43 protein-coding genes (2 of these 43 cut by a window edge) are annotated in these 57,671 nt (G+C 61.4%); 21 read left to right on the top strand and 22 right to left on the bottom strand.

Annotation, left to right across the window (positions count from 1 at the left end; genetic code table 11):
• From ACILSO_RS26740 to ACILSO_RS26705, 8 genes are all read right to left on the bottom strand, one after another.
• Positions 1-57: the beginning of a hypothetical protein gene (locus ACILSO_RS26740; RefSeq protein ID WP_395740546.1), read on the bottom strand. It extends 414 nt beyond the left edge of the window; 57 of the gene's 471 nt are visible here — the first part of the coding sequence; it begins with the start codon at positions 55-57; its stop codon lies beyond the left edge, outside the window.
• Positions 58-232: 175 nt separating this feature from the next.
• Positions 233-1,105, bottom strand: a complete 873-nt coding sequence (locus ACILSO_RS26735) for an ABC transporter ATP-binding protein (protein ID WP_395740545.1) — start codon at positions 1,103-1,105, stop codon at positions 233-235.
• Entirely contained in the window at positions 1,095-2,426 is a 1,332-nt protein-coding gene (locus ACILSO_RS26730; protein WP_395740544.1) for a hypothetical protein, read from the bottom strand. Before ACILSO_RS26730 ends, ACILSO_RS26735 begins: the two co-directional genes overlap by 11 nt.
• Positions 2,423-4,543 carry an ABC transporter substrate-binding protein gene (locus ACILSO_RS26725; RefSeq protein WP_395740543.1) on the bottom strand — a complete coding sequence of 707 codons (2,121 nt, stop codon included), beginning with the start codon at positions 4,541-4,543 and terminating at the stop codon, positions 2,423-2,425. Before ACILSO_RS26725 ends, ACILSO_RS26730 begins: the two co-directional genes overlap by 4 nt.
• A gap of 46 nt (positions 4,544-4,589) precedes the next feature.
• A complete protein-coding gene (locus ACILSO_RS26720) occupies positions 4,590-6,206 on the bottom strand; it encodes a formate--tetrahydrofolate ligase (RefSeq protein ID WP_395740542.1) in 1,617 nt (538 codons plus the stop codon).
• Between the two features lie 73 nt (positions 6,207-6,279).
• Positions 6,280-7,254 carry an isoaspartyl peptidase/L-asparaginase family protein gene (locus ACILSO_RS26715; RefSeq protein WP_395740541.1) on the bottom strand — a complete coding sequence of 325 codons (975 nt, stop codon included), beginning with the start codon at positions 7,252-7,254 and terminating at the stop codon, positions 6,280-6,282.
• Positions 7,255-7,260: 6 nt separating this feature from the next.
• The gene (locus tag ACILSO_RS26710) at positions 7,261-7,929 is read right to left on the bottom strand and encodes a response regulator (RefSeq protein ID WP_395740540.1); all 669 of its coding nucleotides are present in this window, start codon (positions 7,927-7,929) and stop codon (positions 7,261-7,263) included.
• A 3-nt stretch (positions 7,930-7,932) separates the two neighbouring features.
• Positions 7,933-9,906, bottom strand: coding sequence for a sensor histidine kinase (locus ACILSO_RS26705; RefSeq protein ID WP_395740539.1), 1,974 nt, complete (start codon positions 9,904-9,906; stop codon positions 7,933-7,935).
• A gap of 93 nt (positions 9,907-9,999) precedes the next feature.
• On the opposite strand from ACILSO_RS26705, the gene ACILSO_RS26700 reads away from it, so the two are divergent.
• The 7 genes from ACILSO_RS26700 to ACILSO_RS26670 are packed head-to-tail and all read left to right on the top strand — an operon-like array spanning position 10,000 to position 20,451.
• Positions 10,000-12,012 (top strand): CapA family protein, encoded by a 2,013-nt coding sequence (locus ACILSO_RS26700; RefSeq protein ID WP_395740538.1) that lies wholly within the window; start codon positions 10,000-10,002, stop codon positions 12,010-12,012.
• A gap of 57 nt (positions 12,013-12,069) precedes the next feature.
• Positions 12,070-13,143 carry a hypothetical protein gene (locus ACILSO_RS26695; protein WP_395740537.1) on the top strand — a complete coding sequence of 358 codons (1,074 nt, stop codon included), beginning with the start codon at positions 12,070-12,072 and terminating at the stop codon, positions 13,141-13,143.
• An 18-nt stretch (positions 13,144-13,161) separates the two neighbouring features.
• Complete coding sequence (locus tag ACILSO_RS26690) at positions 13,162-15,186, top strand: hypothetical protein (RefSeq protein WP_395740536.1); 2,025 nt, start codon at positions 13,162-13,164, stop codon at positions 15,184-15,186.
• 14 nt (positions 15,187-15,200) lie between these two features.
• Complete coding sequence (locus ACILSO_RS26685; RefSeq protein ID WP_395740535.1) at positions 15,201-16,994, top strand: hypothetical protein; 1,794 nt, start codon at positions 15,201-15,203, stop codon at positions 16,992-16,994.
• Between the two features lie 26 nt (positions 16,995-17,020).
• Entirely contained in the window at positions 17,021-17,926 is a 906-nt protein-coding gene (locus ACILSO_RS26680) for a hypothetical protein (RefSeq protein ID WP_395740534.1), read from the top strand.
• 8 nt (positions 17,927-17,934) lie between these two features.
• Complete coding sequence (locus ACILSO_RS26675) at positions 17,935-18,858, top strand: alpha/beta hydrolase (RefSeq protein ID WP_395740533.1); 924 nt, start codon at positions 17,935-17,937, stop codon at positions 18,856-18,858.
• Positions 18,859-18,897: 39 nt separating this feature from the next.
• Positions 18,898-20,451 carry a serine hydrolase domain-containing protein gene (locus ACILSO_RS26670; protein ID WP_395740532.1) on the top strand — a complete coding sequence of 518 codons (1,554 nt, stop codon included), beginning with the start codon at positions 18,898-18,900 and terminating at the stop codon, positions 20,449-20,451.
• A 61-nt stretch (positions 20,452-20,512) separates the two neighbouring features.
• Here ACILSO_RS26670 and ACILSO_RS26665 read toward each other — a convergent pair whose 3' ends face one another.
• The 4 genes from ACILSO_RS26665 to ACILSO_RS26650 form a co-directional block, all read right to left on the bottom strand.
• On the bottom strand, positions 20,513-23,608 hold the full coding sequence (locus ACILSO_RS26665) for a PAS domain S-box protein (RefSeq protein ID WP_395740531.1): 3,096 nt from the start codon (positions 23,606-23,608) through the stop codon (positions 20,513-20,515).
• Position 23,609: 1 nt separating this feature from the next.
• Positions 23,610-24,062: a response regulator gene (locus tag ACILSO_RS26660; protein WP_395740530.1), complete on the bottom strand. Its 453-nt coding sequence runs from the start codon at positions 24,060-24,062 to the stop codon at positions 23,610-23,612.
• Positions 24,059-27,427: a PAS domain S-box protein gene (locus ACILSO_RS26655; protein ID WP_395740529.1), complete on the bottom strand. Its 3,369-nt coding sequence runs from the start codon at positions 27,425-27,427 to the stop codon at positions 24,059-24,061. Before ACILSO_RS26655 ends, ACILSO_RS26660 begins: the two co-directional genes overlap by 4 nt.
• Positions 27,428-27,788: 361 nt before the next feature.
• Positions 27,789-28,595 (bottom strand): transglutaminase domain-containing protein, encoded by an 807-nt coding sequence (locus ACILSO_RS26650; protein WP_395740528.1) that lies wholly within the window; start codon positions 28,593-28,595, stop codon positions 27,789-27,791.
• Positions 28,596-28,741: 146 nt separating this feature from the next.
• Between ACILSO_RS26650 and ACILSO_RS26645 the strand changes: the two genes are divergently transcribed.
• Positions 28,742-30,283 carry a hypothetical protein gene (locus tag ACILSO_RS26645; RefSeq protein WP_395740527.1) on the top strand — a complete coding sequence of 514 codons (1,542 nt, stop codon included), beginning with the start codon at positions 28,742-28,744 and terminating at the stop codon, positions 30,281-30,283.
• Between the two features lie 36 nt (positions 30,284-30,319).
• Positions 30,320-33,067, top strand: coding sequence for a TIR domain-containing protein (locus tag ACILSO_RS26640; protein ID WP_395740526.1), 2,748 nt, complete (start codon positions 30,320-30,322; stop codon positions 33,065-33,067).
• Positions 33,068-33,079: 12 nt separating this feature from the next.
• Here the strand turns inward: ACILSO_RS26640 and ACILSO_RS26635 are convergent, their stop codons facing one another.
• Positions 33,080-34,183, bottom strand: coding sequence for a patatin-like phospholipase family protein (locus ACILSO_RS26635; protein ID WP_395740525.1), 1,104 nt, complete (start codon positions 34,181-34,183; stop codon positions 33,080-33,082).
• Positions 34,184-34,335: 152 nt separating this feature from the next.
• On the bottom strand, positions 34,336-35,739 hold the full coding sequence (gene ahcY / locus ACILSO_RS26630) for an adenosylhomocysteinase (protein WP_395740524.1): 1,404 nt from the start codon (positions 35,737-35,739) through the stop codon (positions 34,336-34,338).
• A 138-nt stretch (positions 35,740-35,877) separates the two neighbouring features.
• Here ahcY and ACILSO_RS26625 point away from each other — a divergent pair, with 138 nt between their 5' ends.
• The gene (locus ACILSO_RS26625; RefSeq protein WP_395740523.1) at positions 35,878-36,516 is read left to right on the top strand and encodes a DUF1080 domain-containing protein; all 639 of its coding nucleotides are present in this window, start codon (positions 35,878-35,880) and stop codon (positions 36,514-36,516) included.
• Between the two features lie 37 nt (positions 36,517-36,553).
• Positions 36,554-38,011, top strand: coding sequence for a sulfatase (locus tag ACILSO_RS26620; RefSeq protein ID WP_395740522.1), 1,458 nt, complete (start codon positions 36,554-36,556; stop codon positions 38,009-38,011).
• 15 nt (positions 38,012-38,026) lie between these two features.
• On the opposite strand, the gene ACILSO_RS26615 is transcribed toward ACILSO_RS26620, so the two are convergent.
• Both ACILSO_RS26615 and ACILSO_RS26610 read right to left on the bottom strand, forming a co-directional pair.
• The gene (locus tag ACILSO_RS26615; RefSeq protein ID WP_395740521.1) at positions 38,027-38,155 is read right to left on the bottom strand and encodes a hypothetical protein; all 129 of its coding nucleotides are present in this window, start codon (positions 38,153-38,155) and stop codon (positions 38,027-38,029) included.
• Positions 38,156-38,214: 59 nt separating this feature from the next.
• Positions 38,215-38,436 (bottom strand): hypothetical protein, encoded by a 222-nt coding sequence (locus tag ACILSO_RS26610; RefSeq protein ID WP_395740520.1) that lies wholly within the window; start codon positions 38,434-38,436, stop codon positions 38,215-38,217.
• A gap of 150 nt (positions 38,437-38,586) precedes the next feature.
• Between ACILSO_RS26610 and ACILSO_RS26605 the strand changes: the two genes are divergently transcribed.
• Complete coding sequence (locus ACILSO_RS26605) at positions 38,587-39,990, top strand: sulfatase (protein WP_395740519.1); 1,404 nt, start codon at positions 38,587-38,589, stop codon at positions 39,988-39,990.
• On the opposite strand, the gene ACILSO_RS26600 is transcribed toward ACILSO_RS26605, so the two are convergent.
• Entirely contained in the window at positions 39,991-40,641 is a 651-nt protein-coding gene (locus ACILSO_RS26600; protein WP_395740518.1) for a lysophospholipid acyltransferase family protein, read from the bottom strand.
• 23 nt (positions 40,642-40,664) lie between these two features.
• On the opposite strand from ACILSO_RS26600, the gene ACILSO_RS26595 reads away from it, so the two are divergent.
• The 4 genes from ACILSO_RS26595 (at position 40,665) to ACILSO_RS26580 (ending at position 45,594) form a co-directional block, all read left to right on the top strand.
• Positions 40,665-42,914, top strand: coding sequence for a heavy metal translocating P-type ATPase (locus tag ACILSO_RS26595; protein WP_395740517.1), 2,250 nt, complete (start codon positions 40,665-40,667; stop codon positions 42,912-42,914).
• An 81-nt stretch (positions 42,915-42,995) separates the two neighbouring features.
• The gene (locus ACILSO_RS26590; RefSeq protein WP_395740516.1) at positions 42,996-43,157 is read left to right on the top strand and encodes a hypothetical protein; all 162 of its coding nucleotides are present in this window, start codon (positions 42,996-42,998) and stop codon (positions 43,155-43,157) included.
• A 44-nt stretch (positions 43,158-43,201) separates the two neighbouring features.
• On the top strand, positions 43,202-44,572 hold the full coding sequence (locus ACILSO_RS26585; protein ID WP_395740515.1) for a hypothetical protein: 1,371 nt from the start codon (positions 43,202-43,204) through the stop codon (positions 44,570-44,572).
• A gap of 119 nt (positions 44,573-44,691) precedes the next feature.
• Positions 44,692-45,594 (top strand): DUF475 domain-containing protein, encoded by a 903-nt coding sequence (locus tag ACILSO_RS26580; RefSeq protein ID WP_395740514.1) that lies wholly within the window; start codon positions 44,692-44,694, stop codon positions 45,592-45,594.
• Positions 45,595-45,659: 65 nt separating this feature from the next.
• On the opposite strand, the gene ACILSO_RS26575 is transcribed toward ACILSO_RS26580, so the two are convergent.
• Entirely contained in the window at positions 45,660-47,222 is a 1,563-nt protein-coding gene (locus ACILSO_RS26575; RefSeq protein ID WP_395740513.1) for a sialate O-acetylesterase, read from the bottom strand.
• A 117-nt stretch (positions 47,223-47,339) separates the two neighbouring features.
• Between ACILSO_RS26575 and ACILSO_RS26570 the strand changes: the two genes are divergently transcribed.
• Complete coding sequence (locus ACILSO_RS26570) at positions 47,340-48,035, top strand: succinylglutamate desuccinylase/aspartoacylase family protein (RefSeq protein ID WP_395740512.1); 696 nt, start codon at positions 47,340-47,342, stop codon at positions 48,033-48,035.
• 64 nt (positions 48,036-48,099) lie between these two features.
• Here the strand turns inward: ACILSO_RS26570 and ACILSO_RS26565 are convergent, their stop codons facing one another.
• The 3 genes from ACILSO_RS26565 to ACILSO_RS26555 form a co-directional block, all read right to left on the bottom strand.
• Positions 48,100-50,100, bottom strand: coding sequence for a PhnD/SsuA/transferrin family substrate-binding protein (locus tag ACILSO_RS26565; RefSeq protein WP_395740511.1), 2,001 nt, complete (start codon positions 50,098-50,100; stop codon positions 48,100-48,102).
• A gap of 5 nt (positions 50,101-50,105) precedes the next feature.
• Complete coding sequence (locus tag ACILSO_RS26560; protein WP_395740510.1) at positions 50,106-51,566, bottom strand: hypothetical protein; 1,461 nt, start codon at positions 51,564-51,566, stop codon at positions 50,106-50,108.
• 207 nt (positions 51,567-51,773) lie between these two features.
• A complete protein-coding gene (locus ACILSO_RS26555) occupies positions 51,774-52,931 on the bottom strand; it encodes a pyridoxal phosphate-dependent aminotransferase (protein WP_395740509.1) in 1,158 nt (385 codons plus the stop codon).
• A gap of 29 nt (positions 52,932-52,960) precedes the next feature.
• On the opposite strand from ACILSO_RS26555, the gene ACILSO_RS26550 reads away from it, so the two are divergent.
• From ACILSO_RS26550 to ACILSO_RS26535, 4 genes are read left to right on the top strand one after another with little or no spacing between them, the layout of a single operon-like run.
• A complete protein-coding gene (locus ACILSO_RS26550; protein ID WP_395740508.1) occupies positions 52,961-53,632 on the top strand; it encodes a DUF1080 domain-containing protein in 672 nt (223 codons plus the stop codon).
• 48 nt (positions 53,633-53,680) lie between these two features.
• On the top strand, positions 53,681-54,790 hold the full coding sequence (locus ACILSO_RS26545) for a hypothetical protein (protein ID WP_395740507.1): 1,110 nt from the start codon (positions 53,681-53,683) through the stop codon (positions 54,788-54,790).
• A gap of 5 nt (positions 54,791-54,795) precedes the next feature.
• Positions 54,796-56,322, top strand: coding sequence for a PQQ-dependent sugar dehydrogenase (locus ACILSO_RS26540; protein WP_395740506.1), 1,527 nt, complete (start codon positions 54,796-54,798; stop codon positions 56,320-56,322).
• A 28-nt stretch (positions 56,323-56,350) separates the two neighbouring features.
• The gene (locus tag ACILSO_RS26535) at positions 56,351-57,448 is read left to right on the top strand and encodes a DNA alkylation repair protein (RefSeq protein ID WP_395740505.1); all 1,098 of its coding nucleotides are present in this window, start codon (positions 56,351-56,353) and stop codon (positions 57,446-57,448) included.
• A 64-nt stretch (positions 57,449-57,512) separates the two neighbouring features.
• On the opposite strand, the gene ACILSO_RS26530 is transcribed toward ACILSO_RS26535, so the two are convergent.
• On the bottom strand, positions 57,513-57,671 hold the end of the coding sequence (locus tag ACILSO_RS26530) for a c-type cytochrome domain-containing protein (RefSeq protein ID WP_395740504.1). 408 nt of this gene lie beyond the right edge of the window; only the last 159 of its 567 coding nucleotides appear in the window; the start codon falls outside the window, past its right edge; it ends in the stop codon at positions 57,513-57,515.

Below are 57,671 nucleotides of genomic sequence, written 5' to 3'. Positions count from 1 at the left end.
GATGACCTGCGCACAGAGCGGCGTCGCCATCGCCAGGAGGATGAGCAAGGCTTTCATGCTGAGAGGCTAGCATGGCCCGGAGGTGGGGCGCAATGGGGATTATGGGGCGGGTGGAGAGCCCTACGGAGGACCGGATTTAACAACGCAAGAGTTTAGAAGGCCGCAGAGATGAGGTCTTCAAAGCGATCCTTTTGAGCTTTCCAAGCTACGGTGGACTGGCTCAAAACGAAGCTCATGCACCCAAGGCGGTGTAGTCGATGGCCTTGAGGCGGGGCTGTTTGGGGCCCATGCGGGGGACGCAGTCGAGGAGGGCCTTGGTGTAGGGGTGCTGGGGATTGCGGAGTATTTCATCGACGGGACCCGTTTCGACAATTTCGCCGCGGAACATGACGGCGACGCGATCGACGACGCTGCGGATGATGCCGAGATTGTGGGTGATGAGGATGATGCTCATGTCGAGATCGCGGCGGAGCTGGGCGAGCAGGTCCATGATCTGCTTCTGGATGGTGACATCGAGCGCGGTGGTGGGCTCGTCGGCAATGAGGAGCTTGGGCTGGGTGCAGAGGGCCATGGCGATCATGACGCGCTGCTGCATGCCGCCGCTGAGTTCGTGAGGGTAGGCGCGAAGGCGTTTGCGGGAGTCAACGATGCCGACCTTGTCGAGCCACTTGACGATTTCTTCATCGCGACCGGATTTGGGGACATCCGGGCGATGGAGAGCGAGGGCTTCGCCGATCTGGGTGCGGATGGTGAGGACGGGATTGAGAGAGGTGGTGGGCTCCTGGAAGATGTAGGCGATGTCCTTGCCGCGGATGGCGCGCAATTCGCGCTCGTTCATTTCGAGGATTTCGTGGCCGTCCAGGGTCATCTGGCGGGCGGTGATGGTGGCGGGAGGCTCGGGGAGGAGGCGGGCGAAGGAGAGGGCGGTGGCGCTCTTGCCGCTGCCGCTTTCTCCGACGAGGGCGATGGATTCGCCGCGCTTGAGCTCGAGGCTGATGCCTTTGACGGCTTTGACAGGCGAGGCGTCATGACGGCTGAACTCGATCTGCAGATCGCGGATGCAGAGCAGCGGGGCGTCTTGGGGGGAGGAGGCTTCAGCGGACATGAGGCTCAGGAGAGAGTCGAGGGTGTACGATGCGACTGACTTGGATCAAACACAAGGCGGCAAGAGCAATGCCGCCACCGGACTGGAGGAGGGCGGCAGGATCCGCGAGTGTCTGAGACGCCTCCTGAACGGAGGCGATGGCGAGGGGGCGGTAAAGTCCGGCAAGCGGTGCGGCGAGTTTTTCCACCAGACGGGGCTGCAAGGCACAGGCAGCTGCGACGCCCAGAAGGGTCTGTGCGGCAACGCAGCAGACCCAGGCGCCAACCATGCGGAGCAGCACGGGAGTGATGTGCTGGCGCCAGATTTCCTCCCTGGAGGCACCAAATGAACGGGCGGCGTCCAAGGGAAGCCGGGCCTGCACACTGCGCCATGCGTGAAACCAGGCGGCACTGCTGGAAAGGAGCGCTGCCAGCCCGAGTGCAGGGAGCCAAAGCAGAGGCGACCCTGAGAGAAGGGGCAGCAAACCGAGGGACCAGAACAGCCAGGGCTGCCACGCCAGCGCGGGCACAGCACCGGAGGCGGGCTTGAGATGACCTGGCAGCAGGCAAGCGCAGGCGCACAGGAGGGACATCATGCCCGCGCCGCTGGCGAAGCCGAGCGCGAGGGCTTTTGCGTCTGCTGCATGCATGCTCTGGGCCATCCAGCCGCCCCAGCCCAAGAAATGCAGTGCGTCCTCAATGATGATGAGATAGACCGGCGCGACGAGGCAGAGCGACTGCAGGCGAACGCGAAGAAGCGGCAGCAACTGACGAAGATGGTGATGCCAAAGGCGAGAAGAGGCGGGAACTCCGCGCGAGCGCAGGGAGAATTCGAGATCGCGAGTGGCAGTTCCATCCACAATGACGGCGTGAACCATCTCACCGCACAGGGGCAGCGCCAGAATGAGGGCCGGAGCAAAATGCAGCCACAGCGCCTGCGCAAACCAAACGCGCCCGGAGGCCTGGGTGTCAGGGAAAGGCGCGGGCATGAGCGATTCGACGGGCCAGCCGAGGGAGCCGATCCAGCCGCTGACGAAGGCCCAGGCGACGACCACGACGGGAAGGCAGGCCAGAGCACGCCCGAGGAAGGCGAGAGATCTCTCCGCATGCGCGCCCCACTGGCGGGCATGAAGACCGACGATGAGGCCGACGCAAAGAGCCAGCAGCAAGCCGATGACGAGAACGATCAGGCTGGAGCCGCAGAGGCTCCAGAGGGAGGGGGTGGCGGAGGCCGCTGAATGATGCGGGAAAAGAAGCGCCAGTGCCGCGGCAGCGATGCCGCCAGCCAGCAGGTGCAGCGGAAGCCAGCGCGGGGATGGTGAGAAAGGCTGCTGGGAAATCATTCCGGCAGGCGAAATTGAGGTTTGATGATGGGAGCCGAGGGCGCTGCCGGCCGCTGGCCGGCCTTCTCTTCATCACGGGGACGCATCTGGAGCTTGATGGCAGGTGAAGCGGGCGTGCGCTTCGGAGGTCTGGTGAGTGTCTGCAAGGTCCAGTCTGAAACCGGGCCGGTGGTGGAACCGGGCTCACGCAAGGTCGGCATGGCGGCGGCCTCATCATGCGTGGTGAAGAGGGCAAGCATGGGGTGCATGGGCAGGAGCCTCTCCTCCAGCTCGCGCACCCGTTTTGGCACTTGATCGGGATCGAACTCCGCGGCGAGAGCGTCGAGCTTGAGATCGATCTGGGGATCGGCGATGCCGCAGAAGTTGCTGCCACCCGGCTTTGCGAGGGATGAGTGCCACCAGGGACGCTGATCCCAGGAAACTTCGAAACGCTGATCGAGCAGCACGGCATCAAAACGATGCTCGTGGAGGCGCTGGGAGAGAGTCTGAGCGTCGGGGGCGAATTCGATGCGCACCCTGGCGCCGAGCCTGCGCCACTGCGCCACGAGGAGATCCGCGGCGCGGGTGTGCAGGTCATCTCCGCCGGGCACGAGGAGGGTGAACTGGAGCGACTGCTGAGCACTGCGGGCGATGCCCTCGACATCGCGCGGCCAGCCGGCATCCGCGAGGACCTGGCGGGCCTGCTCGAGCTGAAACGGCCGGCTTTTCGCCTGGGTGCTGAACCACAAACCGGGCGCAAAGAGGCTGGCGTCCGCATGGCCGAGATGGCCGGGCAAGGAGCGAATGAGTTCGTCGGCATCCGTGGCCAGTGCGAGAGCCTCGCGGCAGAAGGGGTGCTGCAGCACTTCATGACGAGTGTTCCAGAGGACGACGAGGCGCTGCCGGGGCGGGGTGAGGCGCAGCTGCTCCTGGCGGGTGCGATCCGCGGCAGGCCAGACGAGATCCACCGTGCGGGTGCGAACGCCGATCTGCGTCATCAATGGCGAGGCGAGGAAATTGAACAGGAAACGCGGCAGATTTTTTTCCTGCTGCATGGGTGCCAGCACCACGGATCGGGAGTCCCGAACGGCGATGCGATGGGTGCCGGCCCCGGGCGGCGCATGGGCGACGAAATCCGAGTCCTGGGGAGCCGGGTGCTGGCGCAACCACGCGGCGGGCAGGATGGGAAGATTCACCAGCACGCAAAGCGCGGTGCCCTGGCGCCGGCGGAAGGAAACGTGGAGGCGGGAGCCATTCTCCTGCGCCTCGATGGTCTGGATATTGCCGAGCGCCTCGCGGTTTGGCAGAGGCCATTCATTACCACGGAGGAAGTCGATTGTGGCCCGGGCGTCCTCGGCGGTGACGGGGGTGCCGTCATGCCAGTGCTGGCCGGGGCGGATGTCGAGATCGAGCACGGGCTCGCTCAGAGCGCCGACTTCGGCGAGCGGATTGATGGCAGCGGGCTCGCCCATGCCGGAGTCCAGGAAACGATGCAGGTCCTCGAGCAGACGCTGAGACTCCCCAGCAACGACGATTTCGCAGGCATTGGCGCCATCAAACCAGACACGCTGAACATGCCGTGCCTGGGGCGACTCGGCCATGAAACGGTCCCAGGACTTGCGCAGGGGCGAAGCGCGCTCAATGCGCCAGAAGACGACTGGCTTGAGATCCTGGGTGGCAATGATTTCAAAAGCCTGCCGGACGCCTGCGGAATTGGGTTCGGAAAAGCTCAGCAGGAGGCGGTTTTCCAGCACACGGACGGAACTGAGGCGCCACTCGGCCCAGCGGTTTTTTTCATCGATCTGAGCCTGGAGAAGCTCCTGGGCTTTTTTGGCGGCAGCCACATCCGCAAACCAGCAGGTGACGTCCTGCGTCCAGCGCCAGTACTCGGCGAGGCCGGGCTGGAGCGTGCCGTCGGAGGCGAGCCGAATCAGAGGCTCATGAACGAGCTCTGCAATCTCCCTCTCGACCTCATTGGCGGGAAGGAAGGGATGCAGCACGGGCACCTCCTGCGGCAGCATGACGACCACACCTGCGGTGCGGTCCGCATGGCTGCGGCGGGACTCCTGCACCGACCACCAAGACACCGCAGCGAAGAGCAGCGGGAAGCCAATAATGAGGATGCGGGGCAAAATCATGCGCAGGGCAATGCTAGAGCGTGCGCCGCGTGGCGGCAAGACATCCCTAGATGCCACTCATGATGCCGTCGTCCGTGACCTGGATGCGCTCGGCTGCGGGGACCTTGGGCAGGGCGGGCATGCGCATCATGGTGCCGGTGAGGGCGACGAGGAAGCCGGCGCCGTTGGCGATCTCGAAGTCGCGCACGGTGATGGTGAAGCCGCGCGGGCGGCCGCGTTTCTTGGCATCGTCGGAGAGAGAGTCCTGCGTCTTGGCCATGCAGAGCGGGAGTTTGTCAAAACCGCTGCGGGCAAAGAGTGCGAGCCGGCTTTTCGCCTCCTCAGTAAGCACCACGCCATCGGCCCCGTAGATTTTGGTGGCGATGGCGGTGAGCTTGGCTTCGACGCTGTCTTCGGGCTGATAGAGGAAGGGGAGCGGCTGGGACTCCGCAGGAATGGCGGCGAGGACTTTTTCGGCGAGTTCGACCGCACCATCTCCGCCTTCGCCAAAGACATTGGCGGTGGCGCTGGGGACACCACGGGAACGACAGAACTCGTGCACGAGTGCAAGCTCGTCCGGGTGGTCGTTGGTGAACTGATTGATGGCGACGATGACGGGGCGCTGGAACTGCGCGGCGCTGTCCAGATGAGCGGCGAGGTTTTCCAGACCGCGGCTGAGAGCGGCGGTGTCCGTCTGCGTGAGCTGATCAAGCGCAACGCCGCCATGCATCTTGAGAGCGCGCACGGTGGCCACGATGACGATGGCCGAGGGAGCGAGGCCGCTCTGGCGGCACTTGATGTGCATGAATTTTTCACCGCCGAGGTCAAAGGCGAAGCCGGCCTCGGTGACGGCATAGTCGGCATGGGCGAGGGCCATGCGGGTGGCCAGCACGGAGTTGCAACCGTGGGCGATGTTGGCAAAGGGGCCGCCGTGCAGGAAGGCGGGCACGCCTTCGAGGCTCTGCACCAGATTGGGCGGCAGGGCCTCGCGCAGGAGGGCCAGCAGAGCGCCGGTGACGCGGAATTCTTTGGCGTAGACGGGCTCTCCTTCCGCGGTGAAACCGACAACGATGCGCTCCAGGCGACGGCGCAGATCAGGCAGCGATTCGGCGAGGCACATGATGGCCATGATTTCAGAAGCTGCGGTGATGTCGAAGCCGGTGGCGCGCTCGGTGGGCTTGCCGACGGAGGTGCGGACACTGCGCAAGGCGCGGTCATTCATGTCCATGACGCGCTTCCACAGCACGCGATCCGGAGAGAGGCGCGCATCGCCGAGAAAGAGATGATTGTCGATGACGGCGGAGAGGAGATTGTGCGCACAGGTGATGGCGTGGAAGTCTCCGGTGAAGTGAAGATTGATGGACTGCGCGGGGCGGACGGAGCTTTTGCCACCGCCAGTGGCGCCGCCTTTGCGACCAAAAACAGGACCCATGGAAGGCTGGCGCAGCGCGAGAGCCACTTTCTGCCCGATCTTTTTCAACCCCTGGGCGAGACCGATGGAGACCGTCGTTTTCCCCTCCCCCGCAGGAGTGGGAGTGATGGCGGAGACGAGGATCAATTTCCCGTGCTGCGGCTTTTCATGCATGGCCTTGAGGCTGACCTTGGCCATGTGGCGTCCGTGCAGAATGAGGTGCTCGGGATCGATACCGAGGTCAGCGGCGATAGGGGAGATGTCCGGGTGCATGCGGGATGGAAGCGCGCAGGATGGCAAGGCCTGCGGTGAAGCAAATGGAATTTACAGGGACAATACCTACCAGCTACTCCTCAAAGATTGCGATGTGGATGGCGCCGTCGGCTTTGATCCAGGCGTGAAACATGCCGGGGGTGTTGAACGGGGTGGCGATGTTTCCGGCGGCATCGAGGGCGATGAGGCCGCCTTTGCCTTCGTGTTTGGGAAGGACTTCGTGGATGATGCGGCGGGAGGCGGTGGCGACATCGCTTCGGGCGTACTTCATGTGCGCCGCGACATCGTAGGCGACGACGGAGCGGATGAAGGATTCGCCGTGACCGGTGCAGGAGACGGCGCAGACGCCGTCCTCGGCGTAAGTGCCAGCGCCGATGATGGGAGAGTCGCCGATGCGGCCCAGACGCTTGTTCATGGTACCACCGGTGGAGGTGCCTGCGGCGAGGTGGCCGCTCTTGTCCAGCGCCACGGCGCCCACGGTGCCCATGCGCAGGGTGAGATCAGAAAGAGGTGTGGCGGAGGCCTGGGCTTTTTTGGCTTTGCGAAGGCGCTCCTGCTGCTCCGGGGTGATGAAGTATTCGGCCGGTTCGAACTGGAGCTGGTGCTCCCTGGCGAACGCTTCAGCCCCCTGCCCCGCCAGCAAAACATGTGGAGTGCGCTCCATGATGAGGCGGGCGAGGAGGATGGGATTGCGCACACTGGTCACGCCAGCGGCGGCACCTGCGGCATGCTTCTGGCCGTCCATGATGGAGGCGTCCATCTCCACGGTGCCGGCGGAGGTGAGGGCGGAACCGCGACCGGCATTGAAGAGCGGCGAGTCTTCCAGAAGGATGATGGCCGCCTGGACGGCATCGAGACTGGTACCGCCGTCATGCAGGATTTTGTGGCCGCTTTGCAGCGCTTCTTCGAGGACCTTGCGGCAGGCGGCTTCTTTCTCAGGAGACAAGTCCGCGCGGGTGACGCCCGCGCCGCCGTGGATAACGAGGGTGACGGGCGCCTCGGCGGCGTGCAACCAAACGGCGGAGAGCAGGAAGAGAAGAATTTTCATGGTGTGTTATTTCTTGTCCGGGACGAGGCGCTCGCGCAGCGCACGGGCGACGGCGGCGGCGCGGCTGTGAACGTTGAGCTTGGTGAACAGATTGCGGGTGTGCGTGCCGGTGGTGTGGATGCTGACGCCCATGCGATCGGCAATTTCCTTGGCGGTGAGACCTTCCACCATGTGGGCGAGCAGCACGCTCTCGCGCGGGGAAAGGGCGACGGGCGAAGCAACGGGCTGCGTGAGCCTGGCGAGCATTTTGATGACGCTGCGGGCCACCTTGGGAGACATGGGAGAGCCGCCTTCACAGGCTTCAATGATGGCCTCCGCGACTTCATCGGCATCGGCGGTTTTCAAGAGATAGCCGCATGCGCCAGCGCTGACGGCCTGACTTATCTTGGCCTCGTCCTCAAACACAGTGAGGATGATGATGTGGCAGCCTGGCGCGAGGCGGTGCACATCTTTGAGAATATCCAAACCACTGCGGCCGGGCAGGCCGACATCGAGCAGCATGACCTGGGGAAGTTCATCGCGCGCGACGCTGCGCAGGGCGGAGAGCATGGTCTCGGCATCGGCAAAGTCGCAGGCCGGGGCCATGCCACGCTCCGCGCTGCAAAGGCGCTGCAATGAACGACGGAAGACCGCGTGGTCTTCGATGATCCAGACACGAATGAGAGAGGTGCTCATGGTTCAGCGGGCAGGCCAGCGGTGGGTGCGCGGCACATCGAGAGAGATGCGCGTGCCGCCACCGGGTGACGAGTTGATTTGAAGTGTGGCATTCATGGCGCGTGCGCGCTCGCACAAATTGTTCAGACCGTGGCCACCGCCGCTGCGCCGGGCCATGTCGAAGCCGGTGCCGTCGTCGCTGATTTCGATGCGCAGTCCGCCGGCGGATTCGCTGAGATGAAAGCGCACGTTTTTCGCGTGGGCATGGCGGGCGATGTTGTGAAGGGCTTCTTTGCAGAGGAGATAGAGTTCGCGGCGTGTCTCGAGATCGGGCTCACGGGTGGTGGACAATGAGCAGTCCAGCGTGTGGCCGCGCAGGAGGCGCTCGGCGAGATCGTGCAGAACGTCGAGCCAGTCATGGCCTTCCCTGCTGCGCTGCGGGATCATGAGGCGCACCATGTCGCGCATGGAGTCGGCGCTTTCCGCGGCAACGCGCTCGATATCGCCAAGGTCACCGCGGAGGGTTTCGAGCGTCATGCCGGACTGGCGGGCGAAGGAGCAGATGAGGCGGATGCTGCCGAGATTGGACCCGATCTCATCGTGCAGATCGCGCGCGAGTTTTTCCTGCAGGCGCCGGGCATCGCGCAAGCGATGGCGGTGCTGCCGCCAGACGATGATGCAGGCCAGCAGGCTGATGCAGAGGACACTGCCGGCGCTGCCGTAAACGAGGGTGCGCTGCGCACGTGCGATCCACAGACTGCGAGTGGCGAGAAGGCCCGCGCGCTCCTGCTCCAGACTGCGGCGCTGGTCGAGCTGAGAAAGCCATGCAGGCAGAGAGATGAGGCGGCCGCCTTCGGTGAGGCCGTCGGTCAAGGCGGCAGGACTCCAGGCAGCGCCCTCGGCGCCAGCGAGCATGTCGCTGGCCTGAGCGGAGGCTTTGAGGGCGATGTTTTCGCCACCGGAAAAGGCCTGCACCTCGGCAAGGGCGAAGACGAAGTCTTCATTGCGCTCCCAGAGCTGCGTGGCGGTGACGCGCAGGTAGCGTGCGGGTGTGCGGCTGGCATTGAAGCGCACGAGATTCATGCCATAGACGGGCGGGCGGCGCGGGAGGATTTCGTGGAGCAGGGAGGCATCGCTGAAATCAGCCTGAGTGGCAGCCTCGATTTTGCAGCGCATGGGGAAGCCATACTCAAACCACAGCGGGGCCTCGCGCCGCCGGACGGGGACGAGGCAGACTTCATCCAGCGGAACGGTTTCCGGAAAGGTGAGCGTGACTGATTTGACCTCATCGGCATGCTTTGCGACAGCACTGTGAAATCCGAGACGGCCCGTGCCGGGAGAAACAGGCAGACCGAGAGGAGTGATCATGTCCACGAGATTGACGCGAGACCATGAGCCGGGGTACTCGTGCGTGCTGCTGCTGGAGACGGCGGCTCCCGCGGCGACATTGCGATCTCCCGAAAGCACCATCAGCTCTGCAAGAGCGAGCACGTGGGAGCCATCGCGCTGCCAGGAGTCGGTGGCGGTGAAGCGCACGCGCCGGACGGGCTGCGGGGGGAATTTTGCGAGCACGGGATAACCGCCGGTATTGGGGTAGTCCTGCGAGGTGGCATCCATCACCGGATGAACAGCGCCGCGGTCATCAAAGGTTTCGATTTTGAAACGAGTGGGAAAGCCGTAGCCGGAGATCATGCCGCTGGGGCCTTTGGCCAAAGGAGGCACGAGCACGATGGTGTCCGCCTGCTCGGTGTGCGGAAGCGAGACCTCCACCCAGAGCTCCTCTTCATCCATGGTGTAAGCGGTCTTGAACCCGGCGGTGCCGCCGCTGTTGATCTGATTGAATTCAGGCAGGGTGCGCAGGGTTTCATCAATGGATGTGATGCGCTCGTCGGTGCGGCGGAGATCCGCATGGATCCAAAAGGCCAGGCGCTCGGCCCACTGCGCATCGCCGCTCTGGGCGAGCAGGGCGATGGCAAAAAATGGAGGGGCGAACTTCATCGTCGGCGCGGAGTGTAGTCAGGAACCACGCGGCGTCGTTTCACTAATTTTAGTGAAAGGACAAGCGGCAAGGGCTGGCCCAGAGTCCGCGCCATGAAAGCCTACCAACTCCTGCTGCTGCTTCTCTTTGCCATGCTGACCACGCCCACTGCACAGGGTGCGGGAATGAAGGCGGGCGCGGGCAGGTTTGATTTCACCCATGCCAGCAAAACGCTGCCGGTGTGGTATTATGTACCAGCCAATGCGAAGCCGGACACAGCGGTGCTGTTTGTGATGCATGGAGTGAAGCGCGATGCGGAACGCTACCGCGACGAATGGCTGCCACATGCGAAGGAGCGCGGCTTCATCCTCGTCACGCCCGAGTTTTCCGAGAAGGATTTTCCCGGGAGCGACGGCTACAACACCGGCAACATGACGGATGCGAAGGACAAGCCGCTGCCACGGACGGAATGGTCCTTCAGCTTTCTTGAACCCATCTTTGACGCGGTGAAAGCGGCCACGGGCAACCGCAGCGAGCGTTACTCGATCTATGGACATTCGGCGGGCGCGCAGTTTGTGCACCGCTACATGTATTTCATGCCCGAGGCCCGGGTGAGCCAGGCGATCGCGGCGAATGCAGGGTGGTGGACGCTGCCCGACCTGAAGGTGAAATTTCCGTATGGACTGCGCGGCAGTGTCGCGGATGAAGCGGCGCTCAAAGCCCTGCTGCAGCGGCCTCTGGTGGTGCTGCTGGGGACCGCAGACACGGACCCCCATCATGCGAACCTGCGACGCACGCCCGAAGCGATGGAGCAGGGCGAGCACCGGTATGCGCGGGGTCAGACCTTTTTTGCGACCGGACAGAAGCAGGCCAAGGCCCTGGGTGTGCCTCTTGGATGGAAACTCGCAACGGCCCCCGGTGTGGGCCACGTGGACAAAGACATGGCCCCTTTTGCGGTGGAGATTCTGTTTAGTGCCAGGCCGCTGAGCAAACCCGCCCCCAGTCAGAAGCCAGCGGCGGAACGCGCGCCTCTGCGGGAGACGCTCATCGGACGCGATCCTGCGCACCTGCGTGTGCTCTTTGGCGGCGACACGAACCACGGCGAGAGCTACCAGGATGAATATGGCCGGACCAGCGAGGGAAACATTTTGGAGAAGAAAGGCTACGAGCATGGCCTCGGCCAGCTTAGCAAGCTGCTGAAGGCGGTGGACTATCGCATCCTCAACCTGGAGACGCCGCTGACGGCGAAGCATGAGAGTCCGCTGGCGGGAAAGGACTACCTTCACTACAGCGATCCGGTGAAATCGCCCGCGGCATTTCAGAAGTATGGCCCGATCGCCTATTCACTGGCGAACAATCATACCCTGGATCAGGGTGCAGAGGGACTGGCGGACACGAGCGCGGCACTGAAGGCCGCGGGCGCACAGTCATTTGGCGCAGGGGCTTCGCTCGCGGAAGCCGCCACGCCGTTGATTCAAAAATGCCGCGTGGGTGAGCATGCCTTCACGCTGGCGGTATTTGGCGCCTTTGAGTATCGCAAGAATTACGACGAAGACTTTCACTTCTACGCGGGTGGCGGCAGGCCGGGCGTGGCGCCGGTGGATGTGGCTGCGGCGAAGACCATGATCGCCGAACTCAAGCGCAATGCACCGGACGCGTTCGTGGTGTACTTCGTGCACTGGGGGGACAACTATGCCTGGAAAAGCAAGGAGCAGACCGAGACGGCGCAGGCCCTGCGCGCGGCAGGCGTGGACCTTCTCATCGGACATGGGGCGCACACCATGCAGGAGATCGAGCGTGACGAGAAGGGATGGATTTTTTACAGCCTGGGAAATTTCCTCTTCAATGCGCGGGGACGCTACAAGGCGCACCAGGCTCCGCCCTACAGCCTGCCGCTGGTGCTTGATTTTTCGATGAAGGACGGTCGCCTGAAAACCACTCTGCGCGTGTATCCGATCCTGAGCGACAACCAGGTCACGGGCTATCAGCCACGCTTTGTCACAGAGCAGGAGCTGGGGGAGATCAGCACGCTGCTGGGCGAGAAAAGCGGCTGGGGTGCGGCGGCGCGTGCGGCAGTGAAACAAGGCAGCGACGCCATTGGCTCGTATCTGGAATTTTCGGAATAGGCGTGCCTATTGCGAAGCGATGATATAAAAGAGCACTTCTCACGTCTTCATCGCACCATGAAACCAAGCATCCGCATACTGACCGTCATCACCCTATGCCTGGGAGCGACGTGGCTGTTCGCCCAGACGGCCGCCACGAAGAAGGGGGGCATCGAAGCCAAGCTTGCGATGGCGCTGAAGCTCTACCCCGATGCTGATGCGGACAAGAACGGAACGCTCTCGGTGGATGAAGCGCTGAAGTATGTGGAAGCGCACCCGGAACTGAAGGCGCTGCTGGCCTCCAAAACCAAGACGAACGGGCCAAACACGAGCAAGCCTGGAGAGTTTACCACGCCCTCCTCCACCGGGCTGCCGCCGGGGCCGCGTGTGTTTGTATGCGCGCACAGCTTCATGATTTTCACCGCCTCCATGCTCCCCAAAATGACCGAGGCGGCGGGCATCGGCTATCAGGACGCAGGGCGGCAGATGATCGGCGGCTCGCGCACGCAGCAGCACTGGGACGTGCCGGATGAGAAGAACCTGGCCAAGCGGGTGCTGAACGAGAGCAGCGTGGATGTGCTCACGCTTTCCCCCCACATGCTGCTGCCGGACGAGGGGATCGACAACTTCACCAAGCTGGGGCTGGAGAAGAACCCGAAGCTGCGCGTGCTGGTGCAGGCCTCATGGCCGGCGCGGGATGGGAACATGTCGGGTGATTTCCACAATGCCATGCGCAATGACGCCACAGTGGAAAGCCTGCGCAAACTGCATGGGATGCAGCGTGAGCAGTGGACGCAAAAGCTGGAGGCGCAGGTGACCGCGCTGAATGCCGCCGCAGGCAAGGAGGCCGTGCACATTGTGCCGGTGGGAGATGCGGTGCTGGCGCTGCGTGAATGCATCATTGAAGGCAAGGCGCCCGGCCTCACGAAACAGACAGATCTTTTCCGGGACGACCTCGGACATCCGCAGGCGCCGCTGTCCGTGCTGGTGACGTACTGCCACTTCGTCGCCATCCATCAGCGCAACCCGGCAGGACTTCCGGTGCCCGAGGCCCTGAAAGATGTGCCGCAGGCGAAAGAGCTCAACGCACTGCTGCAGCAGATCGCCTGGGAAGCGGTGACGAGATATCCGATGAGCGGCGTGAAGATCTGAGATGAGCGCCCGCACGTCATGAGAAGCATCATCGGCGCCTTTTTGCTGGCTGCGTCTGTGCAAGCAGCGGAGGAGCACACGGTGTTTTTGCTTGAGGCGGACGGTGACAAGGCTGCGATGGTGGATCGCACCGGACGCTTTGCTCCCGAGGTGCGTGGTGGCGTGGTGGTGAAGGACGAGCGTTTCGGAGCGTGCTTGAAGTTTGACGGCGGAGGCGACGGCGGCATCACGCTCAAAGACGATGGCAGGATACGGTTTGACGGGGGAATGACATTGGATGCGTGGGTGCGCTTTGATGAAACACCGCCGGACAAAGGAGCTGTCTTTGCCCTCAAGGTGGGGTCGTTCGACTGGGAGCTGGTGAAGGGCAAGCTGAACACCGCATGGATGGTGTTTCCCACCGAGGAGGTTTTCACCACTGCTCCGCAGCAATTTAAATACTTCCCGGTGGGGGGAGACACGATCAACGGGCTCATGGAGGTGCCTGCGGGCCAGTGGACGCGGCTGACCGCGAGCTATGATGAAGCGCTGGGGGTGGTCACGACTTTGATCGACGGCCTGGTGGATCGCAGGCGGTACCGCTATCGTGGACCACAGCCGCTGCTGTGCGACGGAAAGAGCGCGCTCACGCTGCTCAAGGGATTCAAGAACTGCCGCGTGGCCTCCATCAAACTTACCGAGGGAACGCCGGATGTCACCGTGCCAACGATGGAAGCGTATCTCAATGCGCTGCCATATCGTGGCAAGATGATGATCACGCTGGACCACATCGACACACGGCTGGCGCTGCCGATCGATGTCACCCTGGTTTCCGAGAAAGCCAGCGGCGCCGCAACGACGCTGAAAAAGATCACGCTGGACACACATGCGCGTCAGGATCTGGAGTTTGAAGCGCCGACCTGGATGAACAGCCTGCATACCTGCACAGTGCTGGCGGCTTCAGGAGGACGGCAGTTTTTTGCGCGCACACTGAGACTGGGCAATGTGAAGCCGGCAGGACGGACGATGATTCACGAGGACCACACGCTGTCGCATGGCGGGAGGAAGTTTTTTCCGCTGCTGATTTATCATGCGATGCCGGAGGATTTTCCGCTGATGGCGGAGCTGGGGTTCAATGTGGTGCTCAACGATTTCAATCTGAACCGTGCGCATGCTGGTGACCGTGAAGGGTATGCGCGCAAGCTTTCAGAGTGCCTGGACGCCGCCGCGAAGAGCAAGCTGTTCATGATTGCGAGCGCAAACGAGGCCTTCGGCAAGCTTTTCACCATTCCGGTGGCGAAGGACCACCCTGCCCTGCTGCTGTGGTATGGCGACGATGAACCGTGGGGCGACATCACGCGCCTGCATGAAAGCTACAACACGATCAAGATGCTGGCGCCGGACCAGCCGGTGCTGATCGTGCAGAACAACTATTCGCGGCTGCAGGACACCGCGCCTGCGGCGGACATCCTGGCGACGGACCCGTATCCCGTGCCGAATGTCTCCCTGCGCGCGGTCGCGGATGCCACGCAGTCGAGCATCCGCGCAGTGGCGGGACGCAAGCCGGTATGGACGGTGCTGCCGCAGTATGGGGCGAAAATTCCGACGCGGGAGGAGCTGCGCTGCATGGTGTGGCTGGCGCTCTCCAGTGGTGCGAACGGGCTTGGTCTTTTCGCCTGGGATGAACGGAGCAAGGATGCTAAAACAGGCGAGCTCAAAGGCTGGTTTACCAAGGAGCATCCGGAACAGATCGAAGACCTGCGGGCGGTGCTGAAGGAGGTGCATGCGATGGAGCCAATGCTGCTGACACCGGACGCTGTGCAGCAGCCCGCGCCGCGCAATCCGGCGATTCACGCGCTGCTCAAGGAAGGCGGCGGCAAACGCTGGCTGATCGTGGCCAATGATTCGCGCCGTGCCGAGGATGCGATTCTGAACGTGGAAGGCGCTGCAAATGCCGAGGCGCATGAACTGACGGATGGGCATGCCAGCGTGCGTTTCAACCAGGATGAACTCAGGCTCAAGCTGCCTCCGCTCGGCGTGGCGGTGTATGAGCTGAAACCCTGACGCAGCCGCATTTCATGAATCCTCCCCTCCTCATCTTCGCGCTTCTGGCTCTTCTCCCGGGCGCCGTCATGGCAGAATTCTTTGCCAATGATTCGCGCAGCTTTTCCCAAAGTGCGAAGTCGGTGGTGCACACGGACCTGTCCAAGGCAGAGCCTGCGGCGGCCATGATCACGGGAAAACGGCAGAAGGGGAAATGGAAGATGATCCCCTTTGCCACCGCGGAGATGACGGGCACGGCGCTGTCGATCTACAGCGGCACCAATCCGCCGGTGGTCAAACTGCCGCTGGCGGAGCGTGGCTGGCATGCGGTGTATGTGGGACTGGCGACGACCTCGGGCGGTTTCAACATCGGCGGCAACGGCATCAAGGCGAAGCTGAGCGATGAGCCGGTCTTCAAACGCATGGCGAACAATCTGGCGCTGCTGCCCAACCGACGCGCGGTGATTCAAGAATGCTTTCTCTCTGTGGCGAATCTGAACGGGCAGGCAGTCGAGATTTCGCCGATGCCGGGACTGCCGGCGACGGTTTGCTATGTGAAAGCAGTCCCACTGACCGAAGCGGAGGTGAAGGCGAGCCGGGCGGTGTCCACGCAGCGAACGTCGATCGCGACGTTTGACGGGCACAGCTGGATCTGGCCCTTCAAACCGACGACAGCGGAGGAACTGGCGGAAGAGTTTCGGGGCTTTGAAACGACCGACATCGGCAAGTGGTGGTTTCAGGTGACGGGAGCGGATCTCGTGTGCTATCCGAGCAAGATCGGAACGTATGCCGGTGAGGGCACGGTGGATTTTCCCAGCGGGACTTATGCCAGCTACACCAAGTCTTTGGAAACGCTGTTCAAGAAAGGGGTGAATCCGCTGAAAGTGGCGCGGGATGCGGCGAAAGCGCAGGGCGCGGAGTTTCATGTGATGCTGCGGCCTGCAGGCTGGGTGGGATCGATGCCGTATGAGGAGACGTTCAACAGCAAGTTTTTCCATGAACATCCGGAGTGGCGCTGCTTTGACCGCGACGGAACGCCGACGTTTTTCATGAGCTATGCCAATCCCGAGGTGCGGAAGCATTTGATCGAGGTGTTTCGTGAGACGCTGGAGCTGCAGCCGGAGGGTGTAGGCTTTCTGTTCAACCGCGGCATGCCTCTGATGCTGTGGGAGGATGCATTTTGCGCTCGCTTCAAGGCGATGCACAACGCCGATGCCAGATCGGTGGAGGATGATGATCCGCGCATCCATGCGACGCGTGCGGCGATCATGACGGATTTCATGACGGAGGTGCGGGCGCTGCTGGATGAGACTGCGGCCAAGCAGGGACGAAAGGAACGCTACAAGATTTCGCTCGGCACCTTTGCGAAAGAGGAAGACAACCAGCGATGGGGACTGGACCTGCCAAACTGGATACAACGCGGGCTGGTGGATGATCTGGCGACGACGTGGTTTGCCTACCATACTTCGTTTGAGAAGACGCCGGGGAAGATCGACATGGAGTACTATCGCCGCATTACCAAAGGAACGAAGACGAAGGCGTATCCGATGGTGATCGCGTGGAAAACCGGCAAGCCGAAAGAACTGTGCAAGCAGGCTGCAGGCTACCTTGCCGCGGGAGATCCCGGTGTGGCCATCTGGGACCCGCAGGTGATGAAGGGGTGGCCAGAGAATTCGCCAGGAAACGTGTTTGATGTGCTGGGCAGGCTCGGGCATCGCGATGAGCTGCTGCGCTGGGCCAAGAACGGCGTGCCACAACCGCTGACAATCCCGCTGACGCGGCTGGATGAAAACTACTTCAGCCGCTGGTTTCCGAACACGGGATTCTGAGTTTGTTTGCACCCACCAACCCAACCATGAAAAAGAGCCTTCTCCTCGGCATGCTGCTGGCATGCTCCGCCACCGCCGCCGACTTCGTGCCAGGCAAGAGCGTCTTCGGCGAGCAAAAGTACATCGAGTACATTCCTGGTGATCTGCCGCTGGTAGTGTGCTCTCCGCATGGAGGACGCGAGACGCCGGAGAGCATTCCCGACCGCAAGGAGGGCGTGGTGCAGCCGGACGCCAACACGCAGGAACTCGCGCGTGCCTTTGCCGAAGCAGTGCATGCGCGCACGGGGCGCCACATGCACCTGATCATTTCGAATCTGCACCGCAAGGAGCTGGATCCCAATCGTGAGATCGTGGAGGCCGCACAGGGAAGCCCCATCGCCGAGAAGGCATGGAACGAGTATCATGGATTCGTCGCGCAAGCCTGTGCCGCCACGGTGAAGCAGCATGGCGTGGCCTTTTTCATCGACCTTCATGGACAGAGCCATCCGGACGTACGCATCGAGCTGGGGTATCAGCATTCGGCCAAGGACCTGGCCGTCAGCGATGCACAGCTCAACGGCCCATCCTACCACGCCAGGAGCAGCATCCAGCTCATTGCCATGCAATCCAATGAACCCTATTCACAGATCGTGCGCGGACCGGCGAGCTTTGGCGCACTGCTGGAGAAGAAGGGATACCTTGCCGCACCGAGCCCGCGAATGCCCTCGCCGCAGGAGCCTTTTTTCACCGGCGGCTACACCGTACGGCGCTACTGCGTGGCGAAGGACCATGTGACCGGCCTGCAGATCGAGACTTACAAACCCAAACTGCGGGACACCAAAGAAAGCCGCCAACAATTTGCAGCCGCCCTGGTGGATGTGCTGGCTGAATACCTGCCTGCGAGGCTGGGACTGCAACTGGACGGCACGAAGATCACTTCAAAGACGAAATAATCATGAGCATGAAACCTGTTCTTTTGCTGTTCTTCGGGGCCACCATGGCCGGCGCTGAACCTTTGGTGCAAAACCTGTGGCCAGCCGCTCCTCCCGGGCCGGCGTCCCAGCCGCAGGGTGAAGAACGCGATCTCACCAAGCCGGAGGACAAGCTCATTGCAGGACGACGCATCATCAAGCTGGGGCATGTGAGCACGCCGCAGATGCATGTGTATCTGCCTCCGAAGGACAAAGCGAATGGCGGCGCAGTGCTGGTGTGCCCGGGCGGAGGCTTTACCATTCTGGCATGGGACCTGGAGGGCACGGAGATCGCGGAATGGCTGAACACCCTGGGATTTGCGGCGGTGGTGGTGAAGTACCGTGTGCCGACCGGAATGCTGGGAGATGCACTGGATGAATCTGGCGTTTCACCGCTGCGCTCACTCGGGCCGCTGATGGATGCACAGCGGGCGGTGAGCCTGACGCGCGCGCATGCGAAGGATTGGGGACTTGATCCCGCCCGCATCGGCATCATGGGCTTTTCAGCGGGAGGAGCGACCGCTGGCCTGTGCACGGTGCATGGCGAGAAGCGGGCCTATGCAAAAACGGATGCAAGCGATGAGCAGTCCTGCGCACCAAACTTTGCCCTGCTGATCTATCCCGCAGGATTTGTGGACAAAGAGACGGGGGCCCTGAGGACGCACCTCAAGGTCAGCAAAGACATGCCACCGGTCTTTTTTGTGATGGCGGAGGACGATCACGTGGACTGTGACAACTGCACGGTGCTGTTCACCGCGCTGAAGCACGCGAAGGTGCCTGCGGAGTTGCACATCTACACCCATGGCGGGCATGGCTACGGCCTTCGCCCCACCGAACTGCCAGTCACGCGCTGGCCCGCCCGTGCGGCGGAGTGGCTGCAGGACATGGGATTGAACAAGAAGGCCGCGCCGTAAGGCTGTTGCGATTTTAACCGGCCTCATTCACCCTCCCTTATGAAAACCTCACGCCGCTCCTTTCTCCGCTGCGCCAGCCTGGCGCCGTTCAGTCTCTGGATTCCGAAGTCCTTCGCCGAAGAGACTTCCTTGCACCTTGCTCGCAGCACTCCGGAGGCGCAGGGCGTGTCCGCAGCGGGAATATTGGATTTCCTGGACGCGGTGGAACGCGAGAAATTTGAGCTGCACAGCCTCATGATGCTGCGGCATGGCAAGGTGATCGCCGAAGGCTGGTGGAAACCGTACGGCCCGGAGCTGGTGCACACGATGTACTCGATGAGCAAGAGCTTCACCTCCACGGCCGTGGGTTTTGCGGTGGCTGAAGGGAAGCTGAGCGTGGAGGACAAGGTGGTGTCGTTTTTTCCCGACGATCTGCCGGCACAGGTCAGTGAAAATCTGGCGGCGATGCGGGTGAAGGACCTGCTGACGATGAGCACGGGCAATGAGAAAGAGCCGACGGGAGTGGTGGTCAAAGAAGATAACTGGGCGCGGGCGTTTCTGGCGCAGAACATCGCGCACAAGCCCGGGACGCAGTTCATGTACAACAGCGCGGCCACCTACATGTGCTCCGCCATTGTGCAGAGGCTCACGCACCAGACGGTGCTGGACTACCTGACGCCGCGGCTGTTTGCACCGCTGGGCATCAAGGACATGAAGTGGGAGACCTGCCCGCATGGCATCAACACCGGTGGCTGGGGTCTCAGCATTCAGACGGAGGGGCTGGCAAAGTTTGGCCAGTTCCTGCTGCAAAAAGGAAAGTGGAACGGCGAGCAACTCTTGCCCGCTGCCTGGGTGGATGAGGCCACGCGCTTTCACATCCAGCAGCCGGGCGGCGACAAACCGGACAGGCCCAAGGCGAAGAACGACTGGATGCAGGGCTACGGCTATCAGTTCTGGCGCTGCCAGGGCACGGCCTTCCGCGGCGATGGCGCGTTTGGTCAGTTCACGATCGTGCTGCCGGAGCAGGACGCAGTAATCGTGATGACGAGCGAGAACAAGAACATGCAGGGGCAGCTCGATCTGGTGTGGAAGCATCTGCTGCCGGCGATCGATGCCAAGGACACAAAGGCGGGGGACCTCGGCAGGCTCAAGACGCTGGCGCTTGAACCGCCGAAGGGCAGCAAGACTTCGCCCACTGCCGCCCGGATCAGCGGGAAAACGTTCACGCTGGAGAAGAATGATCTCGACCAGCCTTTCGTGAAGTTTGTTTTCAAAGATGACGACTGCACGTTTTTGAGCGGCGTGCACATCATCCGCTGCGGTCTCACGTCATGGGCCCTGGGCGAAGCCGTTTTTCCCGGTACGCCGCCGCGTCTCATCTCCGGCGGCAAGCCCAAGCAGGCCGGACCCTCCAAGATCGCCGCGAGTGCGACGTGGAAAGATGACAACACGCTGGTGATGACATGGCGCTACTATGAGACGCCGCACAGCGACACGATGACGTGTGTTTTTGACGGCGACCATGTGACGATCACCTTCCTTAACAGCATCACCGCGATGAATCCCAAGGCGAAGGATTCGCGCGCGCCGCTGAAAGGGCAGATGAGTGCCTGAGGACATGTCTATGGCGGGCATGCACAAGTCCGGACTGCAGCGCGGGTTGAAGCATGACAGGCTATGACCGGCCGGTGAGCACCTCGTGCAAAGCGGTGAGAATGGTCTGGGCCGTGAAGGGCTTTGGAAGGAAGTGCTTCACCCCCATTGCCGTGGCGCGGGCGGAGCTACCATCATTGGCGAGACCGCTGGCGGCGATGATTTTGACGTCAGGATTGAGACGCTGAAGCACCTGGATGGTGGCCTGACCGCCCATGACGGGCATCATCATGTCCGTCACCACGGCGGCAACATCCAGGCGATGGATGGAATAGAGAGCCACGGCCTCCGTGCCATCTGCCGCGACGAGCACCCGGTAGCCATAGCTTTCCAGAGTCTGCTCCGTGATGGCACGCACGGCAGCCTCATCATCCACAATGAGGATCAGTTCACCGTTGCCACGCGGGTGGGTGTCCTGCTGCATCCTGGCAGCCACGCCTTCCGGGGCTTCCATGGCGGGGAAGCAGACGCTGAAGGTGGTGCCATTGCCGGGCTCGCTGTAGACATTGAGGAAGCCGCCATGACTTCTGACAATGGAGAGCACCGTGGAAAGTCCGAGGCCCGTGCCTTTTCCCTGCTCTTTGGTGGTGAAAAAGGGATCGAAGATCTTGTCCACCACTTCAGGGGGTATGCCGGTGCCGCTGTCCGTGACCTTGATCATGAGGTAGCGTCCGGGTGTGGAGCCGGGAGTCATGCCGGCGTAGTTGTCATCCACATGGAGGCTGGTGGCTGAGACGCTCAGGGTGCCGCCGTGGGGCATGGCATCGCGGGCATTGACGCACAGGTTCAGCAGTACCTGATGCAGCTGGGTGTGGTCTCCGGAGAACAAGGGCAGCTCCTTGTCCAGTTCCGAGCGGAAGACGATCTCCTTGGGGAAGGTGTCCTGCACGAGGTGCTGCATGTCCTGAATGACATGCCGGACATCGATGACCATCCGCTCCCCTTCGACGCCACGGGCAAAGGAGAGGATCTGCTTCACCATGTCCGCGCCGCGCTTGGCACTGGTCTCGATGGTGGAAAGAACGGTCAAGGCACGCTGGTCACGGCTGGTCAGCCGCAGGAGCTCGATGGACATCAGGATCGGTGCGAGCACATTGTTGAGATCATGAGCGATGCCGCCTGCCAGGGTGCCAATGCTTTCCATGCGCTGCGCGCGGAGAAACTGCTGCTCCAGCTTCTTTTTCTCGGTGATGTCACTGTTGATGGCGAGCACGGCCTGCGGACGGCCCGTGTCATCACGCACCAAGGTCCAGCGGGCCTCGACCAAAACAGGGGCGCCGGACTTGGTGATCTGCTGAATTTCACCCCTCCATTCCCCCTTGCTGAGGACTGCTTCGATGGCGCTTTTGTACCCGACCGTGTCACGGTAGAGAAAATCGCCGGTGTGACGGCCTTTGGCCTCTTCGAAGCTCCATCCGTAGAGCAGCTCGGCGCTTTTGTTCCAGTAGGTGATTCCGTGCTCAAGATGCCGGACGAGGATGGCGTCCCGGGCCTTGTCCAGCAGCGAGGCCTGCTCAAGCAGCCGGTCTCTGGAGCCTTTGTGCTCGGTGATGTCCTGCGCGACACCGGCCACGCGGTAGACCTCTCCCGCCGCATTGTGCACTGGGAAGGCGCGGTCGTGTATCCACCGCACTGATCCGTCCGGACGGATGACGCGGTACTCCTCGTCGTAGGTGCCATTGACCTGCCGGGTGGTCGCGGCAAGAAGCACCCTCTCCCGGTCCTCCGGGTGGATGGCCTCCAGCCAGTTCTGCGGATTGACCCGCAGGCTCTCACAAGTACGGCCCCAGATGCGCTCATACGCCTGGCTGACGTAAAGGATGTGGTGCTTGGAAGTATCGGTGATCCAGAAAACTTCCTGAATCGTCTCTGCGATCTGGCGGAAGCGCTCCTCGCTCTCCCGCAGCGCCTCCTCGGCCAGCTTGCGTTCGGTGATGTTTTCATGAGCCACGACCGCACGCAGGGGGCCATCGCTGCAGAAACGGGTGACGCGCACGACGAAATAGCGGGGGCCATGCGGACCATGGCAGGGATATTCCAGATGAAATTCTGGCTGGCTGCCCGCCATGACCGAACGTATGCCCTGAGCCACCACCGCCGCCTCTTCGGAGAACCTGCCGGTCGCGCGGTCGCAGAGGGTGAGATAGTTTTCACCCACGCCGTAGCCGGCGCTTTTGAAGCCGTTTTCAATGGCAAAGCGGTTCCAGGCACTGTTGACTTCGACGATGGTGCCGTGCTCATCCAGGATGGCGATATGAGTGGTCAGGGCATCAAGGGTGGACTGCAAAAAGCGCTTGGACTCCAGCAGGGCGAGGGCGGCCTTTTTGCGCTCGGTAATGTCACGGAACGCCCAGATTCTGCCGTAGTACTGACCGTCACTGCCCACCACAGGCGAGGAGTAGCGGTCCAGCACGGTGCCGTCTTTGAGCTCCATCTCATCACGTCCCACTTCATCGCGATGAGCATAGAGATGCCTGACCCGGTCGAGAAAGGACTCGGGGTTGACCACCCTGGAGGTGATCCACTCAAGCTGGCAGCGGGCGTCCCCATCATCTGAAATGTGCTGAGGGATCTGGAAGATTTCGATCATGCGCTGGTTTTGCAGAATCTTCCTCCGGCGCTCGTTCACCACCATGATGCCGTCGATGGAGGCAGCGACCTGGGCCTCAAGAAACGCGGTCTTCCAGCGCAGCTCTTTTTCACTCCGCTTCAGATCTTCGGAAGCCTTGGCCGTGTCTCTGCGCAGCTGCCCCTGGGCCATGGCCTGCCTGATGGAGATACCAAGCCTGACCAGGCGGTCTTTAAGAAGGTAGTCGGTGGCTCCGAGCCGCATCATTTCCACCGCCACATCCTCCCCGATGGTGCCGGAGATGATGATGAAGGGAATGTCATAGCCGCTCTGCTGCAGCAGCTTCAATGCATGCGGCCCGCTGAACGTGGGCATCTCGTAGTCCGAAAGAATGATGTCGAGATCGGGGGTGAGCTCGTCCAGGTAATCCTCCTCCGTCTCCACTTGATGCAAGTCAGGGTCAAAGCCAGCCTGACGCAGGGCGCGCAGCACAAGCTCAGCATCATTGGGATTGTCCTCCGCCAAAAGAACTCGCAATGGCTGGCTCATGTTATTTCTCCATCTTTGGGGGTTGATTGATCAGAAGCCAGTACATGCCGAGCTCCTGCACAGCGGCGGTGAAGCCTTCGAAGTTCACCGGCTTGACGATGTAGCTGTTGACTCCGAGCTGATAGCTTTTGACCACATCCGTCTGCTCCTTGGAGGAGGTGAGCATGACGACCGGGATTTGCCTGGTGCGCGGATCGCCTTTGATGCGCTCGAGGACCTCGAGGCCGTCCACTTTGGGGAGTTTGAGATCAAGCAGGATCAGCTTGGGTATGTCCTCAATCCTCCGACCCGCATGCGGGCCTTCGCAAAAGATGAAGTCCAGTGCCTCCGCACCGTCCCGGGCAATCTGGATGTGGTTGCCAAGGTTCGAGTTGCGCAGGGCGCGCAGGGTCAGCTCCAAGTCTTCCAGGCTGTCTTCGACGAGCAGTATTTCGATGATGTTGTTATCGTTCATGACGCAATGTCTCCTTCAAGGGTGAAATAAAAAGTGGCGCCCTGGTCGGGAGCGGCCTCCGCCCAGACCCGGCCGCCGTGGCGGTGAATGATGCGCTGGACGATGGCGAGGCCGACGCCTGTGCCGTCGTAGTCCTCGGCGCGATGCAGACGCTGGAAGACGCCAAAGAGCTTGTGGGCGTAGCGCATGTCAAAGCCGGTGCCGTTGTCCTTCACAAAATAGGTGTGGGGCTTTTGCTCCGTTTTGCAGCCGATTTCGATTTCGGTGGAAGGACGCTTCTGCGTGTACTTGAAGGCGTTGGACAGAAGGTTGATCCACACCTGCTTCAGCAGGGCGGGATCCCCTTCGCAAGGGGGAAGATCGCCTACATGGACGTGCACGTCACGGCCGTCCCGCTGGCTGCTCAGTTCTTCGAGCGTGTCCTGCACAAGGCGGCGGACATCGACCGTGCGTCTGGACATGGCAGCGCGGCTTAACCGCGAAAAGCTCAACAGGTCATCGATCAGACTGCCCATGCGCTGCGCACTGGTGCGAATGACCTGCAGATAGCGCTGGCCATCCGCCGGGAGCTGAGGCCCGTAATCCTCCAGCACGGCGCGTGAAAAGCCATCCATGGCGCGCAGGGGCGCGCGAAGATCGTGGGACACGGAATAGGAGAACGACTCCAGCTCTTTGTTGGCGGCTTCAAGCTGCAGGTTTGCCGCCTGGATCTTTTGTGAACTGTGGAAAATCTCCGCCTCCATCTGCTCCATGCGGATTCTCCGTTCTTCATCCCTTTCGGTGACCTGTGATTTCCTGAGCACGAACTCGGTCACATCCTCCGCCCGGTGGATGATGTACTTCACCTGCTGAGCGGCATCCAGCAGGGGGGAGTTGACGGGACTCCAGTAACGCTCCTCAAACACGCCGTCAGGCCTGCGGATGTCGTATTTCTGGATGGCCATGGTGTGAGCCTTGCGCCGCTCCAGAACGCTGACCAGTGAAGCGCGGAGATTTGTTTCTCCCGTTGCGCCAGGCTCGTCCGGATTGTCCGGGAAGACTTCGAAGAGTCCCCGTCCGATGATGTTTTGTCGTTCGGTCATGGTGGCCTGAAGATAAGCGTCACTCACCCCCACGATTTTGAATTCAGGCGTGAGCACCAGGTAAAGGCCTGGCAACGAATCAAAGAGGCTCTGGAGTTCGGCGCGGCTCTGGCTGAGTTCTGCGATGGCCGCAGCGAGCTGCGTGGTGCGCTCGGTCACGCGCTGCTCCAGTTCCGTGTTCAACTGCCTGACCGCCTCCTCCGCCAGCTTGCGCTCATGCACATCGAGCAGGAAGGCCGCCAGACCGTCCCCGGTGGGGAAGAGCCGGATGTCCAGCCAGCGCTCCGCGATGGGAGAAAAGGCTTCGAAGGACATGGGCACGCGCTCCGACATGACGCGCCGGTAATGCTTCTCCATGGGCGTGCCCAGGAGCTTGTCAAACACCTCCCAGATGGTGTGGCCGAGCATCTGCTCCCGGCGATGCCGGAGCAGTGTTTCACTGCGATCATTCACAAAAACAAAGTTCCACCCGCCATCCAGAACGAAGCAGGCCTCGGTCATGCCATGAACCATTTCCGCCAGGCGCCGGTCTGCGGCATGCAGAAGCGCATCTTTTTCCCGCAGGGCTTTTTCCACCTGCTGGCGCCGCTCCATCTGCTCGGTGCGGTCCAGCACCACGGCCAGGTGACTCGCCAAAGCGGAGAAGAACTCCCGCTCCGCCGGCCCGAGCGTACGCACGCCTTCATCGCCAAAAGTGCCTGCGCCAATGACGCCCAGTTTTCGACCGGACATCGACACCGGCATGTTCACGATGGTACGGCTGCCGAGCCTTGCCACGGTTTCTTTGTTTGTCCGCGGATCCAGCCGGGCGTCCTCCACCACCACGATGTGTTCGGCGGCGGCGAGTTCTTCGAGCATGGCATCGCCCGCGATGAGGAGTTCTTCATCACTGTTTTCTCTCCGAGAAGGCTCAGCGTGGCCGTTCGCCAGCACCAGCCGCATGGAACGACGGTCGTCCGAGAAGAGATAGAACCAGGCGTGTTTGAAGCCAAGGGTGGCCCGAAGTTCCGACCCTGCTGCCTGCAGAATATCAGCCAAACTTTCCACCTGTTCGAGCTGGCGCGCCAGGCGCAGGAGCGACTGGGAATGCTCCTGCTTTGTTTTCAGCTCGTTCTGCGCACGCTGACGCTCTGTGATATCGCGTGCGATTTTGGAGGCTCCGACAACCACGCCCTGTGCATTCCGAATCGGTGAGACGGTGACAGAGACCGCGATCTGCGCCCCCGATTTGGTGAGGCGCATGGTCTCAAAATGCTCCATGCGCTCGCCCCGCTTGATCCGGGACAGGATCAGGTCTTCCTCATCTTGTCGATCCGGAGGGATGAGAAGCGTGATGGGGCGCCCGACGATTTCACTGGCCGGATAGCCGAACATGCTTTCCGCACCCGCATTCCAGCTGGTGACGATGCTGTTTAAATCTTTGCCGACAATGGCATCCGCCGATGATTCGACGATGGCTGCCAGCAAAGCCGAGGTTTTCTCCACTTTCTGGCGGTCGCTGATGTCACGCAAAACGACGGTGATCAGGGACTGGCCCGCCACTTCGACCTGGGAGATGGATGCTTCGACGGGGAACTCCCCGCCATCTGCGCGCATGCCGCTCAAAATTTTCACTTCGTGCGGAAAAGCCAAGGCAGGGCTGTGCTGGACGCCATCGTCAGTCTGCTGACCGGCCGCGTGAGGAACGCCCTGCGGAATGAAACGTTGAACCGGCTGCCCCAAGGCCTCTGCGGCCGGACAGCGAAACATTTCCTCTGCTGCGGCATTGAAGAGCACGATGGCATGACTGCCGTCCACACTGATGATGGAGTCCAGGGCGGAGTCCAAGATGCCTGTGAGGCGCGCATTGCCGAGACGGATGGATTCACGGCTAAGCGAAAGCTCCTGCGTGCGTGCAGAAACATTGGACTCAAGCTGCTCATTCGCGGTGCGGAGAGCAGCCAGTGCCTTGGACACCTGCAGGCTCCTCTGGATCAGCCGCTGATGGACCTGCGCCATCAGCGCGCCCATGCCCACAAAGAGCACCACCGAGAGCAGCGAATGCACATCCTGGGTGGCGAACGAGAACCGGTGAGGGATGAAAAAGAACCACACAAGCAGGGCGGAAAGAACCGTCGCCCATAGACCGCCACGCAGTCCGCCGATCCACGAGCTGAAAAACACCGCCGGGTAGAACATGAACCACACAAGCGGCTGCAGCCAGGACCAGGCAAGCCACTGAACTCCGAGTGCCGCCAGAGGAAGCAGCAAAGCAGAACGCGGCGGGAGAAAGCGCTGAATCATCACGTCAGCATTTTCTCATTTGATTTCCCTGCTCCCCGTACTGCAAATCACAGCGCAAACCCATTCGATTTCAGGGCCCTGTACGCCCCTTAGAATCGTTGGTTGGAGAGATAACAGCATGACAGAGAGATTACTATTGCCCCATGATCGGCCTATTTAATCTTACGCAGCCGTCAGAAGACGCAATGCTCAAGTGTAAGCACTTCTTGCCTAAATGGATACAAGACGGGCGCGCTATAAATTATTATTTAGACGTGGCCGCACTTTTGCCGGGGAGATCGTGACATCGCCATCCGTCAATTTCCTATCGAGCCGGCTCTGATGGCTCCATTTCTTCCTCGGCGTTCGGGCGAAGGTCAGATCATCCAAAACGCTGGGCAAAAGGAGCGTTCACCGCCTTGACGGTGATCTGCATGCTTTCGAGCGTGAAGCTGCCGAACATCGTCGCCAGCGCCACATCGGCTGCATCGCGCCCATAGGCGACGACGATGCGATTGCCGCGGGTCTGTTGCTCCATGGCATCAAAGGTGAACCAGCGGCCGCCGATGAAGGCCTCAAACCAGGCATGCAGGTCCATCGGGTTGAGATCATGCAAAAAGCCCACCACCATGCGGGCCGGGACATTGATGGCACGACAGAGTGCGATGCCGAGGTGGGCAAAGTCACGGCACACACCGCGCCGGGTGTGCAGTGTCTCCTGCGCGGTGGTGCTGCTGTTGCTGGTGCCGGATTCGTAGCGGACATTTTGGTGAATCCAGGTGCGGATTTGTTCGACCTGCTGATACGTGGGCTGCACGCCGCCAACAACCGAAGCTGCAAGGCCGGCCATCTCATCTGACTGGCAGTAGCGGCTGGGCAGCAAAAAGTGCAGCACTTCCGGCGGCAGATTTTGCACCAGACTCAAGGGCGCGTCGGGATCTGAATCCACATGGTCAGGCACCTGGACACGAAACTGCACGGAGAGATGAAAATGGCCGGCCGGCATGACGGTGCGCTGGCAGAGGTTTCCATAAACGTCCGTGAACTCGAGCACCGGCACCTGCGGATAGAGGTGAAACTGCTCCCGCATGATCCACTGCGCCCAGCCACTGCGTGGGCGCAGCATGAAGATCGCGGGCACATCCTCCGTGGTCTGGTAGTCCAGGTTGCATGAGGCATCGAGAATCATGCTGTCAAATCGCAGGTGACGGCGAATGAGCAACCTGATTTCGAAGCCCGGGAGCAACGATTACGTCGCCAAAGCCTTTGCAGGCAGGCGAGAAAAGTCGCGGGAGGAACTTGCGCAAGTGCAGGGAGATTGCTTCCTGTGACCGCATGCTGAGAACTCGTCATCTGGTTGGCTTTTGCGGGCACCGCTCCCGTTTTTCAGAGGCGGCGGTCCGCCCTGCGCTGACGACGGCCTTGAAGGAGCTTCAGCAGCGCTCCGCAGAAGCAGGAGGCGGGATCGAGCTGTATGTGAGCGCCGCGGAAGGGACGGACGTGGTCTGCATAGAGGCAGCGCGGGAGCTGGGCATCCCGGTGCATGTGCTGCTGCCCCTGGCGGAGGGGGAATTTGAGAAGGATTTTTCCTCGCCGGCCACCTGGGCGCGCTCCAAAGCGCAGATGGACCGCGCGGCGGCTGTGCCGGGCCCGGATTCCCTGCGCACGGTGGAAGGAGAGTCCACCCGGCCGGAGTGTTATTTCAATCAGGGCATCGCCATGCTGGAGGCGGTGGATGTCCTCATCGCCGTGTGGGACGGCCAGCCGCCGCGAGGCTCTGGCGGCACGGCGCAGATGATCGCACAGGCGCGGGCCATGGGCCTGCCGGTGCTGCACATTCAGCCTGCAGACGGCATGGCGGTCAAAGATGCTGGCTTTGATGAGGCCATCGGGCGGGATGCCATTCTGGACGAGCTGAACGGCATAGCGAATGCTGCCGGTGGCGGAGGCATGCAGGAAGCGGGAACACCGGATGATCTGCAGCAACGCCTGGACGAGATCGCGATGAATGAAGCGGAGAAGCTGCGCCCGTCGCTGGTGCGCATCATCCTCATCCATGGTGTGGCGGCCGTTCTCGCAGCGCTGGTGACCTTCAAGATGATGGACAAGCAGGCGCTGTGGGAGAAATACAAGTGGGTGGTCTCCCTGACCGAGCTGGCGCTGGTCTGCGTGGCGCTGTGGATGAACTTTCTTCTGCGCCACCGGCAGGTTCGAGACCGCTGGCTGCGCTGCCGCTTTGCCTGCGAACTGGTGCGCGGACTGCGTGCGAGCGTGCCGATCATGGATCCGCTGCATCCGGCGATCTCCTGGCTGGATGGAGAGTGGCACCGCTTCGCGCTGAGCGCCGGGCTGCTGGTGCAGTCCCGTCATACGCACCCAAGTGTGGTGGCGCAGCGGGACCACTACCTCTCCACGCGCCTGAGCGATGAACATCCGGACGGGCAGATCCGCCACTACACGGCGATGAACCCCGCCACGGTCCGGTGGTGGAGTTTCACTGGCTGGCTGGGCGACTGGTGCACCCGGCTGGCCCCGCCTTTCGTGCTGGCTTCCGTGCTGAACAAGCTGAGCAAGATCTGGCGTGCGCCCGACGGCTGGGGTCTGGAAAATGGATTCTCCACCTGGCTCGCGGTGGGATTTCTACCCATCGCGCTGCCATTGATGGCGGGCGTTTTCACCAGCCTGCGCCATGCGCTGGACGCGGGCCGGCGCAAGGAACGCTACCCGCAGATGGTGCAGTCCCTGCGCGAGCTCCGCGCCTCCCTGCAAGGGCTCGAAACGGAATCCACGATCCGCCACACCGTGGCACGCTGCGAGAGCATCCTGCTGGACGAACTGCGTGAATGGCGGGCGGCCGCCAGCTCCAGCAAGCGCTGAAAAGCAACGTGTCGAAACATTCTTCTCAAATCATTCATGGCTGACCCAGCTCCTTCCTCCAGCACTGACACCGGACGACTTAAACGCGAGTACTGGTGCTTCATCAGCTACCGCCACGCGGACAATAAGGAGCCAGGCCGCCAGTGGGCCACCTGGCTGCATCAAACGCTGGAGACCTACGAAGTGCCGGCGGACCTGGTGGGAACGAAGAACCAGCGCGGCGACATCATCCCCGAGCGCATCTTTCCGGTGTTTCGGGACGAGGAGGAACTTCCGGCAGATGCGAGCCTTTCCACGCCCATTGAGGCAGCGCTGCAGAACTCACGCTTTCTGGTGGTGCTGTGCTCGCCGAACGCGGTGCGCAGCTCCTTTGTGGCGGATGAAATCCTGCGCTTCAAGCAGCTTGGCAAACAGGACCGCATCCTCGCCGCCATCTTGTATGGGGAGCCCACCATGGCCACCAACATGGAGCGCGAGTGCTTTCCGAAGCCGCTGCGGCATGCGATCGGAGAGGACGGTCAGCTCATTGAGAAGCTGGCGGAGCCGATCGCGGCGGACTTCCGCCTGCATGATGGCGGTCAGGGCTGGACCTCGCCTGCGGCGTATCGCGATGTGCTGAAGGCCGCGGGCATGCCGGACAAGGCGGCGAATGAGCAGGTGAATGTGTACATGCGGCAGCAGAACCTGATGCTGCTCAAAATTGTGGCTGGGGTGCTGGGAGTGCCTCTGGGTGTCCTCACTGCGCGTGACAAGGCGTACCAGATCGAAAAACAAAAGCAGCGTGCCAAGGTGCTGCGCCGGTGGCTGACGGCGGTGAGCGGTCTGGCGGTGGTGGCGCTGATCGCAGGCGTGCTGGCGGTGCGCAATGCGAACGAAGCCAAGGCGCAGCGCGACCAGGTCACCCAGAAATCCCATGAGCTGTCTGACACGCTTGGCATCGCCTACTTTCGTGAGGGAAGCACACGCCTGAAGGACCGGCGCACCGCGCTGGAGGGCCTGGCCTATCTTTCTCGTGCGGTGCGCGAGCACGCGCATGCCACCTCCGCACGCCGGCTGCTGACCTTTATGCAGCAGCGGGATGTGTGGGTGCTGGAAGACGCCGGCGCTGCACCCGCCGCTCCTCCCGCCAAGGAAGAAGCAAAACCTGAGGTGCCCGCCTTTGTGAAGCCGGCTGTCATTCCCGACAACCAAGAACCGGGGAAATTTGACATGGTGGTGAAAGGCCCAAACGGCCTCGTGGCCGTGTCCTGGTGCGAGGATGTGGATTCAGACAAAGGCTCCAACCATGCCGGAGCGGGGCTGCATCACTTCCGGGTGTACGACGCGGAGGGGAAACCGCTCTGCGAATGGCTGAAGGCCGATGCTGATGCGGACTTCTGGGTGGGCAACATCAACCGCATGATCTTCTCTCCTGACGGCACCTGGCTGGCCGTGGGTGTGGAGCGCTGGCGGCAGCCGGAGTATCTGCAAATCTGGGACTTCAGGCGCGGGGTGAAGGTGGGGGAAACCATACAGGCGAGCGGCAGTCATCCCAACTATCAAGGCGCGGTGTTTACCACGGTATCTTTCACGCCCGAGAGGAAGGATGCAGAAGGGCAGCACTGCACTCTGCTGGCCGGCTCGTCACGTGGAGATGCCTACTGGCTGAACATCACGCAGCCGCAAAATCCAGAGGAAACGTACGTGAACGAAGAAGCCGTGGTGCCACACCACTCCGCCATCCGCGCAGCGCTGCTCTTGCCGGGCGCCCAGCCAACGCTGGTGACAGCCTCGGACGATGCGGAGGTGTGGTTCACGCCTGCGTCCAGCACTCAGCACGAAGCAAACGTGCCGGTGCTGAAGCTTGAGCAGCCGGTGGATGCCATTCGAGCGGACACCGAAGGCGGTGTGCTCCTCCAAGTCGGAAGCAGGATGCACCGCGCCATCAAGATTTCCGCGCTGTCTCTCGCGGGCCAGCCCGAATCCCGCCCGAGCCTGCGCATAGACACGGAGGATGAAGACCGAAGCGTGAGGGTAACGCGGAAGGTGGGCGAGAAAGAAGAAACAATCTTCCAGGCGAGCGTGGATGAAAAACTCGTGGCAGCCCATGCGCAGGTGTCGCCCGAAGGAATGAGCCTGGAAGGCGCCGGTGGGGCGGTGACCGCCTTCCTGCTGGAGAATGGCAAGGCACGCATGGTGGCGGACGGCCGTGGAAGCGAGATCGTGATCGATCCTGAACACGGCGCCCACAAACAGACGCTGCGGGGTCTGGTGGCCGACATGCGGCCTGCGGGAAAAGGAGACGCGCTGGTGACCCTTACGCGTCAGTTTGAATATCAGGTTTTTGACCTCGCCTCAGGCGCACCTTTGTCCAAGCCACTGGATGAAGCAGTCTTCTTCACCGACCTCAACGCGGCAGACAAGCTGGAAGCAGCGATGCTCTCGCCCGATCGATCCGTGCTGCTGACACGCAGCGCGCATTGGGAGCCGCCGAATGCCTCGCTGACCTGGACCATGCTGTGGGACTGCGCCTCCGGCGAGCCGCTGTGCGACCGCATCTTCCACTGGGAGAGCATTGCCGGAGAGCCGGAGACGGCGCGGGAGCCTTATCTCAATGATGATACCGCCCATGTGGAAGGCATGCTGCTGCATCGCGCCAAACCCGCGCTTTATCCGGTGCTCGCCGAACTGGGGGAAACCCTCGCCGGACTTCAGCTCAGTGCCGTGGGAGAACTGCACGCCGTAAAGCAGTCCTCTGCGAGGGTGAAGGAACTGATGCAAAAGCTGACGGAGACAGCACGGTGACTTGAGGAGTCCTCAGAGGATGTGCTCAAGCTTCACCTGCTCGCCGAATTTCTGACCTTCTTCGGTGAGGAAGCGGATCATGCGCAGATTGTCCAGGCTGAAGCCGCCGCCGTGGGCTTTTTCGGCGGCAAGCACTTCAGCGAGGCTGAATTCACGGTTGAAGCGCGCGTAGGTGAACTGGTCCAGGCCGCGGATCTCCGTGGCCTCGCTGTCGATCGGGATGCCGTACAGGGTGCGGCCGAGCGTGCGGCAAAGCATGTCCTGCTCGCGTGAGATGGAGTCCATGAGCCCCGAGGGGACGGTGGCGGCAAAGCTCAGATTTCCCAGGATGCGGCGCAGGAACGCGTTCAGGCGTGAGCGGAGCTGCCCCGTACCGAGGGAGACCAGGTGCAGGCGATCGGCGCCAGTGGGCCAGCCCACCCGGTAGCAGGGCTGCGTGGCCATGAGGTAGGCAATGACTGCGGGATTGTTGTAGGCCGTGATGCCTCCGTCGAGGAACTCAAAGTGCTGCTTGCCGAGCTGAATCTTCTCCGGCGGAAAGTAAACTGGCGCGGCCGTGCTGGCACGCACGAGCTGCCAGAGCGGCAGGTTAAGATTGCACTCTTCATTCGGACTGCCGTCCGCATTGGTGCGCTGGTTGTACAGGGCGTTGGGATTGTTCGAAAGCGGCCAGGCGGAGCTGGTGGTGGCGTTCCGCATCACGATCAAGAGGAGGGTCCGCAGGCGGGAGGTGCCGAGCAGCGCCGGCGTGCCGTCCTCCTCGACAAAAATGCTGCGCAGCATGCTGGCGATGTTGGCATCGCTGAACTTGCCGCGATGAAACTGCCACCACGGGGCGCGGGTGAACATGCGCTGCGCCTGCTCGGAGTAAAGCTGCCGGATCGCATTCACCGGCATGCCCCAGGAGAGAAAGGTGGCAATGATGGCCCCTGTGCTGGTGCCGGAAATCAGGTCAAAGTGATCCGCGAGCACCAGATCCTTGTTTCCGGTGTGCTCCCGCAACAGCGTCTCCATGCGCCCCAGAACTTCGATGGTGAAAACGCCACGAATGCCGCCCCCATCAAGAGCGAGGATACGACGGCGCGGTTTGTCCTGGGTGAGATGCTCGGAAGTCACGCGCGGACTTTTACGAAAGGGTGAGCGGAAAACAAACAGGAGATGTCGGGCACACAAAAAACAAAACGCGGCCGGCCTTCCGACCGTCCGCGCTTTGGGGTTTTGGGGTGGGGTAAGTGTTGCTGCGCCAGCTGCGGCGCAACTGGGCTGCTTTAGTAGCGGTAGTGATCCGTCTTGTAGGGGCCTTCGACGGGCACGCCGATGTAGTCGGCCTGCTCCTGGGTGAGCTTGGTCAGCTTCACGCCGATCTTCGCCAGGTGGAGGCGGGCCACTTCTTCGTCGAGCTTCTTGGGCAGCACGGTCACACCGACAGGGCGGGTGTCCTTGGTTTCCCAAAGGTCGATCTGGGCCAGGCACTGGTTGGTGAAGCTGTTGCTCATGACGAAGCTCGGGTGGCCGGTGGCGCAGCCGAGATTCACGAGACGGCCTTCTGCCAGCATGAAGATGCTGTTGCCAGCCGGGAAGGTGTACTTGTCCACCTGGGGCTTGATGTTGAGGCGCTTGACGTCCGTGCGGGCGTTGAGCTTGTCCACCTGGATCTCGTTGTCGAAGTGGCCGATGTTGCAGACAATGGCCTGGTCCTTCATCTTCTCCATGTGCTCAAGGCGGATGATGTCCTTGTTGCCGGTGGTGGTGACGTAGATGTCTCCGGTGCCGAGGGTGTCCTCGATGGGCATGACGCGGTAGCCTTCCATGGCGGCCTGCAGGGCGCAGACGGGGTCGATTTCGGTCACGATGACCTGGGCGCCCATGCCGCGAAGAGCAGCGGCGCAGCCCTTGCCCACGTCGCCATAACCGCAGACGACGCCGACCTTGCCGGCGATCATGACGTCCGTGGCGCGCTTGATGCCGTCCAGAAGGGACTCGCGGCAGCCGTAGAGGTTGTCGAACTTGGACTTGGTGACGCTGTCGTTCACGTTGATGGCTGGGAAGAGCAGCTTGCCAGCCTTGGCCATTTCATAGAGGCGATGCACGCCGGTGGTGGTCTCTTCGGAGACGCCCTTGAGGTCCTTGACGATCTTGTGGAAGATGCCGGGCTGGTTCTTGGCGATGTCCTTGAGGAGGTCCTTGATGACCTTCACTTCGTGGTTGTCGGAAGGGGTTTCGACCCACTTGTCGCCGTTTTCCATTTCATAACCCTTGTGGATGAGGAGGGTGACGTCGCCACCGTCGTCAACGATGAGCTGGGGGCCGTTGTCGCCGGGGAAGATGATGGCCTTCCAGGTGCACCACCAGTATTCTTCCAGGGTCTCGCCCTTCCAGGCGAAGACGGGGGTGCCGGAGGCGGCGATGGCGGAAGCAGCGTGGTCCTGGGTGGAGAAAATATTGCAGGAAGCCCAGCGCACGTCAGCGCCCAGTTCCTTCAGGGTCTCGATGAGGACGCCGGTCTGGATGGTCATGTGCAGGGAGCCAGTGATGCGCACGCCAGCGAGGGGCTTCTTAGGGCCGTACTTCTCGCGGGTGGCCATGAGGCCGGGCATTTCGCTCTCGGCGATGTCGAGTTCTTTGCGGCCGAAGTCAGCGAGGGCGATGTCTTTTACTTTGTAGTCGGACATGAGGTGTGGGTCGTGGGTTCAGGTTTGGTTGAAATGGAACAAATCAACGTATCAAGATACGATGATATGTTCCAAATAGATGCCCAGATGTCAAACGGGGATTTATCCTGCGGGGAATGAGCGTTTGAACTGACCGCCATGAAATTTGCCTCCGTTCTTGCCTGCCTTTGCCTTGCTGCCTTCACCCACGCCGAAGACCTGCACCCCGCTGCGGATGCCTCCGGGTTCACCCCACTTTTCAACGGCAAGGACCTCACCGGCTGGAAAACCACCGGAAACTGGGTGGTGGAGGCGGACGGCAGCCTCACCCTGCACCCACGGGAGGGTGAAAAGGGCTGGCAGCGCTACGATGCCTACATCGCCACCGAAAAGCTCTACGGCGACTTCGTGCTGGACCTCGAATTCAAGATCAACGCCAAGGGCAACAGCGGCGTCTTTATGCGTGTAGCGGACATGAAGGAGCCGGTGAAGACCGGATTTGAGGTGCAGATTCTGGACACCTACGGCCTCGAAAAGCCGGGTCACCATGACTGCGGCGGCATCGTGCACGGGATCGGCCCTTCCAAAAACATGGTCAAACCCGCCGGGGAGTGGAACCGCTACACCATCACCGTCAAGGGCCGCAGCGTGAAGGTGGTCTTTAATGGCGAGCAGGTCATCGACACGACACTCGAAGCCATGAAGATGGCAGACCGTCCGAACGCGGGGCAGATCGCCTTTCAGGATGAGGCCTTGCCGGTGTGGTACCGAAATGTGAGGATCAAGGAGCTTAAGTAGGCCGATAGGCAGGGTTCCCAACTGCGTTTAGCGGTGCATGCGCCTCCTACTTGCCCTTGCCTGCACACTGGCATCCGCTTTTGCGACCCCTCCCAACGTCCTCTTCATCGCCAGCGATGACATGCGGCCGCAGCTCGGCTGCTACGGAGACACCACGGTGAAGTCACCGAACATCGATGCGCTGGCGAAGCGCGGCATGGTGTTTCAGCGCAGCTACGTGCAGCAGGCGCTGTGCTCCCCTTCCCGCATCTCCATGCTCAGCGGACGCTACCCGGCCACCACGGGCATCTTTGAGATCGGCCGCACACTGCGCACCACCCTGCCGGACATCACCACGCTGCCGCAGCATTTTAAAAACAACGGCTACCACACGCGCAGCCTGGGCAAGATCTACCATGAGGGCATTGATGACGAGGCCTCCTGGACCGTGCGCGCCTGGCGCAGCAAAAAACCGCGCACCAGCGCCGCCACGCAGGAGGGGGTAAAAAAATACATTCAAGACGCGAAGGCCAGAGGCGTCGTCATTCCAGACAAAGGCAAAGGGTCCCGGATGTCGGCGGTGCCCGCCTTTGAAGCGGTCGAGTGTGCTGACGACGACCTCCTGGACGGTGACTGTGCCTCCAACGCCATCGCACAACTGCGCGAGCACGCAAAGACTCCCGCGCAGCCCTTCTTCCTCGCCGTCGGTTTCTCCAATCCGCATGTGCCATGGATCTCCCCAAAAAGGTACTGGGACCTCTATGACCGCTCCAAGCTGCCGCTGGCCACCAACACCTTTCTGCCCAAAGGCGCGCCCCAGTTTGCAGCCACCTCAGGCAATGATTTCCGCTGGTATGCCGGCGTGCCCGAAGGGGAACTGCCGGAGCCTTATGCACGCGAGTGCCTGCACGGATACCTGGCCGCCATCAGCTACGTGGATGCCCAGGTGGGCCGTCTGATGGCAGCGCTGGATGAAACAGGCCTGGCGAAGAACACCATCATCGTCTTCTGGAGCGACCATGGCTACTACATGGGCGAGCACACCTGGTGGGGCAGCAAGCACAACAACTACGAAGGCGCCACCCGCAACTGCCTCGTCATCTCCACGCCAGACATGAAGCATGCCGGTGAAAAAACGGAGGCACTCGTGCAGTCGGTGGACCTGGCACCGACTCTCACCGAGCTCTGCGGGCTGCCTGCCAGCACCGGGTTTCAGGGACGCAGTCTGAAGCCCGTGCTGGATGATCCCGCCGCCGCCGTCAACGACGCGGCCTACAGTTGGTACCCCAAAGCCGGCTACCTCGGCCTCACCATGCGCACCGACAAATGGCGCTACGTGGAATGGACCAAGCCCGGCGCTAAAACCGAGTACGAACTTTACAACATGGTCCACGACCCGCAGAACAACGTGAACGTGGCCGACAAGCCCGAGCACACAAAGATCATCGAGGCTCTGGGCAAGCGGCTGCGCGAGAAGTTTCCGGTGCAGGAGTTCAAGAACCCGCAGCCAAAATGAACCTTGGGACGACCGCTATTTGGCGGACTTGGGCGAAGGACGCCAGTCAAGGATCACGGTGGGAACTTCGTCTGGATCCAGGGAAGGCTGATTGTCCGTGGGTTCAGCGGTCTGCGGCTTCGGGGTGGTAGCGGCGGCATTCATAACGGGGGAGCGACTTGAGGTGGTAAAAGTCAGAAGACGGCTTGCTGAGTGTGCGGGCACTACTCTTCACCCAGATCTTCTTCGTGGTCTTCCAGGTCTTCAGCGGAGGTCGCGGCACCGTCCTGGGCGTCGTCGATGCCTTCATCACCGGCTGCCTTGTCGACGCTTTGCTGGGTGTCCGAGGCCTTTCGGTCCCGTATCACTGCGGGAACCTTCTCTGGTTCCAACGGAGGCGGTGTGACGGGCGGCTCCACTTTTTCGGGTGTGACAGAAGTATTCATGATACGAGCATAAAACACCGCTCTCTCCCGACAACCCGAGCGCTCCCTGTCCCGATCCTCAGGGGAAGCCTGAGGGGCAAAAGAACGCCGCACATGGACGAAGGATCTCCATCCGCCGGTTCGTTCAGCGACTCACAGCATTCACCTGCCATGCGCCTCCCAGCCCTCCTGATTTCGTCGGTCCTCACGCTTTCGTCGGCATTCGCCGCAGACACGCGCCCCAACGTTCTGCTGATGATGGCGGACGATCTGGCGGCCACGCTGCAGTGCTTTGATTATTCCCAGGCGAAGACTCCGAATCTGGATGCGCTGGCCAAACGCAGCGTGCTTTTCACACGCGCGTACTGCCAGTTCCCGCACTGCAATCCTTCGCGCTCGTCCATGATGAGCGGCCTGCGGCCCAACACGACGCGCGTGACCAACAACGAGGATAACCTGTACAAAAACATCCCCGATGTGCTGACGCTGCCTCACCATTTCCGCAACAACGGCTATGCCACAGCGCGCTGCGGAAAGATCTTCCACCTCGGCGTCCCCACCGGACTCGAAAGCATGGACGACCCGCAGGCATGGGACTTTGGCACGCCCTTCAAAAGCGAGCTGCCCTACCCGCCCAAACGCGAGAGCGCGGTCAAGGTGAACACTGGCAAGAAGCAGGGCCTTGGCTGGCAGGAAATTCCCGGCGATGACGACCAGCTGGTGGACGGCAATTTTGCCAAAACCGCGATCGAATGGCTTGGCAAGCGCGACAAGACCAAGCCGTTCTTCCTCGCCGTCGGCTTCCATCGCCCGCACCTGCCGCTGGTGGCGCCCGCGAAGTATTTTGATCTGTATCCTTTGGAAAACATCACACTGCCTGAAGCCCCCGCGGATGATAAAGCGGACATCCCCGCACCCGCGCGCAACGGGGCCGTGCCCGGTTACGCGCTGACCTGCACGCCGGAGCAGCGGCGTGCCGCCATCCGCGCCTACCTGGCCTGCGTGAGCTACGTGGATGCGCAGGCCGGGCGCCTGCTGGAGGCGATCAAGCAGATGGGGCTGGATGACAACACGATCATCATTTTCACCAGCGACCATGGCTGGCACCTCGGCGAGCACAGCCTGTGGCACAAACGCAGCCTGTTTGAGGAATGCGCCCGCGTGCCTTTCATCATGCACACGCCCGCCATGAAGACCGGCGGTCAGCGCAGCCAGAGCCTCGTGGAGCTGCTGGACGTGTATCCCACCCTTTGCGAGCTTTGCGGTGTACCCGCCCCCAAGCACTTGCAGGGCCTCAGCCTGTCCCCCGCTCTGCGCGATCCTTCGGCGGCCATCCAGGACGCTGCCTTCACCCAGGCACGTCGTGGGCCAGACGCTGAATTCTGGGGCCGCACCATCCGCACGGCGCGCTGGCGCTGCACCGAATGGGACGAAGGTAAAAACGGCATCGAGCTGTACGATCACGACAAAGATCCGCAGGAATACACCAACCTGGCAAATGATCCGCAGCACGCAGCCACTCTAAAGGAACTGCGCGCCCGGCTCGCGGAAAAACTGCCGCCCATCGCGAGGTGATCAATGCTGCCGCAGGCGCAGCACCGCTTCGCGTGCACGCACCAGAAAGTCCACCTTGGACTCCCCTTCCTCCAGGCGGATCGGCTCGCCAAAAGTGACGCTGCCGAGCACGGGCACTGGGAGAATTTCGCCCTTGGGTAGAATGCGGTTGAGGTTCTCCATCCACACGGGCACCAGCTGCACGTCCGGTCGCTTTTTGGCTATGTGATAGAGTCCGGGCTTGAAGGGCTGCGGCTCGGGGCTGGTCTGGCGGCCACCTTCAGGGAAAAGAATCAGCGAGTGGCGCTCTCCCATGGCATCGACCATTTCGACCAGAGGATTGGCCTCGGGCGTGGGCTTCTTGCGCTCGATGAGCACCGCATTGAAAACATGGCAGGCCAGAAACGGGCGCACGCGTCCAACGGACCAGTAGTCCCTGGCGCCCACCATGCGCGTGAGGGCGCGCACCTGCGGCGGCAGGGAGGCCCAGAGCACCGGGCCGTCGAGGTTGCTCGTGTGGTTGGCGAAGTACACGCGCTGGACAGGTTCTGGAGCGCAGCCCTGCCAGCGCGCGATGGAGCCGGAGAACACACGCAGTGATCCGGCGATGAGACTGCGAATCATGTGCAAATCATGTACGCGGAAGATCGGGTTGTCACGCGTCTTGCTCATTCGTATGGATTAGCTTCCCGCTTATGCCGAACTCCACCCCCACCTCCACCGATTCATCCCACTGGATGGATGCGCTGGCGAATTTCCTGATGGATGAACCGGCGGTGGAATCCATCCGGCTGAATCCGGACTCCAAAAGGGTGGAAATGGCCACTCTGGGCCAGGTGGATGGCGAGCTGCTGCAGGCGAAGCTCTCTGAAGTGCTGCGGGCGGTGGATGCCCGGTGGCTGAAACAAAACGGCCAGGTGCCGCCAAGCAGCGGCATGCTGGGTGTGCAGCAGAAGAATGGCGCGCTTGTGCTGGAAAAGCCCTCCTGCCCGACCGCGCCAAAGTTCTGGAAGTGGCGTGATTTTGCCTGGCCGGAGCCGGACGAACTGGAACAGGAAAGCGATGACGAGTGGCGCCTCCTGGCACTGCAGGCGGGGATCTGCGCGGTCACATTGGTGGCAGGCTATGTGACGGAGCGTTTCTTTGCCGCGCCGGCCTGGCTTCCCAAGAGCCTGCTCTCCATCTCTCTGATCGCCGGCGGCTGGGATGCTGCCAAGGACACCTGGGAAAACCTGCGCGAGCGGCGCCTGGATGTGCATTTCCTGATGCTCGCTGTGGCTGTTGGGGCTGTTTCGATCGGTGCATGGGAGGAAGGCGCGCTGCTGCTGTTCCTGTTTTCCACGTCCGGGGCGCTGGAGCATTTTGTGATGTTTCGCACGCACCGGGAAATCAATGCGCTGACCAAGGCGGCGCCCAAATTTGCCCATGTGCTGCAGCCGGACGGAACCACCGAGGACCGCGGCGTGCAGACGCTGCAGGTGGGAGATGTGATCGTGGTCAAGCCGGACGAACTCTTCGCCGTGGACGGCACGGTGATCGAAGGCACAACGGCCGCAGATGAGTCTACTCTCACCGGCGAGGCGGTGCCCATAGCGAAGGAACCGGGTGCGGCCATCTACGGCGGCACCTTGAACCAGTGGGGTCTGGTCCATGTGCGTGTGGACCGGCCAGCCACACAGAGCGCCCTGGCGAAAATCATTTCCCTGATCCAGACCGCGCAGCACCTGCGCGCGCCCAGCCAGCGTTTTACCGACCGCTTTGGCACGCCCTACACCCTTTTCACTCTGGGCGTGGTGGCGCTGATGTTTTTTGTGTGGTGGCTGGCCTTTGGCATTCCGCCGCTGGAAAACACCGCGGCCTCGAAGTCGTCCTTCTACCGTGCCATGACGCTGCTGGTGGTGATGAGCCCGTGCGCGCTGGTGCTTTCCATCCCTTCAGCCATCCTGGCCGCAATCGCCTGGGGGGCACGCCGCGGCGTGCTGTTCCGGGGTGGAGCCGCGATCGAAAAGCTGGCTGAGGTGAACGTCATTGCCATGGACAAAACGGGGACGCTCACGGAAGGCGAGCTGAAGGTGACGAAGATCGAGAGCTTCCCCGCCGGCCGGGAGCAGGATGTGCTGCGCATCGCGGCAAGCCTGGAGGCGAATTCGAACCACCCCATTGCCCGCGCGATCACGCATTTTGCCAAATCCCAGGGCATCGTGGTGGACAAGCTGGCAGAATTTCAGTCGATCACAGGCCAAGGCCTGCGCGGGCGCACGGCTGGCGGACTGAGCTACGTGGGGAGGCGCGAACTTGTGAAAGACAGCGCCCTCGGAGCGGTGCTGGCCGGGGTGCCGGACGCCCCCCTGGGGTTCAGCGAGGTCTGGGTGCTGCACGAGCAGATCGTCGGGCGCGTCCTTCTGAAGGACGAGATCCGCGCCGGAAGCCGGGTCGTGCTGGAAAAACTGGCCGCCGAGGGCGTGCGCACCATCATGCTGACCGGCGACCGCCGCGCCGCTGCGACCGAGGTGGGAGAGAAGCTTGGCATCTCCGAAGTGCGTGCCGGATTGCACCCGGAGGACAAAGTGGCCGCCATCCGGGAGCTGACGCAGACCGGCCACAAGGTGGCGATGATCGGCGATGGCGTGAACGACGCGCCGAGCCTGGCGGCGGCGTATGTCTCCGTGGCCATGGGGGCGCGGGGCAGCGATGCCGCTCTGGAGCAGAGCGACGTGGTGCTGATGCAGGACAAAATCGAAAAACTGCTCTCCGCGCGGCGCATCAGCCAGCGTGCGCGCGGGATCATCCAGCAGAACCTGATCATCTCTCTGGGCAGCGTGATCATCATGGCGGTGGCCTCCCTGTTCGGCTGGGTGCCGCTGACCCTGGGCGTGCTGACGCATGAGGGCAGCACGGTGGTGGTGTGCCTGAACAGCCTGCGCCTGCTGTTTGAGAAGGAGTAATCCAGCCCCGCATTTTCCATCTGCGCAACTCCGTGCTGGACGATTCACACCTTTTATTCATAAAGTAGGCAAAATCTCGGCATGCGCATTCTCTCCAAAGTCCTCTGGACCATCGCTTTCCTCGTCGCCACCTTCTTCTGGATGGTGCTCTTTGAGCACGGATTCAGCATGAAGGGTCTGACCGAAGGAACAGGCGCCGAATTGCATGGCATCGCCGCCTGGTTCGGCGGCGGAAAGAAGTAGCCGCCGCATTTTTTATTTAACCAAGACAGGACCCCCCAAGCACTATGACCGTTCAGGAAGCCGACCTCGACCCCAAATACCAAGCCCTTTGGAAAAAAGCCCTTATTTCCGCCGAGCGGAAAAACTGGGAGTACGTCATTGACCAGGTGCTGCCCATTGTGACGGCCAACGTCGGATTTTTGGATGGCCGCAAACTGCTGCGCAGCGCTGAAGGTGAAGTCGTCGGAAGCGGCGGCAAGAAATTCGGCTTCAGCCTCGGCGGCTTCAAGCCCACCGCCAAGAAAGACCCCGCTGAAACGATCGCCGACATGGAGGAAAACGTGTTCCGCAAGGACCCCTTCAACCTCGGTGCAAACGAGCAGCTGTATGATCTGGCCATGAAGATGAACTACCCGGAGCTGGCGTCCTTTGCGCTGGAGACCATCCGCGGCGGTCATCCGGAGAACACCAAGAACATGCACAAGCTGGCGCAGCATTACATGGAGCAGAAGCAGCCAGATCTGGCTGCCAACACCTACAGCGCCATCGTCAAGATCAACCCGCGCGACATGGAGGCCAAGCAGGGCGAAAAAAACGCCGCCGCTCAAAGCTCCATTCAGAAGGGCGGCTGGAACTCCGGCAACTTCAACGAGACCAAGAAGAACTCGGCCGAGGCCCAGGAGATCGAACTTTTCAACCGCCAGGGCATGACCCAGGAGCAGATGGAGCAGCTGCTGGCCAAGACCATCGAGCAGTACAATGCCGACCAGACCAACATCCTCGTGGTCAAGCGCATGTCCGAGCTCTACGAGCGCCTCAACCAGCTCGAGACCTCCCTCATGTTCTTTGACTACGCCCTGACCCTGAACCCCGGGGACGTGGCGCTCCAGCGCAAGGTGGAAATCCTTCGCGACAAGGTGCAGGATCAGCAAATCGCGGACTACGAGCGCGAAATCGAGGCAGATCCGGACGCGCCTGACATCGAAGACAAACGCGCACAGCTTGCCGAAATCCGCCGCCAGCGCGCCAGCGTGGTCATCAACGACGCCAAGACCCGTGTGGACCGCAACCCCACCGACAAGGCGCTGCGTTACGAACTGGGCCAGGCTTATTTCAACGCCGGCATGTATGGAGAAGCCCTTCCCGAGCTGCAGCAGGCCAAGGCGAGCCCGAACCTGCGCATCAAGGCGATCCTGATGCTGGGCCGCTGCTTCGAGCGCAAGAACATGAACGACCTGGCCAAAACCTCGCTGATGGAGGCGTCCAAGGAGCTCCTCGTCATGGATGCCACCAAGAAGGAAGTGCTCTACGAACTGGCCAACGTGATGGAAAAGATGGGCGACAAGGCTGGCAGCCTGGAAGCGCTCAAGGAAATCTACAACGCCGACTACGGCTACAAGGACGTGGCACGGCGCGTGGAATCCTCCTACACGTAATCGCTCTTACGACTGTTTCCGCCTAAACACCCCGTTTTCGCATTCCGAAAACGGGGTGTTTTTCTTTCGCCTGAATTGGTACTGGAAAGCCCTCTCTCCGTCCGCCATCTTGCAGGCTGATGATACATGAATTTCTCGCCGCCGCTGACATCTGGCACACCGTAAAAGAGGGCATCCCCGTGGTGCTGGCTCTGATTTTGATCGAAGGCCTGCTCTCAGTGGACAATGCGCTGGCGATCGCCGCAATGGCCTCGCATTTGAACGAAGAGCAGCGCAAGAAGGCGATGAACATCGGTTACATCGGGGCTTACGGCTTCCGCATTGTCGCCCTGCTGACCGCCAGCCTCATCATGGGCAACCATTGGCTGATGCTGCTGGGCTCCCTCTATCTTGTGTGGCTCATGTGCGACCACTTTGCCGCCCAGGATGACGATGATGAGACGGATGGAAGCAAGGCAAAGAAGGTGCCTCAAAGCTTTGCCTCCACGATCGCGATGATCGCCTTGCTGGATCTGAGCCTGAGTTTTGACAACGTGGTGGCCGCCGTGGCCTTCGCCCGGGACAGCAAGGTGCTGGTGTACATCGGCGTGACGCTGGGCATCATCACGCTGCGGCTGGTGGCGGGCTACTGCATCAAGCTTTTGGAACGGCAGCCCTGGCTGGAGCACACCGCGTTTTTGCTGGTCGGTTTCGTGGGCATGCTGCTCGGCCTGGAGCTTTACTGGGACCAGTACGTCAAGCATGTGGTGGAACCCGGCGGATTCAGCCTCATCAGCGAGGGAGGCGGGCACTACCACATCGCCAAGTCGGTGAAATTTGCCGGCATCATCAGCATCCTTCTGCTGCATCTGGCCTACGAGAAAAATGCCGCCGTCAAAGGCGTGCTGCGCCCGCTGATGCGCCTGTTCCGCCTGCCAGTGAAAATCGTGGCCAAGATCGCAGGTGCTGTCTTTGGTGTGATCGCCTGGCCCTTTAACGCCATCTGGAACGCCGTGAGCCGCAAGGCCGCGAGCCCGAAATAAAAATCCCCCGGCGGTGATGCCGGGGGATGGATGAATCAAGCGATGGCAGATGCTCTGTGTGCCGCTTAGGGCTTGGGCTTGGTGATCATCTCGAAGTCGTCGCTGCGGAAGGGCGTGACCGGCAGTGCCTCTGCGCTGTAGAGATTGCACACGGGATTGTCCGCCCAGGCGTAACGAACGGCCACGGGATTGGCGACGTCTTTGGCGGTGACCACGACCGTGTCCTTGCCGGTGATTTTTGCCTCGGCCCAGGCCCACTTTTTGTCTTCACCGCAGACCATGAAGCCCTTCACCTCGCCGACATCAATGGTGCGCAAGGAGCTGCCGAAGGTGTCGAGCGTGACAGTGGCTTTGTTTCCTTCAAACTTCGCGGCTTTGAATTCGGGGCTGCGGTAAGGCAGCTTCATGCCGTAGTCCTTCACCAGCGCCCAGCGGGCCAGACGCTCGGCCACATCGCGCTTGTTTTTTGGGTGGATGTCGTTTGCCTCACCGAGGTCGATGATGACGGCCTGGCCGCCGTTTTTGATGGCGTTCTGCGTCTTCGTCTGGCTCTCGCGCAGCTCAGCCCACGCGCTCATCACGGCCTGGCTGGCGTCGGTCTTTTCGGCCATGAAGTCGGCCAGCTGCACCCAGTAGAATGGGAAATCTCCCTGCTTCCATTCATTGCGCCAGTTCTGGATCATGAAGGGGAAGAGGCTGGCGTATTCATAGGCACGGCCGGCGTTGGTTTCGCCCTGATACCAGATGGCGCCCTTGATGCCGTAGCCGATGGTGGGCAGCAAGGCGCCGTTGTAGATGTTCGCGGGGCGCGCGTTTCCGTTCAGCCAGGCGGTGGGCGGTGCGGGAGCGCGGGTGTTGAAGGGCTTGCCCTCTTTCTTGGCTGCCTCAGCCAGCTTGGTCCAGGCGGCGAGATCGGCGTCATACTTGGCCTTGGCCGCCGGGGAATTCAGGGTGGCCTCGTTCTTCTTGGTGTTTTCCATCAGCAGCTTGAAGCGCGGGTCTTTTTCCAGTTCACCGCGGTTCACCCAGGCCTCGCAGGCGCTGCCGCCCCAGGCGTTATTGATCAGGCCCACCGGCACATCCAGCATCTTGTGCAGCACGCGGCCGTAGAAGAAACCGACGGCGCTAAAGCCGCCCACCGTGGCCGGAGAGCACTCTTTCCACTCACCCTTGAAGTCTTTCTGCGGCTCCTGCGTGCCCACGTTTGGCACCGTGATCAGGCGAATGTTCGGGAACTTCGCCGAGGCGATTTCCAGATCGGAGTCCCAGCTGGAGCTGACGCTCCACTGCATGTTGGACTGCCCGGAGCAGATCCACACCTCGCCGACGAGGACGTTTTTGATTTCCTTCGCGCTGCTGCCTTTGATGGAAAGCGTCGCAGGCTTGTCGCTCGCAGGCACGGGGTCCAGCTTCACCGTCCACTTGCCATCGGCACCAGCCTTCGCGGTTTTGGTTTGATCGCCAAACTTCACCGTCACCTCCGTGCCGGGAGCGTCCCAGCCCCACAGCGGATTCGTCTGCTTCTGCTGCAGCACCATGTTGTCGCCGATGATGGCGGGGAGTTTGAGTTCAGCGCGGGCATTGAGCGCCAGCGCTGCGAGGAGGGTGGTAAGAGAGAGAAGTCTCATGGTTAAAATAGAGGGGCAAAGAAACGCAGCGGGACGGGCGGTTTTCAAAGTCTTTTCATCGGCAAAGTCAGCGCTTGAAACCGGGGTGCTTCCCTCCCATTTGCAGACCGCCCCCGGATGATTCAAAACAACCCGCCAGCATCAGACAACTTCCTGCCGAAGATTGTCAGCCAGCCTGTGAAGGCCGGCCATGGCATGAAGATCGGCATCTTCGCCGGCATTCATGGCGATGAAGAAGCCGGCACCCTGGCCACTCACGAGCTCATTGCCTGGGCTTCTGGAAAACCAGAAGAGCTTCATGACTACGAGCTGCATTTCTTTCCGGTGTGCAATCCCACCGGCTGCCACCTCGGCACCCGGCACAGCCACAGCGGGCTGGATCTGAACCGCGAATTCTGGTGCGGCTCCGTCGAGCCCGAAGTGATCTTCCTCGAAGCCGAGCTGCGCCGTGAAAGCTACGACGGCATCATTTCACTGCACTCCGACGACACCTCGGACGGCTGCTACGGCTTCGTCAGCGGAGCGCTTCTCAGCGAGCACCTGCTGGAGCCCGCGCTGCAGGCCTCAAGCCAGTTTCTGCCACGCAACGAACAAGACATCATCGACGGCTTCCGCGCCTCCCGCGGCATCATCAAAGAAGGCTACCTCGGCATCCTCCGCGCCCCACCCGACCAGCGCCCCCATGCTCTGGAGATCGTCTTTGAAACACCCGCGCTGGCTCCGATGGACGCGCAGGTGAAAGCGACCGTTGCGGCGGTGAAGCGGATCCTGGCGGAATATCGGGAGCTGCAGGCGTATGCGGCGAATTTGTGAGAAAATGGAGCCTCAATGACCCGCTCGCATGCGCGGCCGGCTGCGTGAGGATTCAGTTCAGCTCCTACAACAGCATGCACACCACCTGCTGCCCGAGGCGCAGGTAGAGCCGGTTGCCGACGATCGCAGGATGGCTCAGCACATGGATGTTGCTCTCGCACACATGCAGGTGGCCCAGTTTTTTAGCCTTGGGTCCGTTCACATCATGGAGCATCAGGCAGCCTTTGTCAGAAAGCGTCAGGGTGCGGCCGAGGCCATCGCTGATGATGGAGGCGTAAGTGCCAAAGTCGCGATCCTCAAGATTCCACAATGGTTTTAGAGTTTGCGCATCCAGGCATTGCAACTGCTGACTGCAACCGACGATACGTGCTCCCACTCGCACAGGTGAATGGGCATCCGGGGCGAGGTCTTCGTAATGGGCAACGGGTGTGTCGATCAGCCTGCCTGCTGCATCAAATTCAAAGAGGCGCGTGCCGTTGTTTTCGCTGAACACGCACAGCCGCTGTCCGATCATGAACGGCGTGGGCACATTGAAATCACCTTTTTGCTCCGGCTTATGCTCCCACAGGCGTTTGCCCGTCGCCGCATCCCATCCGCCAAGGGTCTCCTCGTCGTAACCGACGAGCTGGGCTTTTCCGTGCACGATGGCGGCAATGAAACCGGCATAACTGGCTCGACGGCCCGGAGATTCCCACAGCACATCTCCGGTCTTCGGATCCAGTGCGATGAGCGAGGCCTCACGTCCGCCGGGTTGCACGATCAGCCGGCCTTCATGAAGCAGCGGCGAGCCGGTGCAGCCCCACTTGGGCAGCGCCGCCTCGAATTCCGGGGGCAGATGACGGGTCCACACCAGCTCTCCGCTGGCGAGATCGACACAGTTCAAATGTCCGAAAGCTCCCAACAAAAAAACACGCCCCTCGGAGATGAGGGGCGTGGCCCGGGGAGAGTTGCCATAATCGAGCGGCTCCCGCGCTGTCGCAGGATATTCAAATCGCCATCGTTCCAAGCCGCTGGCGGCTTCGAGGCAAAAAAAAACATCTGCGCCGTCCAGGGAGTCACGTGCTCCGAGTATGACCTCACGCTCCGTCGCGGCGATACCGCCAACGCCATCCGCAGGCACTTCCACTTGCCAAGCTGGAACCATTTTCTCAGGCAATGCGGCAGGCAGCCAGGGCGCGACGCCATCGCGGTTTGGACCACGAAACTGGTGCCAGCCCACCGGTTTCGGCACCACCTTGCCATCCGGCTCTGTCATGTCGATGAAACCAAGCACACTTTCCATGACCTTGAGCAGTTCAGGATCGCCTCCAGTGTCGAGCAATGCCTCGGTGATAGCTTTGATCTGCTCCTTGCTCAATCCACTGCTCGCAAAAGCGGTGATGAACGGCACGTCTTTCGTCGTTGCCACGATGCGCAGATCGCCCTGCTTGATGGTGCCGCAGCCCGAGAGCAAAGGCTCCGCATAACTCGAGATCACCGCCGCGGCATTTTCGCCTGCGGGAAGTTTCATGAGCGCCTCAGCCGCGGTGCTGCATGAAGGAGACGTTTCCAGTTTCTCAGGCACTGCCACACCTGCCTCCTTGAGCAAGGCGATGGCTGCGGCTGATTTTTCCTCGCAATCCTCCGGCCCGAAGAGGATGCGGGCGCCTTTGAGATCCGCGAGAGTTTTGACGGGTGAGTCACGACGCACCACGATGAGCCCCTGCTGGCTGGCGCTGCCGTCCTTCCCTGTCAGCCGGGCCACTGGCGTGAACTCCAGTTTGTTTTTTGCCGCCTCGCTCAGCACGACGGATTTTTTGCCGATGATGATGCCCGGCGCGCCTTTCATCTCTTTTAATGCCGTCGCTATTTTTTCCGCATGGGTCACGGTGATTTCAATCCCGGTCTTCTGCTGCAAATGTGCGGCCAGCGCGCGGTAGTTGCGCTGCGCATAGCCTTTCACGCAGTCGCATGCGAGATCTTTGGACAAAGGGTCCATCACCAGCATGGAGATTGTTTCGGCCTGCGCAGCACTGGCTGCCAGCAGGCATGCTGCGAGGGCGAGTTGAGTCAGACGTAGTTTCATAACCATTAGTTCTGGCGTTTGAAGATCTTGGTTTCGCGCGTGAGCTTCATTTCGATCTCATCGTCACTTTTCATGGTGACCTGCGTGGAGAAATCGACATATCCGTCACCTCGCTCGATTTCGAACTGGATGTGCCCGTCCTCCACACCACTCGTGTACCAGCGGCGGAACCCCTTGTCCGCGCTGGAACGAGCGCCCGAATCCACGTTCAGCGTGAGGCTATGGTCAGGCTTGAAGGTGAATGATTCGAACGGCGGCTCCGGCACATATTCATAAGGATCAAAATCATTGCTAGAGCGCCTTGGGGCGCTGCCGGTGTTCACCGCCTTCCACGTGCCCACCAGTTTCAACGCGGCTTCTTCGGCAGCCTTCATCTTCTTGTCCAGCTCTGCCACAAGAGGCGCCGCCTCGGCGTTCGGCAGCATGATGCAGATGTGGTTCATGTCCTGATATTGCACGTAATAGCGATTACGTTTCTCATCCAGGCCCAGCGCCACATGCTTGCAGCCGCCGCCGATGCGCGCGCGTCCGATCACAGCCTGCAGCTCGCCCTTTTCGTTGTAGCGCTTGATATGACCGATGCTCGACTCCGCGGTGAGAATGTCGCCATTGCCGCAGCAGAGCACATTCATCGGATTGCAGCAGCTGCCGAAGCCGTTGTTCTCGTCTTTGAAGCGCTCGCCGAAAGCGGAGATGTTTTTACCCTCAAGGTCATAGATGCCCACACGAAATTTCGTGTTTTCCGCCGTCAAAATACGATCCCCGGCCACCGTCATGTCCATCTGGCCGCAGCAGCCACGCATGTCGCCAATCACTTTGCGTGGGTTGTCAAACTTCGGTCCGGTGCGCCAGATTTCATAGCCTCGGTTGCGCGACAAAGTCACCAGGATGTCATCGCCTGCAGCGCTGATGGATGGAGTGCGCATGCGGTATTGCATCAGCTGTGCAATGCGTGATTCGGTCAGATTGTCCGCCTCGCTGAGGCTCTTCATCATCATTTTGAGGGATTGCAGCCGCGACTTGTCACGCGAGGTCACTTCCGCCTCGGCCTTCTCCTCCAGGCGCGTGATCTGGTCCTTGATGCTTTTAATCTGTGAATTGCGGCTGCTCGCGTAGGTTTCCTGATCTTTCTTGTACTGCTCGATCACTTCCTCCCTGAGCTTCCTCTCGTCAATATTGAGCAGCGTGAGCAAGTCCGTCTGCGCCACGATTTTTCCTTCCAGCGTGCATTTGCAAAGCTGACCTCCGCCCGCGACGAGGTAATGACCGTCCTTTGTCAACGCGAGAGCATCAGGGGCGAACGGAAGTTCAATCTCCCCCTTCAACTGCTTGTCCGGGCTGTAGACCTGAATCCAGCCTCCCGGTGTTCCTGGCGCGGGCTTGGACACGCCATTCCGCGTATAAACCGGTCTGGGCGAGATCGCGGTCACGATGTCTCCTGCCTGATTCAGCAGGAACGTGTTCATCGTGACCGACGTGGGCCCGTGGGCTGGTTTTAAAACATCCACCTGCCTATGGGTGGGTTCGTAACTTTGGGTGGAGGATGCGGCAAATGCCACACCTGCAGCGAGGACGACGACGGACGAGAACAACAAGGTTTGCATAAGCGTCAGGGCAAAGTTTGCCGGTATTCCAGCGGTTAGCCCCCTGCACGTCAATGCTAAAAACTTATCTTATCTCCCCGCCTTCAATCTGAGCAACTTAGCACCCGCCGCATTCAGCGTCTCCAACTGCTTCGCATAATGAAAGCGGATGAAGCGGTGCTCGGGCTCTCGGAAAAAGCTGGAGCCAGGCACGCCGGCCACCCCCACTTCTTTGACGAACCATTCCGCTGCCTCAGTGTCCGTGGGGAAACCGAGCGATGAAATGTCCATGAGCACATAGTAGGCCCCGTGCGGCTCGGTAAATGGCAGGCCGGTGGCGCGGAGGTGATTGAGGAAGACATCTCGCTTCGCGGTGTAGAGATCGCGCAGGCCGTGGTAGTAGCTGTCCGGCAGTTCCAGTCCGGCGACAGCGGCTTCCTGAAGCGGCGCGGCGGCACCAACCGTGAGGAAATCATGCACCTTGCGCGCCTGCGCGATAATGTGCGGCGCGGCCTGCACGTAGCCCAAGCGCCAGCCCGTGATCGAGTAGGTCTTCGAGAGTGAATTACACACGATCACACGCTCCGCCGCAGCGGGCAGCGAGTGCATGTACACATGCTCATGCGGCCCATAGACGATGTGCTCATAGGGCTCGTCCATGATGACAAAGGCGTCGTGCTTTTCCGCGAGATCGAGGATCATCTGCAGTTCCTCACGCGTGAAAACTTTGCCGGTGGGGTTGGAGGGATTGCAGACGATGATGGCCTTCGCCCCCTGCGCAAAGGCGCGCGCGAGTTCATCGGGATCAAACCCAAACTGCGGCGGGCGCAGCGGCACATAGATCGGCTCAGCACCGGACAGGATGGCGTCCGCGGCGTAGTTCTCATAGAAAGGCGAGAACACGATCACTTTATCCCCCAGCTCGCAGCAGGTCATCATGGCACACATCATGGCCTCGGTGCTGCCGCAGGTGACGACGAGGTTTTGATCTGGATCCACCGGTGTGCCGGAGAAATGCGTAATCTTTTTGGCCAATGCCTGGCGGAAGCGCGGCGCTCCCCACGTGACCGCATACTGGTGGAAGTTGCCGCGCGTGGCACGCTCCAGCGCGGCGAGGATTTCCTCCGGCGGATTGAAGTCGGGAAAGCCTTGGGAAAGATTGACCGCGCCATGTTGGTTGGAAAGGCGCGTCATCGCGCGGATGACGGATTCGGTGAAGGCGTGGAGGCGGCGGGAGGTTGCAGGCATCCTTGCGATTTGGGCGAGATGCCGCCACCATGCAACCAACCAATCTGACCCACATGCTGCGCCGCCTTCTCCTGCTCGCCCTGCTTCTCCCTCTTTCCTGCCGCGCCGCCGAGGAATGGCAGACCCTCTTCAATGGCAAAGACCTCACCGGCTGGCATGCCAACGTCATGCCCGAATCCTTCACCGTCGTGGACGGCGCCATCCGCGCCCATGCCACCAAGCCCAGCGCCCACCTGTTTTTTGCGGGCGATGCCAAGGAAGGTTTCGTGAAGTTCAAAAACTTCGTCTTTGAAGCGACATGCCGCAGCGAGCCAAACTCAAACTCCGGCATCTTCATTCACACAGACATGAGCACGCGAGACAGCGCGCTTCATCTCGCCAAAGGCTACGAAATCCAGCTCAACAGCACCGCCAAAGAAAAGCGCAAAACAGGCAGCCTCTATGCCGTCGTGGATCTCGCCCAGTCGCCCGTGGACGAAAGCCAGTGGTTCAAAGTCCGCATCACCGTGAATGGCAAGCACATCCAAATCCATCTCAATGACAAGCCGGTGGTGGACTACACGGAGCCTGACAACGTCACTCGTCCGCCCGAGCGCGCCGGACGCCTGATCAATGCCCAGGGCGGCGGCATCGCGCTGCAGGCGCATGATCCGGGCAGCGTGTTTTACTTCAAAGACATCCGCATCCAGCGCCTGCCGTGATCGGCAGGACTTGCACCGCCAAAACAACACGCTCAGCTTCATTCTCGCATGCCTCTCCCACGCCTTTGCACCCAGTTTCTCGGCCTCGCGCTGCTGCTTCACGCCACCGCGTGGGGCCAGAAGGCCGAGGTGAAACCGCAGCCGCCTGCCGCGGCCAAGCCGCAGACCATCAAGATCGTGATGCGCGACGGCCTGCGTTTCGACCCGCCACGCTTTGAAGGCAAGCCCGGCGCGGATGTGGTCATCAGCCTGGAGAATCTCGATTCCACGGATCAGATGCACAATTTCGTGCTGGTGAAGCCCGGCAGGCGCGATGCCATCGTGAATGCCTCTCTGCAACTGGCAGACAAAGGCCCTGCCCTGCAGTTCGTGCCGCCAGGCACCGATGTGCTTGCCGCCTCCAAACTTCTGGCTCCGGAGAAAAAAGATTCCCTGCGCCTCTCGCTGCCGAAGGAGCCGGGCATCTATCCCTTTGTATGCACCTTTCCCGGCCATGGTCTGGTGATGTATGGCGCGGCCTATGTGGGCGTGAGAATGCCGCCGCTGAAGCAGGATAAAAACATTCCCGCCACCGCGGCGCAGACCTTCATCGCCGGCGGAGGCAGGCGTCCGTTTGCACAGCGCATCTTTATGCCAAACAGCGGCCCTGCGGCCATTGCGATCGCGCTGCCGGGAGACTTGAACGCCTGCTGGGATGCAGGAGTCTGCCGCATGCGCTACGTCTGGAAAGGCGAGTTCATCGATGCGACAAAAAACTGGGCGGGCAATGGCAGAGACCTTCCCAAGCTCGGCGACAAACCTTTCTGGACCGCCGCGCCTGATGAAGTAGCGATCCGCTTTGGCAGCGCCAACGCCGCAGCACCGCAGGCCAAATTTCTCGGCTACACGCTCGATCAAGGCTTCCCCACCTTCCGCTACACGCTCGATGGCATCGAGGTGAAGGAACGGGTTGCCGTCAGCAAAGCGGGCGAGGTGGTGCGCGAATTCAAAATCCCCAAGGCCACCGGCGACGTGTTTGTCAACGTGGGCGACAATCCCAATGGCGAAGGCTTCGCGGCCTGGCGTTCCCATTCTGGCAAGCGCGATGGCGGCACGCTGCATCTCACCAAGGAAGAAGCGACGGCCTTCACGCTCACTCTGCAAACCATCAAACAATAACCCTCATGCACCGACTCCTCTCCATCTCTCTGGGCTGCGTGCTCCTTGGCACCGCGAGCCTGTCTGCGCAGAAGGCCAAGCCAGAACCTGCGGACAGCTTTTACACCATCGGCAAACTGATGATGCCCAATGGCGTTGCGCCGGAGATCGGCGGACTCGGCGTCATGCCGGACGGCCGCATCGCAGCATGTTTCCATCATGGCCAGGTCGCGCTCTACCAGCCGAAGGACAAGACATGGAAAACCTTTGCCGAAGGCCTGCATGAGCCGCTGGGCCTTCTTGTGGAAGATGAGCACAGCATGCTCGTCATGCAGCGCCCTGAGCTGACACGCCTGCGCGATACCGACGGCGATGGCGTCTGCGACAGCTACGAAACACTGTGGGACGGCTTTGGCATGAGCGGAAACTACCATGAGTTTGCCTTCGGCCCGGTGCGCGCGCCAGACGGCAGTGTAGTGGTGTCCCTCAATCTCGCGTCCCAGGGCGACACCATTTTCAAAGAAGTGCGCGGACAGTTCAGCGACATCGGCGTGCCACGCGCTGAGTTCTATGACAACTGGAAGAAAGTGGGCAAAGACGTGGGTCGCATGTACTCGCGCGTGCCTTATCGCGGCTGGGTGGTGAAGATCGATCCCGCCACCGGCGCTGCCGTGCCATGGGCCTGCGGCTTTCGCTCCCCCGATGGCATCGGCTTTGATGCTGCCGGCAATCTGCTGGTGGACGACAACCAGGGCGACTGGCGCGGAACGAGCGAACTCTTCGTGGTAAAGAAGGACGGCTTCTACGGTCATCCGGCCAGCCTCGTGTGGCGAAAGAACTGGGACGGCCGCGTGCCGCTGCAAGTCCCCGTGGCCGATCTGGAAAAGCTGCGCACGCCCGCCGCCGTGTGGTTCCCACATGGTCATTTTGCCAATTCGCCCACGCAGATCGTGCAGATCCCGTCCTCCAAAGCATGGGGTCCCTTTGCAGGCCAGACCATCGTGGGAGAAATGAACTCGCCCAAAATCCTGCGCGTGCTGCTGGAGGAAGTCGGCGGCGTGTGGCAGGGCGCGACTCTGAACTGGCTCCAGAGCGAAACGCTGAAGCGCGGCGTGCACCGCTTCGCATTCGCCAATGATGTCCTGTATGTCGGCCGCACGCATCTTTCCTGGGCAGGCAGCGAGGGCATCGGCACCATCACACCCACGGGCAAGGTGCCGTTTGATGTGCTGGACATGAAGATCACGCCGAAGGGCTTCCGATTCACGTTCACTGAGCCGCTGGATGAAACCTCCGGCGGCGCAGAGCTCTGGGCTGGCGAACACTACACCTACAACTACCACAAGGAATACGGCTCGCCGCAGATTGCGAAGGACGAGATCGAAGTGGCCAAGGTCACCCTGAGCGCGGACCGCAAAACCGCTGAGATCGAAATGCCGGAATGGACGCTGAACCACGTCTATGAGTTTCGTCTGGACAATCTCAAGGCGGACTCCGGCCGGCTGCTGCTGAATCCACGCATCGCCTACACCGTGCGCAAGCTGGCGCAGTGAAATGGCGGCCGCGAAATACCTCCTGCCCATGCCTCCCGAACCCGATCCCCCGCCGCAGCTCAAAGAATGGTTTGATGCAGCCCGCTACCGCGCCATCGCCAAAGAGCTTGCCAGCATCGCACCGAAGTTTGACACCGCGGCCTTCCTCAAGTCCGCACTCGATGGCCTCGAAGCACGCACGCTCATGCAGCGAGTGCATCAATGCGCAGTCGCCGTGAATGCCGCGCTGCCTGGAACCTACCAGCAGAAAGTTCGCGCCCTGCAAAAGCTCGCGCCACGCATCGGTCATGAATTCGTCACCATCTTCCTCGGCGATTTCGTCGCGACCTTCGGTCTGCACGATTTCGACTTCTCAATGGAGGCCCTGCGTTTCTTCACCGTCTTCGGCTCGGCGGAGTTTGCCGTGCGGCCCTTCATCGTGGCAGATCAAACGCGTGCGCTGAAAACGATGCATGCTTGGACTTCCGACCCCGATGAAAAAGTACGCCGACTCGCCAGCGAAGGCTCGCGCCCACGCCTGCCCTGGGGCATGCGCTTGACCGCACTCGTGCGCGATCCCGCCCCCACCGCTGTCATTCTCGAGGCGCTCAAGGATGACGACTCGCTCTTCGTGCGCCGCTCCGTGGCCAATCATCTCAATGACATCACCAAGGACCATCACGACTACGTTTTGCAGCGCCTCGAAGGCTGGGATCTGGAGCGCGAGCATCTGCGCTGGATCGCCAAGCACGCCTGCCGCACGCTGATCAAGCGCGGGCACCCGCGCGCGCTGAAACTCTTCGGCTTCGGCAAAAAAGCGGAGGTCACCGCCAAGCTGACCGCCTCTCCCGCGCGCCTCAAACTCGGAGAACGCCTCACGCTCGCAGCCGCGCTCACTTCCACCTCCAGCAAGACACAGCGCCTCGCCATCGACTACGTGGTGCACTACGTCAAAGCCAGCGGTGGCAGCGCGGAAAAGGTCTTCAAATGGACCGAGCTGGACCTGCCGGCGCGCGCCGAAATCGAACTCGTCAAATCCCAGATCGTCAAAGACTTCACCACCCGCAAGCACTACTCCGGAAGGCATCGCGTCGAGCTGCAGATCAACGGCCAGCGCGTGGCGGAGTCGGAGTTTGATCTGCGCTAAAAAACTAAAACGCCATCGGCCCGAAGACCGATGGCGTGGAAAAAACGAGCACTGTCAGGCGAACTTACTTCTTGGCCGCCTTCGCCTGCGCCTGGCTCTCAGCCGAGAGCTTGCTCAGAGGCAGGATGTGCGTGACACCGGTGGAGGGAATCTTCAGCAGCACATTGTCGCCTTCCAGGCCCATGAACTCGGCCTCGATAGTTTTGCCTTCGGCGTTGGTCCA

The organism is Prosthecobacter sp. (assembly GCF_044226605.1).
Taxonomy (GTDB): Bacteria; Verrucomicrobiota; Verrucomicrobiia; order Verrucomicrobiales; family Verrucomicrobiaceae; genus Prosthecobacter.
Note: the sequence above shows the minus strand (reverse complement) of the source record. Positions and strands in the feature narration are given on the sequence as shown.

Coding starts and splice junctions, on each gene's coding strand:
- ACILSO_RS26735 (WP_395740545.1), bottom strand. CDS start 1,105: ATGTCCGCTGAAGCCTCCTCCCCCCAAGACGCCCCGCTGCTCTGCATC.
- ACILSO_RS26730 (WP_395740544.1), bottom strand. CDS start 2,426: ATGATTTCCCAGCAGCCTTTCTCACCATCCCCGCGCTGGCTTCCGCTG.
- ACILSO_RS26725 (WP_395740543.1), bottom strand. CDS start 4,543: ATGATTTTGCCCCGCATCCTCATTATTGGCTTCCCGCTGCTCTTCGCT.
- ACILSO_RS26720 (WP_395740542.1), bottom strand. CDS start 6,206: ATGCACCCGGACATCTCCCCTATCGCCGCTGACCTCGGTATCGATCCC.
- ACILSO_RS26715 (WP_395740541.1), bottom strand. CDS start 7,254: ATGAAAATTCTTCTCTTCCTGCTCTCCGCCGTTTGGTTGCACGCCGCC.
- ACILSO_RS26710 (WP_395740540.1), bottom strand. CDS start 7,929: ATGAGCACCTCTCTCATTCGTGTCTGGATCATCGAAGACCACGCGGTC.
- ACILSO_RS26705 (WP_395740539.1), bottom strand. CDS start 9,906: ATGAAGTTCGCCCCTCCATTTTTTGCCATCGCCCTGCTCGCCCAGAGC.
- ACILSO_RS26700 (WP_395740538.1), top strand. CDS start 10,000: ATGAAAGCCTACCAACTCCTGCTGCTGCTTCTCTTTGCCATGCTGACC.
- ACILSO_RS26695 (WP_395740537.1), top strand. CDS start 12,070: ATGAAACCAAGCATCCGCATACTGACCGTCATCACCCTATGCCTGGGA.
- ACILSO_RS26690 (WP_395740536.1), top strand. CDS start 13,162: ATGAGAAGCATCATCGGCGCCTTTTTGCTGGCTGCGTCTGTGCAAGCA.
- ACILSO_RS26685 (WP_395740535.1), top strand. CDS start 15,201: ATGAATCCTCCCCTCCTCATCTTCGCGCTTCTGGCTCTTCTCCCGGGC.
- ACILSO_RS26680 (WP_395740534.1), top strand. CDS start 17,021: ATGAAAAAGAGCCTTCTCCTCGGCATGCTGCTGGCATGCTCCGCCACC.
- ACILSO_RS26675 (WP_395740533.1), top strand. CDS start 17,935: ATGAAACCTGTTCTTTTGCTGTTCTTCGGGGCCACCATGGCCGGCGCT.
- ACILSO_RS26670 (WP_395740532.1), top strand. CDS start 18,898: ATGAAAACCTCACGCCGCTCCTTTCTCCGCTGCGCCAGCCTGGCGCCG.
- ACILSO_RS26665 (WP_395740531.1), bottom strand. CDS start 23,608: ATGAGCCAGCCATTGCGAGTTCTTTTGGCGGAGGACAATCCCAATGAT.
- ACILSO_RS26660 (WP_395740530.1), bottom strand. CDS start 24,062: ATGAACGATAACAACATCATCGAAATACTGCTCGTCGAAGACAGCCTG.
- ACILSO_RS26655 (WP_395740529.1), bottom strand. CDS start 27,427: ATGATTCAGCGCTTTCTCCCGCCGCGTTCTGCTTTGCTGCTTCCTCTG.
- ACILSO_RS26650 (WP_395740528.1), bottom strand. CDS start 28,595: ATGATTCTCGATGCCTCATGCAACCTGGACTACCAGACCACGGAGGAT.
- ACILSO_RS26645 (WP_395740527.1), top strand. CDS start 28,742: ATGCTGAGAACTCGTCATCTGGTTGGCTTTTGCGGGCACCGCTCCCGT.
- ACILSO_RS26640 (WP_395740526.1), top strand. CDS start 30,320: ATGGCTGACCCAGCTCCTTCCTCCAGCACTGACACCGGACGACTTAAA.
- ahcY (WP_395740524.1), bottom strand. CDS start 35,739: ATGTCCGACTACAAAGTAAAAGACATCGCCCTCGCTGACTTCGGCCGC.
- ACILSO_RS26625 (WP_395740523.1), top strand. CDS start 35,878: ATGAAATTTGCCTCCGTTCTTGCCTGCCTTTGCCTTGCTGCCTTCACC.
- ACILSO_RS26620 (WP_395740522.1), top strand. CDS start 36,554: ATGCGCCTCCTACTTGCCCTTGCCTGCACACTGGCATCCGCTTTTGCG.
- ACILSO_RS26615 (WP_395740521.1), bottom strand. CDS start 38,155: ATGAATGCCGCCGCTACCACCCCGAAGCCGCAGACCGCTGAACCCACG.
- ACILSO_RS26610 (WP_395740520.1), bottom strand. CDS start 38,436: ATGAATACTTCTGTCACACCCGAAAAAGTGGAGCCGCCCGTCACACCG.
- ACILSO_RS26605 (WP_395740519.1), top strand. CDS start 38,587: ATGCGCCTCCCAGCCCTCCTGATTTCGTCGGTCCTCACGCTTTCGTCG.
- ACILSO_RS26600 (WP_395740518.1), bottom strand. CDS start 40,641: ATGAGCAAGACGCGTGACAACCCGATCTTCCGCGTACATGATTTGCAC.
- ACILSO_RS26595 (WP_395740517.1), top strand. CDS start 40,665: ATGCCGAACTCCACCCCCACCTCCACCGATTCATCCCACTGGATGGAT.
- ACILSO_RS26590 (WP_395740516.1), top strand. CDS start 42,996: ATGCGCATTCTCTCCAAAGTCCTCTGGACCATCGCTTTCCTCGTCGCC.
- ACILSO_RS26585 (WP_395740515.1), top strand. CDS start 43,202: ATGACCGTTCAGGAAGCCGACCTCGACCCCAAATACCAAGCCCTTTGG.
- ACILSO_RS26580 (WP_395740514.1), top strand. CDS start 44,692: ATGATACATGAATTTCTCGCCGCCGCTGACATCTGGCACACCGTAAAA.
- ACILSO_RS26575 (WP_395740513.1), bottom strand. CDS start 47,222: ATGAGACTTCTCTCTCTTACCACCCTCCTCGCAGCGCTGGCGCTCAAT.
- ACILSO_RS26570 (WP_395740512.1), top strand. CDS start 47,340: ATGATTCAAAACAACCCGCCAGCATCAGACAACTTCCTGCCGAAGATT.
- ACILSO_RS26565 (WP_395740511.1), bottom strand. CDS start 50,100: ATGAAACTACGTCTGACTCAACTCGCCCTCGCAGCATGCCTGCTGGCA.
- ACILSO_RS26560 (WP_395740510.1), bottom strand. CDS start 51,566: ATGAACACGTTCCTGCTGAATCAGGCAGGAGACATCGTGACCGCGATC.
- ACILSO_RS26555 (WP_395740509.1), bottom strand. CDS start 52,931: ATGCCTGCAACCTCCCGCCGCCTCCACGCCTTCACCGAATCCGTCATC.
- ACILSO_RS26550 (WP_395740508.1), top strand. CDS start 52,961: ATGCAACCAACCAATCTGACCCACATGCTGCGCCGCCTTCTCCTGCTC.
- ACILSO_RS26545 (WP_395740507.1), top strand. CDS start 53,681: ATGCCTCTCCCACGCCTTTGCACCCAGTTTCTCGGCCTCGCGCTGCTG.
- ACILSO_RS26540 (WP_395740506.1), top strand. CDS start 54,796: ATGCACCGACTCCTCTCCATCTCTCTGGGCTGCGTGCTCCTTGGCACC.
- ACILSO_RS26535 (WP_395740505.1), top strand. CDS start 56,351: ATGCCTCCCGAACCCGATCCCCCGCCGCAGCTCAAAGAATGGTTTGAT.